The sequence below is a fragment of the Bacteroidota bacterium genome, assembly GCA_019637975.1.
Classification (GTDB): Bacteria; Bacteroidota; Ignavibacteria; order UBA10030; family UBA6906; genus CAADGV01.
Genome location: JAHBUR010000028.1, coordinates 1 through 50,688 on the forward strand (window position 1 = coordinate 1; position 50,688 = coordinate 50,688).

Consider the following 50,688-nt stretch of genomic DNA (forward strand, 5'->3'; position numbering starts at 1 on the left):
ACGCCTCTTTCACTTTGTGTTTGCTGAGTTCCTTTTTGAGGTCGGCCGTTTGCTTTGAGATCTGTTCGAGCGTATGCTCGCGCAGCGTCAATCCCGCCTCAACAGCTTCAATCGCATCCCGCTGGTCGGACGGGAGAGAAATTGAACCGAGTGAGGGTCGGCGAGTCCCGATATGATGTTCGGAATATTTCTGCAACTCGCGTTCAAGCATTTCCTTCTCTTCGATGAACTTCGCAAGCTGGTCGTCGAGTTGCTTTGCCTTTTTGAGCCGTTCGTCGATGTATCGCTGGACGCCTTCGCCTGTGACTGCTTCAATGCGCCGCACGCCGCTGGCAATGCTTGATTCGGAGATGATCTTGAACAGGCCAATGTCTTTTGTGTTCCTGACATGCGTGCCGCCGCAGAACTCGACACTGTATTTGTCGTCAATGGCAACAACACGAACTATGTCTCCGTATTTGTCTCCGAAAAACATTTTGACATTCGATCTCTTTCGAGCCAATTCTATTGGCTCTTCGACTGTCTCTACTTCAATATCTTCCGCAATCTTGGCATTCACCATCTCTTCGATTGCTTTAATTTCTTCCGGAGTAATTTTGCCGAAGTGGGGGAAATCGAACCGCAAATGATCTGGGGCTACAAGCGAGCCTTGCTGATGAACATGCGCGCCGAGTACGCGGCGCAGGGCTTCGTGAACAAGGTGGGTGGCGGAGTGGTTGCGCTCTACGTTTCGCCTGCGAAATCTGTCAATCGATGCGATGACTCTCTTTTCTCTGATCTGGTCGAAGTTGTAAAATGTCGCCGCTTTCCCATAATGGAGAATAACCGGTCCATCTTTCTTGGTATCCTGCACTTCAAACATGAACCCCTCCCCGCGAATCAGACCTGAGTCCCCAACTTGACCACCTGATTCAGCATAGAACGGGGATTCGGTTAAAACGACAATATTCTCTCCAAATCCACTTATCATTGCTTCATGTTCATCAAATTGATAGCCCACGAAGCGGGTCTCGATCGACTCTATTCTTCCCTTCTGATCAGGGTCAATACCGTACTCTCTTTGAATTGCCGCACGAGTGGCGATCCGAGACCTTTTCCGTTGCTCCTCCATGAGTTCAGTAAACTCCCCCACATCAACTCTCAGCCCCTTCTCCTCTGCCATTAATTGCGTCAGGTCAAGCGGAAACCCGTACGTATCATACAACTTGAACGCATCTTCACCGGGGAAGACTTTTGAATGTCCAATCCGCTCCACTACTGTCTCGAAAATCTCCAATCCTCTATCAAGCGTCGCGTTGAAACTCTCCTCTTCCGCCTTAATCACTCGCTCAACATGCGCTTGCTTCTCTACAATTTCAGGGAATGCCTTCCCCATCGAGTCAACAACAGAAGATGTGATTTGATAGATGAACGGCTCGCGCATGCCTAAATTCCGTCCGAACCGCGCAGCGCGGCGGAGAATGCGGCGAAGAACGTAGCCGCGTCCCTCGTTGCTTGGGATTGCTCCATCGGTAATCGAGAACGTGAGCATGCGGATGTGGTCGGCGATGACACGCATTGCAATGTCGGTGGGGGAGTCGAGCTTGCTGGTGTATTCCTTGCCTACAGTCTGCGCAATTTTGCCGATGATAGGCATGAACACGTCTGTGTCGTAGTTGGAGCTTTTCCCCTGCAGCACGGCACAAATGCGTTCAAATCCCGCGCCTGTGTCAACGTGCTTTGCAGGCAGATTCTCAAGCTCGCCTTTGTCGTTGCGGTTGTTCTGGATGAAGACGAGGTTCCAGATTTCCATTACTCTTGCGTCGCCCGCGTTGACGAGATTGCCGCCCGAGTAATCCAGAGTCAGGTCAATGTGGATTTCAGAACAAGGTCCGCACGGACCCGTTTCGCCCATCTCCCAGAAATTATCCTTCTTGCCGAACTTCTGAATATGCGCCGGGTCGATGTCGGTGACCTTTTTCCAGAGTTCAAATGCTTCGTCGTCGGTTTCGTACACGGTGGCATAGAGACGGCGCTTTTCCAACCCCCATTCCTTTGTCAGCAACTCCCACGCCCATGCGATTGCTTCTTTCTTGTAGTAGTCGCCGAACGACCAGTTGCCCAACATCTCGAAAAACGTATGATGGTACGTGTCGCGGCCGACCTCTTCGAGATCGTTATGCTTGCCGCTGACGCGGATGCACTTCTGCGTATCGGCTGCGCGGACGTAGTCGCGTTTGCCGGTTCCGAGAAACACATCTTTGAACTGGTTCATGCCGGCGTTCGTAAACAGCAGCGTCGGGTCGCCGTGAGGAATAACGGACGAACTCGGCACTATGCGGTGGCCGCGCTTCTCAAAGAAGTCAAGAAATGATTGTCGGATTTGGGATGATGTCATCGTTCAAAATTGGTCAACAAAATTACTTGCTTAATATCAGCATGGACTCTATATGATCATTCTCGAAAGCGAGAATCCGATCCTTGTTTGCATTTAGGATGTTAGCAATCACGTTTGAGGGGGAGTTCCCTATTCGAAGAAAGATCACTTTAGAAGGATGGCCGCGAACTATACTCCTGTGTAGGAAGTCGGAATCCTTCGACACAATTGCGAAACCATGCTCTAAGGCAAATTGCCAGAGGTCTTCATCATCAGCTGTTGTCAAATCGAAGTCTCTTACATGTTTTGACTCTGCAAAAGCGTGGTCGAGTCTAGACAGCAGGCGAAAGGAAAGATGTTGATCGAGAATAAGCTTCATGCGGTTGTAAGCCTGCGCTCACGATCAGCGGCAAATGCCAGACAGGCATAGATGTCGTCACGCGTCAATTCAGGAAAATCTTCAAGTATCTGTTCCACTGTCATACCCGAAGCAAGATATTCAAGAACATCCAAAACGGTAATTCTCATACCCCGTATACACGGTTTTCCGCTCCGCTTGCCCGGCTCTATGGTAATTATCTTGCTGTAGTCCATTCCGTCTCCAGTCAAAAAAGTAATGCTGTTACACCTCAATCTGTGTCATCAGCTTAATTTCTTCCAACACGTTGCTCACTTGCATACACTTCACAAGTTCGCCTGTGTACACAGCGGCTTTGCCGTTGTTGTGAACATCCCACGCCAGACTCTCAGCATGCTGGGAAGTACACTTCAGCGCCTTCATGAGCTGCGTTATAACCTCGTCGAACGTATGTTCGTCATCGTTGAAGAGGATGACTTTCGCCGGTTCCTGCACCAGTACATCCTCATCTTCTTGCTCAAGTTCGAGAGGTTTTGTTGCCATGAAGTGACGGTTTTGGTTCTATTTTTCATCAAAATTACTCAAAAAGCGTCACCATTGCAAACTTGCAGACGCGGCGTACTCTTCGTATATTTTTGCATGTTTTTGTTGCACATCTCAACACAATCACCCCATCCCGAGAAGAGGTTGCTGAAATGATATTTGATTTGGATTTGATTGAACGCGTGTATTCACGCACTCCCGGACGAGTGAAAGCCGCCCGGACGGTTGTTGGTCGGCCGCTGACCCTCACCGAGAAGATTCTCTATGCCCACTTGTGGCGTCCCACGAAACAGCCGTATCAGCGTGGCCAATCGTACGTCGAGTTCGGTCCGGACCGCGTTGCGATGCAGGATGCAACGGCTCAAATGGCGTTGTTGCAGTTCATGTCTGCGGGGATTCCCAAGGTTGCCGTGCCGAGCACGGTGCATTGCGACCATTTGATTCAGGCGGAAGTCGGGGCGAGAGAAGATCTTGCGCAGGCATTTTCGGACAACAAGGAAGTGTATGATTTTCTCTCAAGCGTTTCGAATAAATACGGCATCGGCTTTTGGAAACCGGGTGCCGGCATCATTCACCAAGTCGTGCTTGAGAATTATGCCTTTCCCGGCGGGATGATGATAGGAACCGATTCGCATACCCCGAACGCCGGCGGACTCGGGATGATCGCCATCGGCGTTGGCGGTGCGGATGCGGTTGATGTGATGGCGGGGATGCCGTGGGAATTGAAGTTCCCGAAAATTATCGGGATACATTTGAAGGGGCAACTCAACGGTTGGACTTCGGCGAAGGATGTTATTCTGAAGGTAGCCGGCATTCTGACGGTGAAGGGTGGAACCGGAGCCATTGTCGAATATTTTGGAGAGGGAACGAAATCCATCTCTGCAACAGGCAAAGGGACAATCTGCAACATGGGAGCGGAGATTGGCGCGACGACTTCCGTCTTTCCGTATGATTCCCGCATGGCGGACTATCTTGCATCGACAGGGCGCATGAGAGTTGCCGAGATGGCAGATGCGATTGCGGAATTTCTTGCCCCCGATCAGGAAGTATTGGAGAATCCTCAAGACTATTACGATCAAATCATTGAAATCCATCTTTCCGAACTTGAGCCGCATATTAACGGGCCGTTCACGCCTGACAAGGCATGGAAGCTTTCAGAATTTGCTGAAGCGGTCCGGCAGAATGACTACCCGCAAGAGCTGCGCGTTGCTTTGATCGGCAGTTGCACAAATTCAAGTTACGAAGATATTCAGCGTGCAACCAGCATTGCGCGCCAGGCCCTGGAGAAAGGCGTGAAAGCAAAATCCGAGTTCACGATCACCCCGGGTTCCGAGCAGGTACGCGCAACAATCGAACGTGACGGATTATTACAGACTCTTACTGACGTTGGCGGAGTTGTGCTTGCGAACGCTTGCGGTCCCTGCATCGGCCAGTGGAAACGCCATGATGTGCAGAAAGGCGATAAGAACTCCATCATCACATCATTCAACCGCAACTTCACCGGCCGTAACGACGGCAATCCCGACACGCACGCGTTCGTCGCAAGTCCCGAAATTGTAACGGCACTTGCGCTTGCGGGGAGACTTACCTTCAATCCGGTCACGGATTCTATTGTGAATGCAAGGGGGGAATTGGTGAGATTGGATCCACCTTCGGGAGATGAGTTACCGAAGAAAGGATTCACAGTTGACGATCCCGGTTACATCGCGCCGGCAAAGAACGGTAACAATGTCAAAGTAAGCGTCGAGCCAACGAGTGACCGGTTGCAGGTTCTGGCCCCGTTTTCTGCGTGGTATGGGAACGACATCATTGATATGCCCGTCCTCTTGAAAGCGAAAGGAAAATGTACAACTGACCACATTTCGCCCGCAGGCAAATGGCTCAAATACCGCGGCCATCTCGATAATATCTCGAACAATATGTTCATCGGTGCCGTGAATGCCTACACGGGCGAGGCGGGCCGGGGCAAAAACGTGTTTACCGGCGAAACGAAAGAGTACTCTGCGGTTGCACGCGAGTACAAGGCGGAGGGCATTGACTGGGTCGTTGTTGGCGACGAAAACTACGGCGAAGGATCAAGCCGCGAACACGCGGCGATGGAACCGCGCTATCTCGGCGGCCGGGCCATAATCGTGAAAAGCTTTGCCCGCATTCACGAGACGAATCTGAAAAAGCAGGGAATGCTTCCGCTGACGTTTGCCAATCCTGCTGACTACGACAAGGTTCAGGAAGATGATCGGGTTTCGATCATCGGCTTGAATACATTCACGCCGGGCGTTCCGTTGCGCATGATTCTCAAGCATGCGGACGGGACTGTCGACGAGGTGATGCTCAATCATACATTCAATGAAAATCAGATTCAGTGGTTCAGAGCAGGCAGCGCATTAAATTTGATTGCAGCGCAAGGAGCGAAGAAGCCTTCCTCTCCAAAACCAAAAACCGTCAAGAACGTCGTCAGGAAGAAGGCGGCGAAAGTGAAAAAGTCGGCAAAAAAGGCTGCAAGATCAGTCAAAAAACTCGTGAAGAAATCGAAGAGGCCTTTACGGAAGAAACCTGTCAAGAAAGTCGTGAAAAAGGCACGGCGGAACTTGAGAAGCAGAAGATAGGTTCTTATATCGTAGTGATGGAGATAACCGGGATTCCTGTCCATCTGAAACACAACTGTTCATCAACATAATACAAAAGGAAGAGAATGCGTTACGATGAGCGAGCGATTGCTCCATTTCGGGAGGAACTCACCCGGATAGGATTTCGAGAACTCAAAAACGTGCCGGATGTTGACGCGGAGATCGGCAACAAGGAAGGAACCAGCCTGCTTGTTGTGAATTCCGTTTGCGGATGTGCCGCGGGAAAAGCACGTCCCGGAATTGCACTGGCATTACAGAAATCGGAGTTCAAGCCGGACCGCTTGACCACCGTGTTTGCCGGAGCTGATATTGAGGCGACTGCCCGTGCCCGTGAATTGTTCGGCAACATTCCTCCATCGTCGCCATCGATGGCATTTTTCAAGGACGGCGAGTTGGTTCATTTCATTCCCCGCTTTCAGATCGAGAACCGTGACGCCTACCAGATTGCACAGCATCTTCAGGAAGTATTCAAGGAATTCTGTGTGCCAGTGTAGATTACTCTCAGCAAGAAACTCCTTGTAAATGCTGCATCTTTTTGCTATTATGTTGCAGCACTGAGTGGCAAAGTGCTTGAAGCGAGCAGAGAAACGGGGTAGTAGCTCAGTTTGGTTAGAGCGCCTGCCTGTCACGCAGGAGGTCGCGGGTTCGAGTCCCGTCTACCCCGCAGAAACCCGAGCGATTCGGGTTTTTTGTTTATGAGAGAATTCACTCTCTCCTGACTACACATGAACAATGGAGACAGAATGACGTATCCCGGTGAATCGACAACAAACGAGTTGCAAGCGATGCAATCCGGCTTGCAGTTTATCGATATGGTGGTAGGCAACGGCTCCGTACCGGAAACCGGAAACACAGTGACCGTGCATTATACAGGCTATCTGACCAACGGCAAGAAGTTCGACAGTTCCGTTGACAGGAGCCAGCCTTTCACATTCGTCATCGGATATGGACAAGTCATCAAGGGTTGGGATGAAGGCGTTGCATCCATGAAGATTGGCGGAAAGCGCAAGCTGATAATTCCTGCCCAACTGGGATACGGTACGCGAGGTGCGGGCGGTGTCATTCCGCCGGGGGCCGAGTTGATCTTTGATGTTGAATTGCTTGGAGTGAAATAGAAGAGGAGGGATTATGTGGGGAAGGATTGTGGTGTTGCTGTTCGGCATCATGTTCTCAGTTGGAGATTTGTCCGCACAAACTCGCGGGTTCGGGCTTGGCGTGATACTGGGAGAGCCTACCGGCATCAGCGCAAAGGGCTGGGTGTCCGACCGGAATGCCATTGATGCGGGATTGGCTTGGTCGTTTCGTCAACGAGGCTCCTTTCATCTTCACGTTGATTATCTCTGGCATTTTCCGGAGGCCATCAAGTCGCCGGAGAGGTTTACGTTGTATGCGGGTCTTGGCGGGCGCTTTTCTGCAGGGCGACGCGATGGCATTCTTGGAGTGAGATTTGCCGGCGGGTTTGCGTGGTGGCCGCGGGGCATTCCGCTTGATGTATTCGTTGAGATTGCCCCGATATTCGATATCGTGCCGGCGACTGAAGCCAGGGCCAACGGCGGCATTGGTATCAGGTACTTCTTTTAGTTCTTCTACAATATACTCTTCCTGAATTCTTCACAATTACATCCTACGGAGGATCAATGCGCTCTGTTCTCGTTTTGACAGTTCTTCTCTCCATCCAGTTGGCGGCATCGTCTCAAACGTATCAACGGTTCTTTACCGACAAAACAATGCGTGTGGACTATTATCATACTGGTACGAAAGGCCAGGAAACGTTCAGTCTTGATGAGGTGATCGAGGAAGGGGCATGGCCGGGCAGCAAAGTGAATCTCATCGACACTCTCAACCTGGGAGAGTATATGGTGAGAGTGTTTGATGTTCAGACAAATACAATGATTTTCTCACGCGGCTTCTCCTCGATCTTCAACGAATGGCAGACAACCGATGAAGCAGCCGCAGGTTTATACAGAACATTTTCAGAATCCGTCCGGTTGCCGTTTCCCAAAGACAAAATCCAGTTTACGATAGCCCGGCGTGACAAACGAATGGAGTTCCACGAAGTATGGTCCATCATGATAAACCCCAATGCACCGATACAAGTGAAGAAGGGGGAGAATCCATTTTCCTTCAAGGCGAACCGCATAATGGGCAGCGGCAACCCGGTTAACAAAGTTGATATCGTGATTGTTGGTGATGGCTATGCGAAGAGTGATATGGGAAAATTCCGCGACGATGCAAAACGCTTTAACGAGTCCCTGTTTGCAACGGAACCATTCAAGAGCCGCAAGAATGACTTCAACGTGTGGACTGTCGAAGCAGAATCGCATGAATCGGGAATTGACATTCCCGATGCAGGTGTGTGGAAAGATAACATTCTCGGTTCACGCTACAGTACGTTCGGTTCCGCCCGGTACGTCCTTACCACGGAGAACAAGACTCTGCGTGATATTGCATCGTTGGCACCGTACGATTTCATTTGCATTCTGATAAATGACTCCCGCTATGGAGGCGGAGGTATCTATAACTTGTACGCGACAACCTACACGAACGAACAAGTGAAAGGCCAGGAATGGCAAATGGATTACGTGTACGTGCACGAGTTTGGCCATTCATTCGGCGGGTTGGGAGATGAGTACTACGGCTCGAGTATTGCATACAATGATTTCTACATGCCCGGAGTGGAGCCGTGGGAGCCGAACGTGACGGCACTGTTGGACAAGAAAAATGTGAAATGGAAGACATTTGTCGATGCCGCGACAGCCATTCCAACACCGTGGGAGAAGGCGAAATACGACAGTCTTGAGGCGGAACGGGGGAAACTCGATCGTCTGGCTGCCGATTACTATGAGAAACGCGAGCCGATCTTCAAAGCCCAGAAAGAAATTCTGAGTGATGCCCGCTTCGCGGGAAAAGTGGGGGCATATGAGGGATCAGGATATGCCGCGAAGGGTTTGTACCGCCCGGCACTCGATTGCAGAATGTTCTCGCTCAGCCTGATTGATTTCGATCCGGTGTGCAGCGAAGCTATAAAACGGGTGATTGATTTCTACTCCAAATAGCTCTTCCGTTTGGGAGGATGTAAAGCAAAGAGGGCAACATCTCTCGATGCAGCCCTCTTCGTTTATCCATCTTGAACATGGATTCTTGGGGGTTGAAGAATTACATATTCGTTTTTGCGGTGGCCGGTTGCTGTTCCGGTGATTTCTTCGGTTTGCGCGTGAGGATCCACCACCCGACAACCACAACAGCAACTACGTTGAACACCCAAAACACAATCTGCCAGTTGAATCTCTCCTTGTGCAATTGGCTTACGGTTTTGTCGAGAGAGGCATATTCAACTTTACCGAGCATGGTCTCGTTTTCAAGAGCGGCCTTCCAATCCTTGTCGACTCGCTGAATCCAAATCTCGTCAACAAACACTCGCGTGTCAACGCCGCTCGCCTTGGCCGTTTCGACATAGGAGCGGACACTCGCTGCAAAACTCTTCGGGTCGTTGAACTGCTGAATACTGACACCGCGGTTGGAAAACTCGGCAGCGAGGCTCGCCCAGAATGATGATTCAAGTCTCGAGCGCCAAGTGGCAATTGTTGCGTCGACCTGTTGTGCCAGTTCTTCGCTTTCGGCCGCGGCTGTTTCCGTCGCTTTTTTCCTCTGCATCTTCGATTTCGTTATGGTATTGCGCGCTGCGAGTGCCGCCGTAACCTTGTCTCTCAACCCATCCCAACGGTTCTTGAACTGATGATATTGACTGACCAGCACGCCGTAGTCCTTTGCTTCGAGGCGCGTCGATGAAAGAAATGCGATGTTATCTTCGGCAATGCCCGCTATCCGGTTGACGATATCAGCTTTCTCCAGTTTCTTGCCGAGAGCATCTTTCTCCGCGACCGAAAGGGTCTCAATATTCCTGCCGAAGGGCAGAAAGATGGAGTCTATCATGGCGTTCACAAGCCGGTCATTGGCAGCGAGGTTCATGTTCAAACGATTGACCAGCTCGCGCTGTTCGGCCAGCGAGGTTTCTGTTGATTTCAATTTCGCGAGAAGGTCTTTCCGCTCGGCATACAACCGCTCCAACTCCGCATTCAGCGTGATCATGATGCCTTCCAACTCGATGATTCGTGTCCCCTGAGTCTGAATGAGCATGGCCTTTTCCTTCGCAAACGTATGGCGATCGCGCAAATCAGCAAGCATGTCGTTGAATGTTTTCGGGTAGAATGCCCCGGAGATCAACCGGCTATGATGGCTGTATTCGGATTCGAGACTCTCGATTCGGTGAGGAATCTGTGCAACCTGTTCGGCTGTTCGTGCAGAATCAATATCAACGCGGATCGCATCATATGTAGCCTTGAAGCGCTCTTTTACCTCGAAGTCGGATTGCTGGGCAGAACTGTTTACTGCCGCAAGTGAAACCAATGCTACTGTCACAGATCTGATAAGCTTCATTTTCGTCCCTCCGCTTGCAAATCTTTTTCTTCGAGAATATCATCACTGGTCATGAGTAACCGGAGATTGCTGCCGTCAATCAACTCCACATAAGGTTCGCGTTGATTGAGGGCGGGCCGGGCGAGTCCATGCTCGGAAACCTCATACTTCCTGTGGAGTTTCAACTCGCCGGCATTCGGAGCCATGACGTAGACATGTTTGAACCGTGGTCCGGTAACGTAGTACATGCCTTCGGTGCTTCTGAGAATGCGAATTTCTTTCCCTTTGAGCGCCTGAGGGTTTTCGAATTCCTCTTGCGCCAGCGGGGCCACATTGAAGGAGATAGCATACCGGCCCTCATTCACGGTGTTGTTTTCAGTAACGCTGAGGACGGTTTCTACAGGCCATCCGTAGTCTACTTGAGGGAGGGAGAACGACGAACAGGCAGGGAGGACTAATGCCATTGCCGCAATTGTGATGGCGACCCGAGCAACGACAGTGGCTTGATTCTTCTTCACATATTCCTCAGGATTATTATGGATTCCAAATATCACACAAAAAATACGAACAGCGTTGACAGCCATCAAGTTAATTGTTCTTAATCGAATTTGAGCTAAAAATCAACACGCTCTGTGGTAAATCGGAAAAACAGCCCTCCTTATGGGCTGTTGTCGGTTTTCAAACCTCCAAATATGGAGAAAATCGGAATCGGCTTGGAGGGCCGTAGCGGGCGGAAGAGCAGTGGAAGAGCAGTGAAAGACAAGCGTGAGACAACACCCTTGGCCGGAACTTGTCAGCTTGCTAATGGATGTCGTGACCTCCGATCCGTCATCCAACAAACTGTGCTGAAGAGCATGACTGACAGTTCAATCGAATATTCGCGGGAGCGCGGCAACCGTTCAGTTGAATGGAATCCTTCATTGGCAGACTATGAACCGGAATCATCCTCTCATTGAGATACAACACTTTCCGGTTCAAGTTATCGAAGCAGTATTGACTTCCTACGCACATTCAGTTACCTTTGTGTGGTTGCTCTCCGTGCAACCCTCTCGTTTCCCAACCACTAATGATTTCCGTTCATGTCCAAGGAAGCAAATGCCGCCGCCGCAAGGTCGGTACTTATCGTTGAAGATAGCGTAGACTTTTCCAATCTCCTCAAATACATTGTGGACGACATGGGCTATGAGGGTGTGCAGTTTGCCCTCGACAAAGAAGACATTGTCGAACGCTCGAAGGAATGTCACGCCGAAGCTGTACTCATGGATCTGCAGCTCCGCCGGAAAAACGGCATGCAATACATTGAAGAGTTGAAAGCCGACCCGGCAACGAAGAACATTCCCATCATCATCATCAGCGGCCGGGAGTTGAGCCAGAAGGAGATACTCTCGCTGCAAATTCAGAATGTGAAATACCTCAGGAAGGGAAGAGTTGAGATGGATGAATTGAAGAAGGTAATCAGCGAAACACTTCACTCTCACGACTCCGCCGGAAACAGGGCGAAGAAGGTCAGCGGTTGATTGCGTCTTTCTGAAGGCCCGTTCCTACACCCAGCCACGCAACTTGCACGCCTCGGCAACACGGGCAACCCCGACAACCATCGCGGCCAGGCGGGGGTGCACGGATTTTTCGAGCATTGCTTCTTTCACACTGTTGTACGCTTTTCTCAGTTTCTCATCAAGCCGCTGATGGACGAGTTCCTCGCTCCAGAAATACGAGTAGCTATCCTGCACCATTTCAAAGTATGAAACAGTAACACCGCCGGCACTCGCAAGTATGTCGGGTATGACGTGAACGCCTTTTCTATGCAGAATCAGATCCGCGTCGGGAGTTGTGGGTCCGTTGGCGAGCTCGCAAACGATCTTTGCCTTGATGTCGCCGGCGTTCTTGTCATTGATGGCATTTTCCAGCGCTGCGGGGTAGAGAATGTCAACATCAAGCCCGAGGACGGCGTCACGTAGAATTTCTTTTCCGCCGGGAAATCCCTTTACGGAACCCGTCTTCAATTTGTGTGTGACAAGATCTTTCGGGTTGAGACCCTCTTCCGAATATACTCCCCCTCGCGAGTCACACACGGCAATGAGGTTTCCGCCGCCCAACAGTTCTTCATGCAACAGTGCAGCCCGTTGTCCCGCATTTCCGAATCCCTGAATCGCGTATCGTCCCTTGGGGTCTATGCCGAACACTTTGCACGCTTCACCGACGGTTATCACCCCGCCGCGTGCCGTTGCGTCTCTCCTGCCTTCCGTGCCGCCGATTTGCAGCGGCTTGTCCGTGAAAACCCCCGGTTGATGCCGTTGAAGCAATGTTTCATATTCGTCCATCATCCAGGCCATCGTTTGCGGGTTCGTATACACATCCGGTGCGGGAATGTCCTTATCAATCCCGATGTTCTGTACAACTGCGCGGACGTATCCGCGTGAGAGATTCTCCAACTCACGATCAGACATTGTTCGCGGGTCGCAAATAACGCCGCCCTTTCCTCCACCGAGCGGCAGGTCAACAACGGCCGTTTTCCACGTCATCCAGCCGGCCAGTGCCCTGATTGTGTCAACCGTCTCATCGGGGTGAAAGCGAATGCCCCCCTTTGCCGGACCTCGTGCATAGTTGTGTTGGATGCGATAGCCGTGAAAGATTTTCACTTCGCCGCTGTCCATTTTCACCGGGATCGTGAATTTGAACTCGCGTTGGGGCCACAACAACAACTCAACAGTCGGGGCGTCGAGATTCAACAGCTTGGCTGCTTCCCGAACCTGCTGCTGTGTTACTTCAAAGGAGTTATACGACTTCATGAGCGTGCGCCTTAGGGTTTGTCTTTCTTTGATTCTTGATCGAACACGTCGAGAATGATTCTGTACCAACACCGTTTACACATCAATGCCCGGTCCACGCTGAGCAAGACCTGTTCCCACGGGCTCAAGGGCGCTCCGCAATGCGGACAGGCATCCGGAGTCTTCGCACGCATTTCTCCTTGCGGTTGCTTCGTATTCTTGTCAGATTTCACGTTGGTGCTCCGGTTTCAAAATGATGCCGCGATTTTCATGGCCGTTCATCATAACCGTAATCGGTGCCTCAAGGCGGATATGCCGTGTGAATGTTCCATCTTTGAAAGCAGGCTGTTCGAGCAGCCACTTCCAATCAAGCGAACTCTTGCCTCTCTTCGAACTAACCGTGAAATAGCCGATCATGAAGGATGTAATGTTCTGGAAGAAATGCGAACCCTGCGACGGTTCGACATCCATATCCTTGAAGCCGGCCTCAATAATTGCCCGCGCTCCGGAAATCTGATCCCATCGAATCGGGATTCCGAGCCACGGGTCGAGTGTTCCCCATCTGCCGACACCGACGAGCAGATACGGCCGCCGTTCCGCGAGAAGCTCGCCGTTGCAATGCGTCACTTCCACTGCAACCTCCCTGCTTTTCGCACGGTCGAATTTGTTGATGTCAACAACCACAATATCGCGAATATCCCGGATAACGCCATTTCCAAGCACCTGTTCGCTGTAACAGAGGCAGGCATCCGGTTCAACCCGTTCGATGTTCAGCTCTACGGCTTCACGGCTCAGCACCAACGGCCGCATCTGCAACATGCCGAATTCCTTCGGCTGCCCGGTCGGTGTGTTCACATTCACCGCAAACTCAATCTCAACCGGCGTGCCCATACCCCACGTTCCCATATCTGTAAGCAAATCAATAATTTGCGGCAACGGGAACAGGCGGTGCCTGAGCAGCGGCCCGAAAGTGACCAGCCGGACTCCCTGCCGCGAAATGCCGTCTTGCACAACATCGTTGTCATGTGAATACGTCGAGCCGAGCAGATGCAGTGTTGCGTCGCCTTCCGCTACATCCAGACCGTAGCGTTTGACAAGCATGTCATGCGTTTCAATGCCGAAGTCGGACGCGGCATCAAGTTGCAACGCAAAGAACTCGCGCTGAGTGGTGTCGAGCGATTCTTCCGCCGAGTAGAATTGAATGAGATCAGTCGGGTACTTCGGACAAAACCGCACGGCATTTCCTCCATCGACAACCCATTTGCCGAGACCCAATCCGACCGACACGATGCCGTCCGATGATTTTTGCGGCGGCAGCGGATAGAAATTATACGATCGGGCAACGCCTGCAAAGTCGGGATAGAAGCGATGTTCGTGTGTACGTCCGACCATTCTCTGAACTATCACCGCCATCTTTTCCTCCTCAAGGCGGTAGGATGTTACTTTGATGTAATCCTTTGCACTTTGGTAGAAGGTGGAAGCGTACACGCGCTTGATTGTGTTGAGAAGGTCATTCAGCCGCACAAGAGGATTGGGATGAATGTTCGGCAGCATATACGTTTCATACACGCCGGCAAACGGATGATACTGCGAGTCTTCAAGGAGGCTTGACGAACGGACCGCCAGCGGAGTCCGGATAATGTCGAGAAATGCGGCGAGGTTTCCCAGCACTTCCTCCGGGAAACGTTGCGCATCGAGAAAGCGGCGGGTGATCTGCTTGTCGTCATCGCAATCCATGGCAAACCGGCGGAGATTGTTTTCATCGACAAACTGATCGAACACATCCGTACCGAGCACAACAGCAGGCGGGACGTGAATGCGCACTCCTTCAAACCGGTCACGGACATTGTAATCATTTATCAGTGTGTTCACGAACCCGAGTCCTCGCGCTTTGCCGCCCAACGAGCCGCCGCCGATGCGGGCGAAGCTGCTTTCGGGATCGAACGTCTCCTTCGAAAAATCCATGATGATGCCGCGCTGCCTGATGATGCCGTAGGCGTGCAACGAACGGATCAGATCTTCGCGCAACGCCGTCAGGTTGGGGTAGTCGTTCACTTTGCGGGGCCGGAGTTGATGAGCCAGCCAGAATTCGGTGCGAGCCTTCAGCCAGTTGGAAAAGTGATTCCGCTCGGCATGAAAACGAATACTTTGTTCGGGTACGATATGCAGTTGTTCTTCCAGGCTCTTCAGGTCGCTTGCCCTTCCGATTTCGATTCCCTCCGGCGTCCGGAAGATAAAATCGCCGAAGCTGAAATGCTGTACCATGAAGTGACGCAGTTCATTGAGCAGCATCGGCGAGTCTTTCATCACGAATGCAGCCTGGACATCACTTGCCGCACGCTCATTGTCCTTGTTGTGCGAGAGGAGAAGAATCGGCAAGTCGGGCTGCTCGGACTTGACTACCCGGGCAAACTCAATGCCTGCCTGCGAATCCTGCTCGCCGTTGCGGGGAAAATCAACATCCGAAATCACGCCGAGCATGTAGTCACGGTATTCGTCGTAATATTGCCACGCTTCTTCGTATGTGGAACAGAGAAGAATTTTCGGGCGGGCACGCATGCGCAGGAATTTGTGCGTCAGGTTTATTCCTTCGGAAATGAGGCGTTGTGATTGCTTCAGGATTTCCGTGTAGATGTTCGGCAGCATCGAGGAATAGTACTTGACGCTGTCTTCTATGAAGATCACTGTCTGAACGCCGACCATGCGCGTGTCGTGATCGACATTCATCTTATCTTCAAGATACTTGACGATGCCGATGATAATGCGGAAGTCGCCTGTCCAGATGAAAATCTTCTTGAATACCGACGCATCCTGATGGACGAGAAGTTCCTTCAACTCCCGGTTGTCGTGAGCAAGCAACACGATGGGAACGGTAATGCCTTGCTGCCGCGCCATCTTTGCAAAATTGACGGCGTGCATATCGTCGATATGCAGAGTTGTAATAATGAGATCGAAGCGGTTTTCTTCCTTGGCAAGACTGATCGCCTCCGAGCCGCTGGAGACTCTTGTCAGTTCGGGAGAGTGGGAGAGGTTGAAGCCCTGGTATTCGTTGCGAATCAATTCATACAAACGCCCGTCTTCCTCGAACAGATAGAGATCGTACAGGCTGGAGACAAGCAGGATATCGCGGATACGCAGCCGCATCAGATTTTGAAATCCCTGGAAGCGGTTGCCGTAGCCGTGCTCGACCCACAACGGATCGAAGCTGCTTTCTATCTGATCGAATGGATGTTTCGGGGTGGACATTGCCGTTTCTTGTTTGGTGTAGAGACGTTTCCCGAACGTCTCTATTAACGCAGCAGGACAAATTTCTTCGTTTGTGAAAAGTCACCTGCTTGAATGTGGTAGAAATAAACTCCGCTTGAGAGTGCGGACGCGTTGAACTGTGTTCTGTAGTATCCAGGTTGCATCGACTCGTTCACAAGGATTGCTACCTCCCTTCCCACAATATCAAACACTTTGAGAGACACGATGCCAGCTTTTGGTAATGCAAACTCGATTGTAGTCGACGGGTTGAATGGATTTGGATAATTCTGTTCAAGACGAAGATGCGATGGGTAGTCGTTTGATAACATTTTCACCGAGGTAAGGATCTCTGATACGGGTCGTTTCCAAACACCGTCACGATATGTTCCTGCAAAAATCTGTGTATTGCTTACAGCGAGTGAGTGAACAGTGGAATTCGGGAGCCCTGTATTAACCGATGTCCAGCTCACGCCGTTGTTGGTTGAGACGAAGAAACCGCCTGCATTAGTGCCGGCAAAAAGGCCGCCGTAAGAAGAAGTGAGGCTGCGAACTTGTCGGTGGGATGGAAGGCCACTAACCGGGGTCCATGTTGTGCCGTCGTCCGTGGAAAGAAACGCGCCGCCAAGGGTTCCAGCAATGACGTTCTCTCCGGCAACAGCAAGCGCGTAGACCAGGGTGTTCGTTAAACCCGTATTAACAGCAGTCCAACTTGAGCCTTGGTTGCTCGAACGAAAAACTCCGCCCAGCGTTCCCGCAAAAACGTGATTGCTGGAAAAGGCAAAGGCACGGATATTCTGGTTCGTCAGCCCTGTGTTGGCCGCACTCCATTCGGTGCCATTATCTGTCGTAAGAAAAACACCCGCCTCAGTACCCGCAAACAGAGTTATTCCGGAAACACCGAGAGCCCATATATAGCGATTGGGTAAACCGCTGCTGGCGGCAATCCAACTTGTCCCGTTGTTCGTGGAACGAAAGACATAGTGTGTAGCGGCAAAGAGGTTCATGCCGGAAGTGGCGAGTGCGGTCACCCAGTAGTCCGGCAGACCTGTACTCACCTGAATCCAAGAGGATCCACTGTTGGACGAAAGGAAGACTCCGCCACCGTAGCTCGTTGCAAACAAATTTGTGTCAGAGATTGCAAAACTATTTGTCCATGTATTTGACAGCCGGGATTGAGTCCACGAAATACCATTATCGGTCGAAACAAAAGCCCCGCTTCCCTCGGTTCCGGAAAAGAGAATTGTGTCCGATGGTCCGTTGGAGTAGATCGCAAGGGCATTGATTCCAAGGTTGGTCAAGCCGTTATTTACAGCTGTCCAGGTAGTCCCGCTGTTTGTGGAGAAGAACACGCCCCCGTAACGGCTTCCGGCGAAAACATTCGAGCCATAACAAGCGAGAGCGTTAATTGTAAGACCCGTCAAGCCCGTACTTGCCGGAGTCCAACTCAAGCCATTATCGGTCGAAAGAAAAACATCACCGTCAGTAGTTCCGACAAAGAGATTCGCCCCCGAAAAGGAGAAAGCACGTATCTGCTTATTCTGCAACCCGGTGATTTCGCTTGACCAGCTTGAGCCGTTGTCCAGGGAACGAAAAAGGCCTCCCGCCGTTCCCGCAAAAAGATACATATCGAAGACGGCAAGAACCCTTACTGTCATATTGGTTAAGCCATTGTTGATCTGCGTCCAGGTCATTCCGTCGTTGCTCGACCGGAAAGCACCGTTATCTGTTCCGGCAAAGAGGTTCGTCCCGCTGACCAAGAGTGAGTACACAACTGTCCCACTAAGACCTGTACTCGCGTTCGCCCAAGTCGAACCGTTATCGGTTGAGCGATAGACTTCACCAAGGGTTCCCGCAAAAAGACTTGTTCCGCGAACTGCAAGTGAATAGATGTCGTCGGATATCATGCCTGTGCTTCGCCGGATCCAAGACTGTCCGTTATCGGTAGAAAGGAAGATGCCGCCTTGGGAAGTACTCCCGGCATAGATATTTGTTCCGCCCACCATATTGGAAGATGTTGCAACCGCACGAATGTAACCGCCTGCCGGTCCGCCAGTTTGTACCCATTGGGCTTGGATCAATCCTGTATTGATCCAACTTGTAAAAAGCAATATGTAGATTGCGTGCTTCATATGACCCTCCACTTCCGAGAAGTGTCAATAGTAGGCCTCGAATCACTGTAGGGACGTCCGAAAGAACGTCCCTACGGGAAGATTCACACTACACAACCCCCTGATCCATCATCGCATCTGCGACCTTGAGGAAGCCGCCGATGTTCGCGCCGTTCACGTAGTTGCCCGGCGTGCCGAACCGTTCGGCGACGATGACACACGTTGTGTGTATCTCCGTCATGATCATCCTCAGGCGGTTGTCAACTTCCTCACGCGTCCAGGGGAGACGCATGCTGTTCTGCGCCATCTCGAGTCCGGAGGTCGCCACGCCGCCGGCGTTTGCCGCCTTGCCGGGTCCGTACAGGATTCCGGCATCGAGAAACACCTTCACCCCGTCGAGTGTCGTCGGCATGTTTGCCCCCTCGGCAACGCAGTAGATGCCGTTACGCAACAGGTTCTGCGCGTCCTTGCCGTTGATCTCGTTTTGTGTCGCACTCGGGAACGCGCAAGTTGCCTTGTGGTCCCACAGCGGATTGGAGTCGGCTTTCGGGTCTATCTCTTTGTACATGGCACCCTTGTACTTCTCCGCATACTCCTTAATGCGCCCGCGGCGGACATTCTTCAAATCCATAACAAACGCAAGCTTCTCTTTCGTTATTCCCGCTTCATCATAAATGTAACCATTGGAATCGGAAAGTGTTACCGCTTTGCCGCCGAGTTGGTTGATTTTTTCAACTGTAAATTGCGCAACGTTGCCGCTGCCGGAGACGAGGCACGTTTTTCCCTCGAGAGTCTGCTTGCGGGTCCCGAGCATTTCGGCCGCAAAGTACACCGCGCCATAGCCCGTTGCTTCGGGGCGTATGAGCGAGCCGCCCCAGTTCAGACCTTTGCCCGTGAGAACGCCGGTGAATTCGTTTCTCAGTTTCTTGTACATGCCGAACAAGTAGCCGATCTCTCGCCCGCCGACGCCGATGTCACCCGCCGGAACGTCGGTGTCGGGTCCGATGTGACGGAACAACTCCGCCATGAATGCCTGGCAAAAGCGCATCACCTTCAAATCGCTTTTTCCTTTCGGATCGAAATCGGAGCCGCCCTTGCCGCCGCCCATCGGTAGCGTGGTGAGACTGTTCTTGAACACTTGCTCGAAGGCGAGAAACTTGAGAATTCCCTGATTGACGGACGGATGAAACCGCAATCCCCCTTTATAGGGCCCGATTGAGCTGTTCATTTCGATGCGGTATCCGCGATTGATGTGGGTTTCGCCCTGTTCATCAACCCACGGAACACGGAAAGTAATGATGCGTTCGGGTTCGATGATGCGTTCGAGAATTTTCGCCGCCCTGTATTCGGGATGGCGTTCAAGCACGAGCGACAACGACTCGGCCACTTCCTGCACCGCTTGGTGGAACTCCGGTTCTGCCGGATTCTTCGCCTTCACCTCAGCCATCAGGTCTTGCACGTAGGTTGACATACTGTCTCCTTCTGGTGATGTTGTGTGTGATTGTTGATTCAATAAGCGCCACACAGGATTGCTTCGGCGAGTGTGGTGTGTGTTGGTGAGAACTCTCCAAGTGTCCCCTTCTCGTTCAACATCACACAAAGTGAGTTCTCAATACTTTTGCGGAACGTTCCGCTCTCGTCAGGAGAGGGAGGAGGGGTGGGTTTCTATGTGAAAGAACGAGCCGGACTATGTGCCCGGCTTGAGAATGACGCCGATGTTCTTGTGCCCGTTGATCTTCACGGTTATCGGATTTACAAAACGCAAATGCCTTGTGAAGTCAAGCTCTTCTATAGCGGGCTGTTGCGCCAACCACTCCCAATCAATGAAGCCCTGGTGATTGGCGGAGTTGACAGTGAAATAGCCGACACGAAACGATGTAATGTTCTGGAAAAAATGCGAACCCTGCGAGGGCGTAACGCTGAAGTCTTTGAAGCCCGACTCGACAATGGCCGCCGCACCCGAAATCTGATCCCACGTGACGGGAATGCCGAGCCAATGGTCGAGGCTTCCCCAGCGCCCGACGCCGATGAGTACATACGGCCTTTTCTGTTCAAGCAATTTCGTATTAAGTTGACTGACTTCCTGGGCGACGCTGATGCTTTTGCCGCGTTCAAACTTCTCGATATCCACCACAATGACATCGTAGATGTCACGTATCGCTCCGTTGCCCAGCACCTGCTCGCTCTGGCAGATCAAATCGTTGGTGCTGACGGTATCTATTCGCAATTCTTCAGATTCGGCACTGAGCACAAGAGGCCTGATTTGCAGAAACGCAAACTCGTTCGGTTCATGTGTTGTGACATTCATGTTGACGGCGAATTCGATTTCCACATGCGTTCCCATTCCCCACGTTCCCATATCGAGAACGAGATCGAGAATATCGGCAAGCGGAAAGAGCTTGTGCTTCAGAATCGGGGCAAACGTCACGACACGCCTGCCCGGACGCGAGATGCCGTCGTACACTGAATCGTTTTCGGAGGAATAGGTTGACGCGACATAAAAGAGGGTCTCATCGACTTCAGCCGTCTTCACATCGTACAATTGAACAAACTCGTCGGGGGTATGGCCGTTCGATCTGTTGAGGCTTTCCTCAAGATTCAACGCATAAAACTGCTGCTGGGCGTTCTTGAGTGTCTCCTTTGCGGAGAAAAACTGCAGCATGTGTCGCGGATACTTCGGACAAAAACGAACCGTATTGCCGCCATCCACCACAATCTTTCCCAATCCCAACCCCACAAGCACGATGCCGTCGGTCGGTTTTTGGGGAGGAACGGGGTAGAAGTTGTACGATTTTGCGACTCCGGCGAACTCGGGATAGTAGCGCCCGTTGCGCGGCGAACCGACCATCTTCTGGATGATCACGGCCATCTTCTCTTCTTCAAGCCTGTACGCGGTTGCTTTCATGTAATCCCGCGCATGTTTCGAAAACGTCGAAGCATAGACAAGCTTGATCGCCTGCAGCAATTCGGCGAGCCTGACATCAATGCTCGGGTTGTTGTTTGCGATCATGTATGTCTGATATACACCGGCAAACGGCTGGTACTGTGAATCCTCCAGCAGGCTTGACGAACGGACAGCGAGGGGAGTGTGGGTGATTTCGAGAAACTCACGGAGCTTCTGGACAATATCGGAAGGGAAGTGATGGGCACCGGAAAAACGATGCAGAAGTTCATGATCCTCAATGCTGCTGTGGGCGAATCCTTCCAGAGTATTGTCTTCAAGAAACCGGTCAAACACATCCGTGGCAATGACCACCGCCGAAGGCACGTGGATCTCGACGCCGGGAAACTTGTCTCTGATGTTGTAGTTATTGATAAGCGTGTTGATAAATCCCAACCCGCGTGCCTTGCCGCCGAGTGAGCCGCTGCCGATTCGTGCAAAACTGTTCTGCGGGTCGAAAGTGTCCTTGCTGAATTCGGTGATCACGCCCCGCTGCCTGATCTCGCGGTATTTCTGCAGTGAGCTGATCAGCAGTTCCCGCAAACCCTGAACCGATTCAAAATCATCCACCTTCTGGGGCCGGAGCTGTTGGGCAAGCCAGAATTCCGTTCGTGCCTTCAGCCAGTTGGAAAAATGGTTGCGCCGGGCATGGTACACGATGCTCTCGTCGGGAACCACCCGGAGTTGTTCCTCCAACGTGCGCAGGTTGTTCGCACGGCCCACCTCGGCCCCGTCATTCAACTTGAACACAAAATCACCGAAACCGAAGTGGTTGAGCATGTACTCGCTCAGGTCATGCAGAAGAGTGGGGGAACCTTTCAAGAGAAACGAAGCGCCTATTTCCTGCGCGCGTTGGGCATTTTCCGCATTGCTTGATTGGAGAAGAATCGGAATGTCGTCGTGGCGTTCCTTTACCAATCTCGCGAATTCAATCCCCGCATCCGTTTCCTTGATTCCCCCCTTGACGAAATTCACGTCCGAAATGATACCGAGGATAAAATCTTCATACTGCTCGTAGTACGCCTTCGCCTCCTCGAACGTGGTACAGAGCAGAATTTTCGGGCGGGCCCGCATGCGCAGGAACCGGTGCGTGATGTTCACCCCTTCGGTGATGAGCCGTTGCGATTGCTTGAGGATTTCCGTGTAGATGAGCGGGAGATAGACGGAATAGAACTGCACGCTGTCTTCCACGAGGATGATGGATTGCACGCCGACTGTACGCGTGTCGTTCTCGACATTCTCCTTGTCTTCGAGGTATTTGATGATACCGATAAGAAGATGGTAATCCCCCTGCCAGATAAAAATCTTGTCGAATATCGAAATGTCGTGATTGGTAACGAGTTCTTTCCGCTCCCTGTTGTCGTAAGCGAGCAACACAATGGGAATGGTGATGCCGGCTTCCCGTGCCTCCTCAGCAAATCGCGTGACGTGCATATCCTCGATATGCAGTGTGGTGATGATCAGATCAAATTGTTCACCGCTTTGCAGCAACTCGATGGCTTCACTGCCGCTGCTGATATGCGTGATTTCGGGAGGGTGGCTGAGGTTGAGCGTCTGAAATTCCGAGCGGATGAGTTCGTACAACCTGCCGTCTTCTTCGAACAGATAGCTGTCGTACAGACTGGAGACGAGCAAAATATCCCTGATCTTGAACCGCATCAGTTTTTGGAACGTCTTGACGCGTGTTCCCTGGATATCCTCGATATTGAGGCGATCAATCTTGCTCATGCACTGAACTCGATTGTGGTTCGTGGGAGGGTGTTTGTTTGGATGCAAAACAGGCGTATTTCACTGTCTGGACACCTCATCCCTATTGTAAAGTACAGTGAAGAATACGCCTATGGAAAGTTAGCACAATTAGGGGGATTGTGCAACCGGTAAAAAAGGAGCTCACCATCCGGCCACACTTACCGGAATAGCCAATGAAAACAATGGGTATTTAGCTCACTCGTTACCGGCAAAAGGCCTTTGTTGGTGCGTGACGTGCGGGTTTATGGCCGGGATCGACACGGTAGGACCTTTACCTACCGATCGATCTTACCGCTTCATTAGCTCAATCACCTGTTGCAACTGACCTTTTTCAAGAAAATCCGAAGGCTGTTCAGCAATGTATGCGCCCACTTCTCTTCCGGCAACTTGTGCTTTGCCCATTCCCGAACGAGTGTCTGTTCTCAATATCATCACCCGCTCATCGCCTTTGCCGAGCTTCGGCGCACCGTAGAACGCGATATCCATCGACATGGGGAAGCGGACGACAATCTCGGCGCCGTCGGGAATGCCCTTTACACCCTTACTCACCTTCACGATTGCGTCGTGCCATTCGGGGTCATGTTCGGTGATGCGCTTTTGCGTTTCCGGCGGAGATGGCTGAATGCTTGTGACTTTGCCCAGCGCTACGATGTCGGCACTGTCGATGCGGGCTCGAAATTGTGCCTCCATCATCGCCTTGCGGGATGCAAAAAACTGCTTGCGCAGATCATCCTGTGCCGCCGGTGACATCGTTGCAGGAAGAGGCGTATGCCCGATTTCACGAAGGGCAACTCCTTGTCCCAATATCCAACCGTCGGTGTAGAAGAGTGACCGCGTACCCGGCGCCAGACTTGCTTTCAACTCCAGCGTGATTTCTTCTCCTTCCTTGATGGAGATTGCCGAAGGCTGTTGCAGAATCTGATCGACCTTCACAACGCTCGTGGTATTCGAGACAGGAACCTCGGCAAAGCTTGCCGCCCCCGTTTGTGAAATCGTTCCGACAAACACAACACTCGACTTCTTCATCATCTCCTGATCAATCGGCTGCGAGGAAGAGATGTTTTGGACCAGAACGAGCAAGGTCCCGGCGAATAGTGCTGAAAGATGTATTCTATACTGAGAGTTCTTCTTCATCTCTTTTCCTCCTTACCTGACGGGTACACTGAAATAAAAGGGATCGATGGACACGCGGACAGTGCCGCCGCCGTTGTCCAGCAGTCTCTTGTTTGCGAAATCCACATTTCGCTGGTACGTGACGCCGTTCGGGAAATTGTCACGGTCGGGAAAGTTGTTGGCGGAGAACACGCCGCGGAACTCATTGCCGACCGCAACGAGAAAGTTGTAGTCGCCGATGTAGGGGAGAAACACCGGGTTCGGATCGTCGGCAGGAACATTGGCAAGCAGAATATTGTCGAACGTCGCAAAGCCGTCGGTTGATTGTTCAAGCCGGGTTTCCCATCTGCCGTTGCAAGGCGGCACAAGGGTTGCGGTTGTCACGTGTTGATAGAGGAACCCTGCGGTACCGTTGTCCGCAACGGCGACAGATGTGCATGTCGCGTTTCCTACAGTGCGCAAATCACCGGACCAGGTTTGTCCGCGATCGGTTGAGCGGCGAACGTGAAGAGTATAGGTGCTGTTCTGCCCGTCGGCCCATGCAACATAGACAACATTGCTGTTTGTCCGTTGCACGGCAATCGAAAGCGTCGAGCCGATGCGCTCGTTGCCGAGTGTCGGGGAGTTCGACCACGGTATGCGGATTCCCGACACAACAATGCGGCCGGGGAGATTATCCGACGGATCAGTCAAGTCTTGAAACGGTGTCGCCCCGGTTCCGCCGTTATCGTCACGCACCACGACAATATCGCCGAATGCCGTGCTGCTGATGAACGAGCGCCACCCGAAATAGGCAACGTACACGGTGCCATCGTTAGCCACGGCAGGCCGGATCGAGGGCCCGTTCTGTCCTGCGCTGCCCGTGCTGCGCGGTTCGATGCGAACGGCACGAAACGTCGCCCCGCCGTCAAGCGAAACATCAACTGTTGCCGTTTTTCCGTCCGTCACGTTGAAGTCATTGTTGCCGACATAGATGCGTTCGGAGTTGGCGACGGTTGCCGCCTGAATAAACGGCTGGTCGATCTGCGAACGTGAACGTAAGAGTGAGAGTGTTGAGCCGCCTGCAAAGTCATTCGAGGTCAGGACGTTCATCAAAAGGCTTCCCGGCACTTTCAGGATGCCGCTGTACAGGCGCAACGGTGAATGCGTTCCGGCGACCGTGATATCGCTTGTTCCGAATTCTCCGAAGCTCGGTACGGTGAAATTCAGAAACCACGAATCGCCGTTGTTCGTGCTGACATACACCGGCGCGTTGCCGCTTGTCCCGAACGGATTCGGCGTGAATGCCGTCCCCACCATCCGGGCAGGATTCGAGAAATCCACGGCAAGAAACGGCTCGCTATCCTGGCGGGTTTCGCTGCTGAATGCCGCAGGAACCATGTTGACGAGCTTCACGCCGCTAAAGGGAGTGTGTGCAGGAGGCGGACAACTGCTGCAGGCGGCGAAGAATACGGCGAGCAAAGCAACGAGGGATGCAGAGATGACTCTCTTCATGGAACCTCCTTGTTGGTGAAGTGAGTGGACGGGGTATCATAAGGATTTTTGGTGAGAAAGTCGCAAGCGGAATTTGTTCAGGATATATCCAACCCCTTCAGGGTTGCGGATTGTTGTGCCGTTGTTTTTAACCGGGGACTTCGTCCCCCGGCTATAATATCCGACCCCCTTGGGGTCATATCGACCACATGTAGAACGATTCTCTGAATCGTTCCTTTCTGCTCGATCCCCGAGGGGTCAGCTACTGTCGCTTGCAGATCGATTCTCCGAATCGTTCCCATGCAACCTGACCCCGAAGGGGTCAGATACTACAGGCAGGGGCGAAGCCCCTGCAAAAGATGATAAGGTGGATGCACTCACCCTGAAGGGGTGAGATACCAAACGCCGCACAAGACCATGCGCGGCGCAACAACATATCCAACCCCTTCAGGGTTGCGGATTGTTGTGTGGTGTTTGTTACCGGGGACTTCGTCCCCGGCTATAATATCCGACCCCGTCGGGGTCGGTGTAGAACAATTCGCCGAATCGTTCGCATTAGCATGACCCCAAAGGGGTCAGATATTACAGGCAGGGGCGAAGCCCCTGCAAAAGGTCACAAAGGTAATTCCTTCACCCTGAAGGGGTGAGATTGTCATGTCAATCCCATACATACCGCTCATCAAATTCCATCTCATATTCTCTCAACAATGCACGGTACTCATCTTGAAAAGTTGTTCGGCGATGATGTTCCTCTTGATTGCGTATGTAGTCAACAATGTGATTGATTTCTCCGCGACCGACAGAAAAAACGCCGTAGCCGTTTTGCCACGAGAACTTCCGCAACGTTGTTTTTTTCGTCTTTGCCCATTTGGATGATTGAACCTTGAGTTCCTGGATCAGGTTCGCAAGTGCCATTGTCCGGGAAAGTGAGCAGAGTAAGTGTACGTGATCGGCCACGCCTCCAATACACAGGACTGCGCAGCCACACGCTTTGGAAGTTCCTCCGAGGTATGCATGCAGTTCCGACCGAAAGTCCTTGTCGCCGAGGAACGGATATCGATCTTTCGTGGAAAACACGATGTGAACAAGTACATTGGCAAGCGATTGAGGCATGTCGAATCTCCAGTAGGTTCGTGTATCCAACCCCTTCAGGGTTGCAGATGGTTGTGTGGTGTTTGTTACCGGGGACTTCGTCCCCGGCTATAATATCTGACCCCGTTGGGGTCATATCGACCACATGTAGAACGATTCAATGAATCGTTCTGACCCCAAAGGGGTCAGATACTATAGGCAGGGGCGAAGCCCCTGCAAAAGATCACAAGATGGATCCCTTCACCCTGAAGGGGTGAGATACCAAACGCCCTTACAAAACCCCGCCCGGCACAACCCCTTTACGAAACTGCGCAACTTGCGCATCCGCGAACGGCTTCGAAAACAACGACGCCTCTTCCGCATACGCCCTGAACAAATGCAAAATGTAATGCATCCGCTGGCGTAAATCCGCCCAATCCCTCGCGCCGCAATCGCTGGTTCCCGCCGGACACGTCTCATACTCGCGAAGAAAACCGGCAAGAACCGGATGCGGCGTTCCGGCGAACACAGGCGGCACGGGCGCATCAAGATTCTTCCCGAGCGCCAACACAACATCCGGCAACCTCAACACCATCATCGCCTCGGTGACAATCTCGCGTGTAATCTTCACCGCGGCATTTCTAATCCGTGCCGCCAACCACCCGATTGCCGCGGCTGAAGGCTTACGGATCCACTCGTACCACCGCTCGGCACCCGGAATCAACTTGTGCAACACACGACCGCCAAGATCCTCCGCCGTCACCAACGGTGCATCGATTGCTTCGGCGATTTGCGGCTGCAAACGCGTCTGTTCGTGCAGCCCGATTTTCAGATTCGCCAGAAGCATCCACGCAGCCCGGGCGGCGGGATCGCTCTCGTACCTCTGCCAAGGTATTAGGCGAGGATCCATATGCTCCTCCTCCCTTGGAACGAACACGAGATCACTAGGGGAAAGCACTATTACCTTATGCTCAGGCAACGCATCCGCAAGCGGAGACCTATTGGCAAGTCGATTGATCGCATCAAGCAGGGGTAAAGTGAACATTTGCTTTCTTTCCGTTGTTCCAAGATGTTCATAGATGACGAAGTAAAGATTGCTACCCTTGTCGACTTCTACTAACCTGCCTTTGAACTCCTCTTTATTGCCTACTTCCTCATAGATTGTAACTTTCTTAATTGGTCTTCCTCCGTTCTTCTTTTCTAACATCTCAAGCCCTTCTCCTTGGAAAGCCTCCTCGGGTTTGTCCTTATGCGCTTTCAAATGTGCATGCAGTATTCTAGCGAGAAGAGACTTCTCTGCATATGGAATTTTGTCGATCTTGTCGTGCGTAAATGATTTGTCTATGGCAACTCTCTTAGCCGCGTATGCTACGAACTCTGCGACTCTCACAGTTACAATCGCCTTTCCTTTCGAGTTTGTGAGGGGTACTTTTTTCAGTGCTCGTTTAATTGCTTCGAGATCGGCACCATGTTGCTTAATAACTTCTTTGATTTGAATTCGAGCATCCTTGTCATAAACGTAAGAAGACGTTTTCGCATCGATTGTACCCACCGCTTTTTGGCGCAAAATTTCAAGCTCAATTGCTCGCAGGGGCTTGACCTCTCTTATCTGTTTTAAGTATATGATGCCCAGCGGCTCTTTGAACATTGATTTGCGGATTGCCAGCCATTTCGCTGTAGCATCTTGCGGAGGAGTCTGCTCCACAAGTTCCTTCACCCATTCTCCCTTGGGATTTTGTACCCACTTCAAATAGCGATTGTCGGGCCTTGTTACCAGCCTATTGTTTGACTTGACGGAGCAAACCACTTCGTTTAGTTTATCTTTTGCGTCCTTTGCAAAGGCAGGCCACGGCAAAGCAAAGCCGCTGATCTTACGCTTCACGAGCCTAAGCTTTATCTCTCTCAGTTCATTCTTGCTGTCAACGGCATTCAATGAATTTAAATATCGGATGTGCTCCCGTGTTGTGGTTGCCACGATCAATGCATCTAATGCGTGATGTCGGTGGTCAATACGTTTCTCGTTTAGTCGAGGATTTTCCGGCACATTGTAGTGAAACTTGTTTGCATCCTTTTCATCCCGGAAGATCAGTTTCTTTCCAGTGATTTTTTCCAATCTCTCAAACCGGGGCCTGAGTAGCTCTTTCCAAACTCGATTGAGTCCCCATTGCGCTCTGAGATCTCCGGTTATACTTCCAATTGTAAACACCAAGCCTTCCTTATCTCTTGCAATTGGATAAAGCAATTCGTTTAGCTTTCTACTGATATATCGGGTGTCGTTGATTTGGCGCGAGATGAATTCGTCAGGAACGTCCTCCCGCAGCAGGTTTGCTCGTTTCCTCCCTCGGAAAGTTTTTTTGCAGTGCTCAACATAGGCCTCTTCCTCCAAGATTGTATATTCGATGCCGCCTATTCTTAGTGTCTGCCCGCTGAATTGTCGGATGAAATGCCGGGCAAGTTTATTACCCTTGTATGGCTCGGGGTTAAGAGCGACCTCGCAGATCACAAGATTCTCAAAGGAGTCGTCCTTTAGCTTTGACTGCGGTATGATATGCTCTACCTGGTATTCATGCGTGAAAAGTTTGCTAATGGGAATGACTTTGCCGGTGTAAGGGGATATGCACTTCTGGCTCAACCATAACGCATATTTCCGAATCTCTCTTCCCGTTGGTGTTCTTTTTCTGTCGTCAGTCCGGAAGAACTCAAAGAGCTCCTTGCGTCTTTCATCATCAATATTGTTCTCGCCAAGGCTCTTCCAGATTCGGAACTTCTCAATATCAGCCGGTGATTCAGGGTTTGGGTCCACTTCAAAGTGCGACGTGACTTTTTGGTGATCCGAATATTCTTCAAAATCTCCGTTCATCAATTCATAGAGCAATTGCTTGATCCGTTGCTTCTCCGAGAAATTGGCACTGTTCCTCTCTGCGATTCTACTTCGTTCTTCTGCATTCTTCTTTAGGTCTCGGGCAAGCTCAATGTGAATTTCATCAGGTCGCCCGTACTGCTTCCAGACATCTTTGACCAACCGTAATGTTTCCCGGACAATCTGCTCGACAATGGGATTGCGCAAGCTATTGTGTGGGACGAGTTTCATGACATCTATTTGCTGATATCCGCCATTGTCTGAGTATTTCTCATTCGATTCTCGCTCGGAGTGTCTTCCATAGACAACGTAACATGCCATCCAAACCGGCAGGCCTTGAAATTGCTCTCGCTCTCGAAATTGCCTCTTTTCAATAAACTCTCCGGTTTTCTTATCGATTTCAAAGTCCCATCCGTTGCTTCGAATATCTTCTATCCGTTCCCGCGTCTGCGCTGGAATAGCTTCCCAACTCCATTTGGCGCCACAGCGCATAACGGTCAACAATTTATTGATTGCCTTGGATGATAGCGCAGCATATTTCTTTGGCAGTTCAGGAAGTTTTGCCAAGTCATCGATGACTGCCGGGGGCAAGTTGAAATCATGTTTTGGATTTCCGAGAGCTGACCTTATGCCCTTGTCCGAGATCTCCTTTTTTGACGAGCTTATTGAGTAGATGATATGCCATAACTTGTAGAATTTGATCTTATCGGCAAGTAGTTTACTTCCTTCCTCGTCAAAGCCATGTTTTTTGAACACTCGTCTGAACTGTTGCTTTGTTTCATTTCCCTTGAGTGCTTTTCGGTAGGGCGTAATGAGATTGATCGTATGTGTTTCTTCTGAAAGTGCCTTCTCATGTCGACATTCATTTAACTTCTTGAAAATGTCACTTTGGTCGATTTCAGAAGAGGAGTCAAATAGATCAAAGAGAACCCCTTTGGTGCTTTCATCAATGAAGTCCTTTGTAACATCCACATCAAACTGCGGTCGGCCGTCTACGAGTCTTTCTTTCTGGATTATGCGCAGGTTGTGGATGTCTTGCCAAATGCGGAACTCTTGAAACTCAGGGCTTGAAATAGGGGCCACCTTGACCCGTGACTTCCGTTCATTGCCGGCTTTCTTGTATGTGTGATACTCGAATTGACATCCGCCTACAAGTTTCTTCTGTGATCTCAACTCGCGCTGATAATAGATAATGTCATTAGCAAAAACATGAAAGAGATCATGGGACAGTATGTCCTTCAGCTTCTCCTTTTTCTCTCGTGTTTGAGTCGGATACAGTACTTGGGCGATTTGGTAGAGCTTGGATTTGTCCTTGAGTTCCGGCAAAAAAGCCTCTGCTTGTTTGTCCCATATGGCCTTAAGTTCCTTTTCATATTTTTCTCTTCGAACTGCAGTTTGCCGTATGCGATAATTCTTATCCTCAACCAGTTTGCCCAAGAAAAACTCCCCCGGGTGTTTCTGTTCGGCATCAATCTGGTTATCTAACGCAACCATTGCAAGTTCCCAATCACCTTCTTGTGGTGTTTGCGGCTTAAGTTGGGTTAGCTTGCCCTTCTTGTCTACCTTTTGGGTGACGACAAGCTTGAATTCTTTGCCTTCCCACTCGGGCTTCTTTTTTCTCTTTTCAACCCAAGGTTCTAGTCTAGGGTCAGAGGCAGTTATTGTAAATGAGAAATTGCCTTTGCTGTCTGTCTCTTTGCCATCCTGCTTGACGGATTTGATTTTGCTTATTGAAACAAACTTGGTTTCGAGCGCTTCACCTTTCCCCTCGGCATATTCTGGTGAATGACCGGCCTTGATCCTCTCATGGACCTTTATGAACTCATCATAGCTTAGTACAGTTGTCTCGCGGAGATCCTTTCTACTGCTTTTGAATCCACGCCTCTGGTTCATCATGTACAGTATTCGGGCAAGTTCTTTCAGCGTAATCTTCTTTGAAAGCGCTTTCTTGCGAAGATAGTATACGATCCAATCGGGCGAAATCGGTAGTGTGCCATCTTTCTTTCTCTTGATCCCAAACTCACTTAGTGCTTCATCAATTGTGGTTTCGTCGAAGGGCAGATAGTTATTAATATGGAACTTATAGTTGGGGTCTTCTTCCATTCTCTGCTTAAAGTCCTCAGGAAAGTCATCCGGTACCCATCCTAAGACCTTGAAGACTTCTATGAGTCTTGCTCGTCGAAGGGTGTAGCGATGTTTCAGTCGGCGGGCGCTCCGGGCTTTTGTTCTTGCCGCCGCTTTGGTCACTACCATTCCGCCGCATTCGAACTTTTGCAGCATTTCTCCATCCACAGGGATAATTCTGCTGCCCAGCCATTCGATCTTTCCTTCCTTTCCATACTGGTCGAGTGAACCAATCTTTACCAAAGCGCCACCAATGGAATTTGTTCCCAAGTCGAGGCCCAAGACAGTTTTCATTTTTTCTCCTTGCATTTATGAAGGGACAACACTATCTTTCCTCCGAAGCAAACTACAATAAGGATTATTCCGTAGCGAAGCTTCGGCTTCAACAGGTTCGCCCTCGTCCTTTAACGGGGGCATTTTTGTTTTCTGGTGCCCCGGTTCTTCCGGGGCTTTTTGTTTCTATCCGTTATGCAAACATCGACAGACCGCCCCTGACGCAGTTGTCTTGGTCCAATTAAGTGGGGAGTAATATTTCTCGCGTCCCGGTGCCTTGCACTGCCCATAGGCAAGTTCAACAATCAGTGTTCAAGTACACCCCGCATAGGACACAGCGGGGCAACGTAATCAAGTATAAATATATACGCCCCCTCACTCCGCCCTGTGTGCATGTTCCTGGTCATGCAAACCGTGAGGGGACAGATAACGTCTGCCCTGTCCGTAGTAAGTGTAGCAAATGCGATTGGTATTTGCAAGCGGAATTATGGAGAGTCAAGCATCAGCCGTTTCCGGCCTGTGGCGTTAACCCTTTTTGCTGTTTTGATCTATGTCGTCGAAATCGTCGGGAGTGAGGGTGGGGACGATCTATCGAAGCGTTTGGATTTCGGCAGACAGCCGATTTACACTCGGCCGAAATCCACGGCCGTGCGTGGGAGATGGATTGGCGTGTCATCCGTTCCGACGAAGTCGGAACGAGATCTCGTTCCCAAAGGGAACGGACGATTTCGACATACATTTTGCCGCAACAATCAAAATAGGATTGAGCGGCATCCCGCTTTGCCGGACTTTCGTCCATTTTTCGCTTTCCAGAATCTCGCTTCAGGCGAATCCTGAGAGCGGACTTTTCTAAAGAAATGGACAACAAGAAGCCCAGCAACATCAATCGCTGAAATCGCCTTTCACCTTGGGCGTCACGGACCACTCCGTGACGCTACTATGTTGACCCTTTCTTTAGGAAAGAAAGGGTCGAAAGAAACGTGCATTGAAATCGTAACGCACGGCTCAGAGAAGTCAGGCTCTGGATGAAGACGATTTCAGTTTGAGAAGCAACTGAAATCGTAAGCACGGTTGTTTCCGGCGCGCATGCCGACGATTTCAATGCGAGGTTCAACGAAGCTCCGCACGACAATCATTGACCATGTGTCGTCGAAATCGTCGGCTCTGCGGGAAGGGGAATCAATCGGAGGGTTTAAGTTTCGGCACCCGGGATTCATCACCGCCGAAACTTACGGCCTGTGCGGTGGCGATTGTCCGAAGGACCCCCTTCGGGGATTCCGAAAGGGTATCCGTTCCGACGTAGTCGGAACGAGATCTCGTTCCCAAAGGGAACGGACGATTTAGACAAGTTCTCTCCCGCATCAATTCAAATTCTGATTGAGCGGGATCCCGCTTCGGCGGATTTGGTACTTTCTCTTCCAAGGAGAAAGTACATCGGGCCGTGACATCCGTGTGCAAATCCGCGTTAACACACCCCGTCACGCCTCCGCCAAACAGACGGCGGACAGGTCGGCGTGACACCCCTCTCAAGAGGGGAGTATGTGTTCAGCGCAGAAAAAGAATCACTGATTGACGCACTCCCCTCTGTGCGTTAGCTCGCGCGTAAGCGAGAGGGGAGACGGAGGGGTGTGTTATCATGCGATCACAGAAAAAGAAAACCACGCCTGCGATCTACAATACTGTGTCGTCGAAATCGTCGGGGCCGTGAGCGTGGGGACGATCCATCGAAGCGTTTGGATTTCGGCAGACAGCCGATTTACACTCGGCCGAAATCCACGGGCCGTGCGTGGGAGATGGATCGGGGGCTTACGATTTCGACAGGGTTTTGCCGCAACAATCCAAAACAGAATTGTGCGGCATCCCGCTCTGCGGGACTTTGGTTACTTTTTCCGCTTTTTGAATCCGCATTGAGCGGAATCCAAAGAGCGGGGCTTCGCCCACAAAGAAAGTAACACACAACCCTGCCGTGACACCCCTCCCTTTCACTCACTTCACTCTGTGCAAATCCGAACAATCCGTGTCATCAGCGTTCGATATCACCCGGGTTCCAGAATCCGGCCCTGCGAACTGTAGAGCGAGTCTCCGACTCGCTCATTGTAGAGCCAAACTGGAGTTTGGCTCTACAAGTTTCTCTCGCGTGTGTGAACCAATCTGTGCAAATCCGAACAATCCGTGTCATCTGCGTTCTATCTTCTCACCCGAACTGCTCAGCCACCCTGTTTTGCCGCGGCCAGCGCCTTCAACCGCTTCATCTCTTCACCCACAATCGTGTTGAAAACCGATTTCCCTTCGGTACGAGCCTGCTCCTCGTATGCGGCGCGGAGCTGCGGATTGCGTATCGCCTGCTTGGCGTACTGTACCGCTGCGCGAAATTGGTCAACTGACTCTTTTTGTTCAACACTCAGCTTGCGCTTGCTGAAATCAGGGCATTTGGATAGATACACCTTGCCGTTTCTCCGCTTATACACCCATCCGCCCGACTTGCCGCTAAGTCCTTGAAACATCGCATGTAGCTGAACCGTTGCCATATCTTCGCTCCTTTATACGTGGCTCTGATCTTCTCCGCTTCTGCTCCGCATCTCCTCCGCTTCCGGGTTATAGCTGAACCATTGCAGAATTTGTGCCAGTACGTGGGCGGCAGCGCCTCTATATTTTGTGAGAATCAGGACAATCCGTCTCATCTGTGTTCCATTTCCTTGTTCTCACCTGGGAACATCGCACCGGCCAAAAAGAAACGGCCCTCTCTGAATAGAAAGGGCCGCAATCCGTAATCCGAAATCGCCAATCCGGAATCTACACCAATCCCTGATCCAGACAGTTGAGGCCATACTGTTCTGGCTCATCTCAAGGCCGGAGGTTGCCACGCCGCCTTCATTGGATGCTTTGCCGGGCCTAAGAGGTTGTTACTCCTTTATCTCGATCACTCTTGTTTCAATTCTTGACCCACCCTCTGCCGTAATCTCACGAGTACTGATCGAGTACAACACCCATCCCGAAGGACCGTGAATTTGTGTGGCAGTCCGATCTTCGATGCTCACCGGCGGAATAGACTCCCGCGTGGGGGGCGTTAATCCTGACGTCTCTGCAGCCTTCTTCAAGAACTCGTACGAAGCATTCGTTGCCTGGTCCGAGTCAACCGTCATCCAGACCCGGAGTATCGCCTCTTCATACTCCTCGTCTATCTCCTCCAATAATACCGTCATTTCGGCGTCGAACGGTTCGCCTCCGAATATGTTGGGCAATTGCGTCTTGCCGGAGTATTCAAGGTCGAGTTTGTACCTGCCGCCGTGAAACGTGTAGAATTGCTGTATTTCCTTGATGGCCGCGGATTCTATCGCCTCCTTTGACGAGAACATTGCGACCATATTTGCTATGAGCTCTCCTCCATTCGGGACGGGAGGGAGATCGGAGGTAATGAGCTGAACACTTCTGTGCATGAAGTCTCGAACCTCTTGCCAATTCGCCACCTCGAGAAATCCTCCGAATTCGTCGGTGCGGATCACGACCTTCATATTCTCCGACGCGGAGGCGAGTTTCTTGAGCAGTTGATTGTTGCCTTCCACGGAAAAATTCTTGTACAGCCACTCGATTGTATAAGAACTCGCCGTCGAATCTGCTACGGTGATTTCAACGTCGTATGACGACTGATCGCGGGAGGTGGTATCCCCGCTTTGTATCCTGAATGTTTGCTCTGTGATGGAGTATGTCTCCTTGTCTCCCCTGTTCCAGTATCCGATGACCTGCACAGTTGAATCGGCTCGATTGATTTGTGCGTGACCGGTTAGCGTGAGGAGAGATGCAAGAATGATGGCGCTGCCTGTTCTCATTGGTATTCTGCCGATTGGTTGTGAGTTCCTCGGAAACCTGTGGCCGTTACTTTGCTTTCTGACGTTCCCGGCATGCAACAGACGGTGGGTTTACATTGCGTGTCCTTTCGAGTCGGGAGATGTGTGGAAGAGTGTTTTCGTCTCACGCACGGGAGAAACGAAAAAGGACGAGGGGTCTGCCTCGTCCTTTTGTTGTTTGTTGCTACACCAATCCCTGATCCATCATGGAATTTGCCACTTTCAGGAATCCGGCGATGTTGGCACCGTTCACGTAGTTGCCGGGTGTGCCGTACTGTGCCGCAGTTTCCACGCACATGTTGTGAATGCTGCTCATGATTTCGTGAAGCCGTCTGTCCACTTCCTCGGCGGGCCAGTTGAGCCGCATGCTGTTCTGACTCATCTCCAGTCCGGAGGTTGCCACGCCGCCTGCATTGGACGCTTTGCCGGGTGAGTAGAGGATCTTCGCCTCTTCGAACACTTTCACTCCTGCAAGTGTCGTCGGCATATTGGCGCCTTCACACACGCAGATGCAGCCGTTCTTTACGAGTTCGCGGGCATCGTTTTCGTCGAGTTCGTTTTGCGTAGCGCAGGGCATTGCCACATCAACAGCGATGCTCCATGGCCGCTTGCCAGCATGGAACGGCACCTTGAACTTATCGGCATAGGGCTTCACCGCGTCCATTGCGCTGGCGCGGAGTTCCAGCATGTAGTCGATCTTCTCACCCTTCACACCGTTTTCATCGTAGATGAAGCCGTCGGGACCGGAGAGTGTAACCACTTTGCCGCCGAGTTGAGTCACCTTCTTTGCTGCGCCCCAGGCGACGTTGCCGAATCCTGAGATTGCAACCCGCTTTCCATCGAACGCCATCCCTTTCGTCTTCAACATTTCTTCGGCGAAGTATGTTGCGCCGAATCCGGTTGCCTCCGGTCGGACAAGCGAGCCTCCCCAGTTCAGTCCCTTTCCGGTAAGAACTCCGCCGAACTCGCGGGTCAAACGTTTGTACTGCCCGAAGAGGAATCCGATCTCCCGTCCGCCAACGCCTATGTCGCCTGCAGGTACGTCAACATCCGGCCCGATATGGCGGAAGAGTTCGGTCATGAAGCTCTGGCAGAACCGCATCACTTCGCTGTCGCTTTTGCCTTTAGGGTCGAAATCCGAACCGCCTTTTCCTCCGCCCATCGGCAGTGAGGTAAGGCTGTTCTTGAACACCTGCTCGAACGCAAGAAACTTCAGGATGCCGAGCGTGACGGAGGGGTGGAAGCGCAGCCCGCCTTTATACGGCCCGATGGCGCTGTTCATTTGAATGCGGAAGCCCCGGTTAATGTGAAACTCCCCCTGATCGTCCTGCCAGGGAACACGGAACATCACCACGCGTTCGGGTTCCACCATGCGTTCCAGGATTCTGGCCGACCGGTACTCGGGATGCCGGTTCAGCACCAACTCCAGCGATTCTGCCACTTCCTGAACAGCCTGATGGAACTCGGGTTCAGCGGGATTTTTCGCCTTTACTTGTGCGATGAGATTCTTTACATAGTCTGACATGCTTTGCCTCTTGATTGAATAATGTTTGGAATTGTGAAGCGAATTCGCGCAGTTCGCAATGCGGTAAGAACGGAGTGTAAAAATAGCCTGATTAAAAGTAGGAAAGTCCGGCTGCATTTGCAAGATGACAAAAAGGTGTTGAAATCGGGCCAAAACCGGAGGAGCAGCGGCAGTTTGCGGACTTGACTTCGGACATGGAGAATCCTATCTTACCCACCCAAACGGATACGATGTCTCTTCGTATCGACGCATATTACGTTCCCTTCCGGGGAATTCATCGCTTTCGAAATCGCTGTATCCGAACCGGCTGTCTTTCACAAACCAACCACAAGGAGGAGTCAGATGAAAAGCTACGCAAATCCCCAGATGCTCGTCTCAACGGAATGGGTCGCCGAACATATGCGAGATCCGAATCTCGTCATCGCCGAAGTCGACGTCGATACGGCTGCGTACAGCGAAGGGCACATTTCCGGTGCCGTGGGCTGGAACTGGCAAACACAACTCTGCGACACGGTGCAGCGCGACATCATCAGCAGAACTGCGCTCGAGGAACTCCTCGGTTCTTCAGGAATTTCCAATGACACAACCGTGATTCTGTACGGCGACAACAACAACTGGTTTGCGGCGTGGGCATTGTGGCAGTTGAAGATGTACGGGCACAAGGATGTTCGTATCATGAACGGGGGAAGAAAGAAATGGCTGGCCGAAGGACGTGAACTGGCGAAGGACGTGCCGTCGCCGAAGCGTGCGGCGTACAAAGTTGCGGGCTTCCACGAAAAATACCGTGCGATGATGAATCAGGTGCAGAAAGCGATGGAAATGAAGAACGTCGTGCTTGTCGATGTCCGCTCGAATGATGAGTTCACGGGAAAGATTCTCTCGCCCCCCGGTCTGCCGGAAACATGCCAGCGCGGCGGGCATATTCCGGGCGCGAAGAACATTCCGTGGGCACAGGCCTGCAACGACGACGGCACATTCAAGAGTGCCGACGAACTTGAAGCTCTGTACAGCAGCAAAGGCGTTACGCGTGAGAAGCCCGTCATTGCCTACTGTCGCATCGGCGAGAGATCAAGTCATACGTGGTTTGTGTTGAACGAACTGTTAGGCTATCCCAACGTCTCCAACTACGACGGCTCGTGGACGGAATGGGGAAATCTCGTCGGGGCGCCTGTTGAGAAGGGAGCGTAAGAACGTGAAAGCAGAAGAGTTCGCAACCGAAAAGCAACTACTCAACGGGATCGATCTTGAACTGACAACATACAGAATCGGCGATGAGTATTACTGTCACGTTTCGAACCTGAATCCCGGCGCCACGATTGCGCGTGCCGGAGGAAAAAGCCGAGACGAGGCCGTCCATCTTGCGCTTGAAAGGGTAAAGCAGCGGCTGTAATCGAACGCACGGAAACCGTGAAAGAGGCGGGGACTCTCCCCGCCTTTTTTGTGCCAATGGATTAAGAAGAATTAAGTGTAACTTAATTCGGCTACAGGGGATTTCGTGTATCTTTTTTACGCCTCAGGTAACTATCCCCTTACAACAATACAGGAGAAACCCCGATGAGAATCATTTCCGCTATGCTGGTTGCATTGTTCGTTCTAACCTTTATCGGTTGCGGACCGACGGAAGAGCAGAAGAAGATGGTTGCAGATCTCACAACTGAAGTAACGACCATGGTGAATGATGCGACATCATCGCTCGGAAACCTCGACAACGTGGCCGGCGAAATTACAACAGCCATTTCCGGTGCGCAGGAACTCTCAACACAATTCCCCAAGGAAGCAGGCACAATTACCGACGCGGTTACAAAATTGACTGCCGCAAAAGACCGGCTGACCGGCGTGAAGGATAATGTGAGCGCCTGGATCCAGAACTACAAGACGCCCGATCTTGCTACCATGAAGTTTGATGAGGTTATTTCCAAGCTCAAGACAAGCAAGGATGAGTTGACGACGGCCACCTCGGAGATTCAGGGCGCCCTCGGAGCGGCACAAACGGCGTTGGGCGATTACAAGGGTATCGCCGACGGATTGTTAGCAAAAGCAAGGCCCAGAGGTAAGTAAACTGAACCGTTGAACGTGCAGAGGAAGTAAAGCGATTCCCTCTCCCCGTAACAGGGGGGAGGGTTTTTTATTGGGGGATTGAAGCTTGTTTCGCTATTCCGTTTCTTGTAGTACCAACCCGACTACCACACAACGAATCCAACATGTTCAGTGCATGGCGTACAGCCTTTCGCAATCCCGCTTTCCGGCTGCAATTCATGATTTCCGTGATTCTGCTTGTTGTCATGCTGAACGCATTCACGCGCTTTCTTGAATGGGTGGAGTTGCGTGACGGAGCCGTGTTGCCCGACCCGCTTCTGGAAATGATACCACCGAGGGATTTTACGTGGGTAACGTTCGGGATAATTTATGCCGGACTTCTGCTTGCTATCGTCTATCTCGCGAACAGCCCCGAACGCCTTCTGCTTGCGGTTCAGGCGTACATGCTGATGTTGGCTGTGAGGGCGTTCATGATGTACCTGACTCCTCTGAACCCGTCGCCGGGCCTGATTGTCTTGCGGGACCCTCTCGTGGAATTTGCAGGTGACGGCAATGCCCCCACGAAAGATCTCTTCTTCTCGGGACACACGTCAACGATGTTTCTGCTTTCGCTGGTTATTTCCCGCAAATGGGTGAGACGTGTCTATCTTCTCTTCACGATTGTTGTTGCGGTGTGTGTGGTGTGGCAGCACGTTCATTACGTGATCGACGTGCTGGTGGCGCCGTTTGTTGCGTTTGTCTGCTACCGGATGGCGCGCCAGTTTCAACAGAAGACTCTCGGCGAACCGGCTTCTTGATTTACGGCAGACTATGTTGTGCTTCTGCGGAGCGTATTCGGCAATTCGTCGGAATCGTCCTGCTTGCGGGAAACTCCCTCGCGCTTCAAGAGTTCGCCGCATTGCCGGATTGCGTCGATCAGTCCTTCGGCGGGTTTTCCCGAGCGGATTCCCTGTACAATCGTCTTCACAATTCCATCCCATTCTTCCTGCTTCACGTTGGCATTGATCCCCGAGTCACCAAGGATCACGACTTCGTGCTCAAGCAGGCTGAGGAAAATCAATATGCCGGTACGGTCGCGGGTGTTGAACACCTCCTCGGTCAGGAACGCCCCGGCAGCCCGTTGTCGCGCACGCCGGTCCATCTCCTCTCTTCCTGCAAACAATCTTCTGACCGGCTCTGAAAAGCGCGCAAGCAAAGCCCCGATGGCTCCGGCTCCGAGCGTCACGAAGGCAATGTGCATCATCTCAAACGGCTGCCACGACGCCGAGAAGTTGTGAAAGAGAACGAATACCGTCAACGCGCAGGCCCCCACAGCGGCTCCGGCGCGCCACATCGCTTCGTCGTACGTGTCGCTCATGTGGACAACATAGGGCACGATCTCGCCCGAGGTTTCCTGCTCGGCGGATTTCACCGCCTCTTCGATTCGCTTCAAATCTTCCGCGGAAAAGTACTTTTCAAAGCTGGCCGGCATAGGTTTCCTTTGTTAGATGATAGTCAGATACTCAGACTCTTCCTTTCAAGACAAACAGGAGTTGTCCTTCGGGTGCCTGGAGAATGGCTCCTTCTGTTGTTCCGGACGCATCCTTCAGCTCGCGGAGGTTCCGGAATGAATCATACTTGAGGAGTTGAACTCTCTCATATACATCTGTAGCGTAGTAGGTCAACGCCGGGGTTGTGAACGACGATGTTTGATGAAAGCCAACCGTCATCACGCCATCGGCCATGATGGCCCACGGGTACGGCTTCTCTCCGCGGTTGAGAAGCGTGAAATCAAATTGTTCCCAGAAGTCAACACTTGAGCCGAGATTCTCCGTGTTTATACTGAGTTCGCCAAACGTTCCCAGTCTGCAGCGCAGATCCCCGTCAGGTTTCGGCATCTCCGCATCATTGTGATGCATCAGCATAATCAGAAACTCGCTCGGATCGGCGATCGTACTCTGCACGCGGTGGCCATCCTTGCTTGTCTGCTGCCCCGGCCTGATTCCGAGGCGCATGAGTTCAAGAACCTTGTCCTGCATGTGGTTCGAGAAATAATGCAGGGCAGGAGACACAAACGAGAATTGGTACAAATGAATGTTTACAGACCCGTCTGTGAACAGCGCCCACGGATGCGGTTCGTTGTTCCCGTACAGAATTTTGAAACCCAGCAGCTCATAGAAGCGCGATGATTCCTGCAAGTCGGTGACGGAAATCGAAATATGAGCGTAGTTGCCAAGCTTGATTGTGTGCATTCTGAAACTTACCTCTTTTGAGCGACAAACGCGATCCAGGGGCTCAAGTGCGGCATTTTGCGCAACCCCATCTGCTCTTCCAAACGCGCAAGTTGCGGTATGAGGAAGAAGTCACTCTTGCGCTGGAACGGGAGCCAGCACATGCCTTCTTCATGTATGACGGAAAGACCCCGATGCTCCATTTGATTTTTCCAATCGGTATACGCATTTGTATAGAGATAACGTTTGTCGAAAGTCGCGTTTCGCTCACGGTCGATTGTATGAATGATTTTGGCGGCGACAGAGCGGATCGAGTTTTTGTTTTGTGCAACTCCGATGACTACACCTCCGGGACGCAGTATGCGGGTTGCCTCCGGCAGGAACCATCCCGAGTTGATTACGGGAAATACTTCGATACACAACATCAACCCGACGGTTTCCGGCGCACAGGGCAGCGTTGTAGACTCGGGCGAAACGTGAATACACGTTGCCGAAGGTACCCGTTGCCTGCACAGAGCGAGAGCATGTTCATCAACGTCAGTACAAATTACTTTCCAGCCATACTCAACCAGTTGCCTTGTCCAATAACCCCCTTCTGTCCCGATTTCGAGAGCCACAGAAGGGCTTTGAGCAGCCCGCAACGCTTTGTGAAAGGCGTTCTCTTCGATCGCATGAATATACTGTCCCCATTTGGTATTGTGTCTCACGTTCTCCCAAAACGTGAGAGGGTTTGCGGGTTCCATGCGTTCAGTGCCGGAGGTGTTGAACATGTTTTGATTTATGAAAGAACATCGGAGTAGCTTGCAATCGCGGATTCGTACTCCTTTGCCACCTCTCCGGTTTCACGGTTGGTGACTGTCAAAGCAAATTCCAGCGATCGGAGTTTGCCGGCACACGCGACAGCTTTTGCATATCGTTCGGTTACTGAAAGCTGCTTTTGCAACCCGGTCGTCACCGTTGCGACACCTGTGCACAGGGCGATGAAGCCGCAGGTCAGCTTCCATGCCGGTGCCCCCTGCCCGATAATCGGGCCTATCGAGGCAACAGTGGCGGCGATGACCGTGCTCAGCGCACCTGCGACAATTCCCGTTGTCGAGTACCGGGAATTCTTCTTTTTGAGACCGGCGGATTGCGTTTCTGCTGTACGAATGCCTTCGCGAATGCGTTCGAGAAGTGCCGAGCGAGGGTCGGGGGAGTGTTCCATGACTCTGCCTCCAAGCTGGTTGTACATGAATGCTATGTAATCTGCGAGATCTCTGTCAGAAGGTGCCTCCGGTTCCAATAGCTCCGGAAAAACACGGAACTTGACAGCAGCAGTGTTCCGCCCATCGCAAAGTAGGGGAGAACGAGGTACTGACCGGGCAACGAACTGCGGAGCACAATGCCAAGCAGGATCATCACGCCGATAATTCCATACCCGCGCCAGGCAGAAAATGCAAACATGCATGCTCGTTCAGGCAGGCGGGAGATTCTCTCGACGTTTCGATGTGCAATTCGTCTGAACATGAACCGGCTTGACACAATTGCCACTATCGCGCCCGTTGCCACCAGCAGTGCTGCAGTAGCACCGGGCAACGGCGCAAGCCAATCTGCAGCCCGGATGCAGAGAAACATGCCAGCCGCCGCCCATACAACGCCTGCAAGCAACAGAAGCCGGGAACTGTGCACAGCCGGATCGTACTTGTAAAGAACAGCTTTCAAACTCACCTGCCGTATACCTCGTCGTAATCCTGAATCGCGGCGCTGACAACTTTCAGAGCGTGGGAGCAATCGTAGATGCGTTCGATCGAGACTTCCGAAGACTCCCCCGGCATTGATTTGTACGTGGCGAAGTAATGACGCAACCGTTGAACCACAACAGATGGTACATCGGCGATATCCCGTGTTGCATCCCACACGCTGTCGTTGGCCAGAACAGCAATGATCTTGTCGTCCGCTTCACCGTGGTCAATCATGTGAATCCCGCCGATAACGCGGGCGTTAAGAATTACTTCCGAACGGTTGATCGGTCGCTCGCTCAACACACAAATATCGAGCGGGTCCCCGTCGCCTCTGTCGGCAACTCCCGACAAGTCCTTTACGCGGCTTGCGCAATACGTTCTCGGGATGAATCCGTACAGGGAAGGCGGCAACGAGGATGTTCGCTGCGGCCTGTCCACCCGAAGATAGCCCGTAGTTTTGTCGACCTCATACTTCATCAGGTCAAAGGGAGTTATTTCAATGAACGCATGAATGATGTGCGGCGGTTCCGGTCCGAGCTCAAGTCCGTGCCAGGGATGCGGCCGCCACCGGTAAAACGGGCTGGGAAAACCCATACGGGATGACTACCCTCTTGTGAACAACGCTGTGAAATTGTTACAAATTTGGTGAAATTGTGTTGCATCTGCAAGGAGTTCTTTTGAGCGAAGTTGCTTCACCTATATTCTCATATTCAACAGGATATCGCACCGGAAAAGGCTCTGTCTTGCTAATCAGCAATTCCGTTTAGATATTGAAACTGTTTGCAATAGGATTTCAGACGAATTACTGATTACGGCAGCCCTCGACAATGAATGTTCCCGTTCCCTCAATCCACCCGACCCGCGCAATCATCAACCTTGCCGCACTGCGACACAATCTTCATCGCGTCAAAACCTACGTCGGGCCAATGACGAAAATCATGGCTGTTGTGAAATCGCATGCCTACGGCCACGGCGTGCGGACCATCTCGCATGAAGTCGTACGTGGAGGCGTGCACTATCTTGGCGTTGCTCGTGTGGAGGAAGGTTTGGAACTCCGGCAGGATGGCGTTGATACGCCGATTCTTGTCTTCGAAATAGCGCCCGAGGGACAGTGTGAATGGGCGATTTCCGCCGACCTCGAACTAAGTATCAGCTCGCTTGAGCAGGCGCGGTGGCTTGCTTCTCTCGCTCAACGGATGGGCCAGACGCTTCGCGTTCATGCCAAAGTTGATACAGGCATGAGCCGGCTCGGGCTTTCGCACGAAGCAGCCCCGGAGTATATTGAGCAGATGGCGCGTTTGCGAAGGCTCGAGCTTGCAGGCGTGTACAGCCATTTTGCAACGGCAGAGGACGATGATCAGAGTTTTGCCCTCCGGCAATTGCATTGCTTCAATCGTGTACTTGAAGAACTCGACCGGCGCCGCATTACGGTTCCGCTGCGGCACATGGCAAACAGCGCTGCAACTATTACGCTGCCCGATTCTCATTTTGATATGGTCAGACCGGGGATTATGCTCTACGGATACGGCCCAACGAAAGAACTGGCATCCGAGGCTCAGTTGAAGCCCGTCATGTCGTTGTTCTCCCGCATCACGCTGATGAAGAAAGTCCCGGCCGGAACGGCTATTTCGTACGGACGGCGTTTTACGACACAACAAGAAACCTGGATTGCAACCGTGCCCGCGGGTTACGGTGATGGCTATTCGCGCATGCTGACCAACAAAGCCGAGGTTCTCATCCGCGGAAAGCGCTATCCCGTTGTCGGAACAATCTGCATGGATCATTGCATGATTGATGTCGGTACTTCGGGCGAAGTCCGGCTTGGCGACGAGGTGACCCTGTTGGGCGGAACGGGAGACGAATGGATCAGCGCGTGGTCGATTGCAGAACAACTCGGCACTATTCCTTACGAGGTAACCTGTATGGTCAGCGCCCGTGTTCCCCGCACGGTGCTTTCTTGATACTCAGGCTCGCTTTGATTACCATAGTACGCTCCCATCAAGTAAAATCCCTGTGAGTTGAACCCGTGGTTGTTCTTGGAATAGAAACATCATGCGATGAAACATCGGCAGCTGTGCTTGAGAATGGTGTCGTGAAATCCAACGTCATCTCTTCGCAGTTTGTGCATGCAAAGTACGGGGGCGTGGTTCCCGAACTCGCGTCACGTGCCCACCAACGGATGATTATTGACGTGGTGGAAGAGGCGTTGCAACGAGCCGGAATCTCGAAGGATCAACTCTCCGGAGTTGCCGCGACGCAAGGTCCGGGGCTTGTCGGAGCGTTGTTGGTGGGGCTGAATTTCGCCAAAGCAACGGCTTACGGACTGAACATTCCCTTCGTCGGTGTCAACCATATGGAAGGGCATTTGTACTCGGTGTTTCTCGAGGGGAGGGTTCCTTCGTATCCGTTCGTCTCGCTTATTGTTTCGGGGGGGCATTCGATGCTGGTGCATGTACGCGAGCCCTTTCAGCATGCGATTCTCGGACAGACACGCGATGATGCCGCAGGCGAAGCATTTGATAAGGTTGCGAAAATGTTAGGGCTTGGCTACCCGGGGGGACCTGTGATCGACAAACGAGCAGTGCCCGGCAATCCCTCAGCCATCAAATTTCCCCGGACGTTTCTCGAAGAAGGCTCGTTTGATTTCAGCTTCAGCGGCGTGAAGACTGCCGTCCTTTACTATTTGAAGAAGAACAATCTTCTCGACACTACAACTTCCATCAGTGCAGCGTTGATGGCCGACATTTGCGCAAGTTTTCAGGATGCAGTTGTTGATGTGCTTGTTGGTAAAACATTGTTCGCCGCCGATGAAATGAATGTCAAAGATATAGCGATTGCAGGCGGCGTTTCGGCAAACTCACGACTGCGAAAGAGAATGTCGGAAGAATGTGAACGGAAAGGCTGTCGCCTCTTCTACCCCAAACTCGAATACTGCATGGACAACGGCGCTATGATAGGGTATGTTGGTTGGATGAAACTTGTGCGAGGTGAGACGTCGCCGTATGAACTCTCTGCAGTCGCAAACCTGGAACTTGCCTGATGCACGAATTCCTCGAACGCTACAAATACATCCTGCTTGCGGCGGTGGTGATAGCAGGGGCAGTCTTCTCGTATCTCTTCGGTTCGCATGCATACGAAACAAACAAGCAATCCGGTTTTCCGCTGGATGATCCGTGGATTCACCTGCAATTTGCGAAGAATCTGTACGAGTACGGCAGCTTCTCATACTACAAGAATGAAATGGTTACCGCCGGCTCAACATCGCCGCTCTATACCATCCTTCTTGCCATCGGCTTCTTCTTCACCTCAAACGAAATGATGTTGAGCTACGTGCTCGGCGTGGGGTTTCTCGTGCTCGCCGCGTTCTTCATATTCAAAATCGTTTCAGAGCTTCATTCGAAGGACTCGTCCTCCGGCTCTATTCTGTTGGGATTAGGCGCTTCATTGTTGCTTCTGCTTGAGCCTCGCATGCAGTGGGCTGCGCTTTCAGGAATGGAGACGACGCTGTTTATGTGTGTATTGCTTGCCACTCTGTACTTCTATCATGCGAGGCAAGCAATTGCGTTTGGCGTTGCAGCGGGATTACTGGTGTGGACGCGCCCGGAAGCGGTTATACTCTTCGCGGCCATAGCGCTTGATGTGATCTACCATTCACTGTGGGTCTTATCACGAAAAACCAAAAGGAAATCCGACAAAACTGTACCGCCATCTTCTGCCTGGCTCAAAACGCCTCTTGGTATTGCGGCGCTGTTCTCTGTTATTTATGCCGGATTCAATCTGTACCTGTCCGGTTCAGTCTTCCCCAATACATTTGCGGCCAAGCTGAAATATTATGGCGCAGGCACTTCCGCCAACTTCCCGACACACGTATTCCATTTTCTTGTTGACGGGCAGATGATGCTGATTGCGGTGTTTGCCGGAATCGGCATTGCAGTGGTGTTGTTTCGGGCTTTCAAGCGTGAGCAGCAGTCTCATCTTACCGTCCTGCTGTTTTCATTCGGGTTGTTTCTCGCATACTGGTTGAAGCTTCCTTATTTGTATCAAGAGGGGAGATATATGATGCCGCTCGTACCGTTTGTGTTGATGCTCGGCGTGTTCGGATTGCAGACTGCAACGGCAGCGAGAAAGGGGCTGTTCAAGTCGATCCGCCCCTCAAGGGTTCTCGCTTTTCATACAATATTTTTCCTGGTCATAGGAACTCAGTTTGCCAACGCGTCGTTGGAGAAACGAAACGACTATGCCGGAATGTGTCTCTACATCAACGACCGGCAAGTACAAACGGCCAAATGGTTGCGCGACAACACGCCGGAAGATGCAATTATCGGCACGCACGATATCGGGGCCATTGCGTACTACTCGGAACGCAAGATTGCCGATATGGTTGGACTTGTGTCGCCGGAGATGATCGAACGGATTGGCAGCCTGAACAAACTCCACCAGTTTCTTGTCGAGAAGAATGTTTCCCATATCGCCGTGCTGCGCAACTGGTTCGAGATTGCGAATCAACAACCGCAGTTTCAGACGGACGAACGTGATCCGGAAATCATGGAAGTATTTCTCTTCGACAGGCAACAGACTCATTTTACGCCTCAGGAAGCAAGCCGAATGATCGCCGTAGCGGGCCAATATCTGTACCAGAATCAGTTCAACGCTGCAATGGATCTCCTCGGTCGTGCGCTCTCTGTTGATCCGCGGAACTCCAAGGCACATCATTTCCTCGGCATTGCCCTTATGATGTCGGGAAGATTCGACGAAGCAACGCGTGAATTTGACACCGCCCTGCGAATATATCCGGAGTATCTGGATGCGAGAATCGGTTTGGCGCAGGTTGCAGCCAGCCGCGGGGACTCCTCAAGCGCAATCATCCAACTTGAAACCATCATGAACGAGCATCCTGAATATCCGAAAGTCTATCAGGCGCTCGCTGACGTGTACGCAAAATTCCGTCTCGACAACGGGAAGGAGCGTCTGTACGTTCAGCGCTATCAGGAGCTTATGAATTCGAAGCAGAAATCAACCGGAGGGGGAAAGTAGTTCGTGTCAAAGATCGTCAAGATTGTTGCAGCCTTCGTTGCTGTGCTTGTTCTTGCTGCTGCCGCACATCTGTACAATATCTTCTACGGTGAAAACACGTTTGCCGGACTTGAAAAGAGAAACATGTACGTGATGAAAGGGCAGACGTGGGACCAGGTTGTTGATTCGTTGGAATCCCAAGGTATCATACGCAACAGGGAATGGTTCGATTTTGTCGTCAGAGTCTTGAACAAGGGGAAGCAGACGCATGTCGGCAAGTACGAGTTTACAAGCGGGATGTCGAATGTTGAACTGTACAACGCGATGCGGACGGGAAGCGGCATTGTTCCGATATCAGTCACGCTGCGGGAAGGCCGCCGCGCAATTGTGTTTGCCCGGGCGTTTCACAGGATGTTGGGGTCTGACACCGTTCGCTTCATGAACCTTGTGCAGGATGCGGCGTTTGCGCGTTCCCTTGGTGTCGATGCAAGTACGCTCGAAGGCTACCTCTCGCCAAATACGTATCGCTTCAACTGGCAGGCTGATGAAGAGGATATCATCAAGCGACTTGTACAGCAGACGCTCAGCGTGTTCAATGACTCTCTTCTTGAGCGATCTCGCGAACTCAGAATGTCTGTTCACCAGGTTCTTACGCTTGCATCAATCATCGAGGGGGAGGCATTTCTTGACGAAGAGCGGGCCACGATATCCGGCGTCTATCACAACAGGCTGCGCAAAGGGATGAAACTTGAGGCAGATCCAACGATTCAGTTCATTATTCCGGACGGGCCGCGTCGATTGTTGTACAGGGATTTGCAAGTGAGAAATCCTTACAACACATACCTGAACTACGGATTGCCCCCCGGACCAATCAGCAATCCACGAAGGGCTTCCATTGTTGCCGCCTTGTTTCCTGAGAGTCATGACTATCTTTTTTTTGTGTCCAACGGACGAGGCGGACATTGGTTTGCTAAAAATTATGCGGACCATTTGAGTTATGTGAGGAGGTTCAGAAGGGAGAGGGCCGAGCAGTTGCGTAATCAGCAATCGGGATAAAAAAGGGGTGTTCCGGCAATCACTCTCACGTCACCACCCACCATCAACGACGTCTCCACATCACCGATTCCGGAACACCCAAATGCAACTTGAAATTGCTATATTTCAGATGTCTCAACAACTATAACCCCATCCGTTCTGAAAGAGTTCCGCCAACAAGAAGAATGGTCAAAAAATTTCTCTTCTCCATTGTTTTCGTATCCTTGGCGATATTGTTGGCTTGCTGCGCAGGACAAGTTCCTCCTGGTGGAGGGCCGCCGGATACAACCCCGCCGACTGTTATGTTCACCGATCCCGACACGAACTCTGTCAATGTTCAAACAAACAGAATAGTTCTCGAATTCAGCGAATATGTTGACCGGCGTTCGGTAGAGGAATCGATTTTCATATCACCCTATCTCGGTCAGCTTGAATTTGATTGGAGCGGGAGAGAGGTTGAGATATCTTTCACGGAACAACTGAAACGTAATACAACCTACGTCGTGAATCTCGGAACTGACATCGTCGATATTCGGGCTCGCAACCGCATGGAAGGAGGATTTACTCTCGCTTTTTCAACAGGTGAGACGATCGATCAAGGCATGATACAAGGGAGAGTATTCGATGATAAGCCGGAAGGCATCATGATGTTCGCCTACGCGCTCGGAGATATTGATCCCGACACACTTGATCCGAGCACAACGAAACCGGATTATATCATGCAGACAGGAACGAACGGGCGCTTCACCTTCTCGAACATCCGCTTTGATGCATACCGGGTTTTTGCGGTTAGGGACGAGTATCGAAATCTCATCTACGACAAACAAATCGATCAGTTTGGAGTGACAACGGGCGATGTAACGCTGAATGATACCAACCCGCGTGCGTCGGATCTCTGGTTCCGGCTTTCGGCGGAAGACACGGCCAAGCCGTTTCTGACGCGTGTTGTTCCTCAGACACAAACCCTTTTACAGGTTCGATTCAGCGAACCGTTGGATACCGCCTCGTTTACCCGATCAACAATGATATTGCAGGATACGCTGACGTTGCAGCCGGTGGATATCCTCCTACGGTCACTCGACCGTTCCGATTCAACCACGGCGTTGGTGATTACGTCCGTGCCGCTCGACAGCGGGCGTGCATACCGACTGTCCGTCAGGAACGTGAAAGACAGGGTAGGTAATGAGATTGATACGGTGAATGCGAGCTTTGATTTTCTCGGCGTGAGCACGCCGGATACGCTTGCACCGCATTTGCAGGTTGTCGGGCTGCGTGA

General features: G+C 51.7%; 39 protein-coding genes, 1 tRNA gene and 2 pseudogenes. 16 read left to right on the top strand and 26 right to left on the bottom strand.

What is annotated here, in order from left to right; all coding sequences use genetic code 11:
• From alaS to KF749_14165, 4 genes are all read right to left on the bottom strand, one after another.
• A partial coding sequence (alaS, locus tag KF749_14150) for an alanine--tRNA ligase (protein ID MBX2992291.1) occupies positions 1–2,377 on the bottom strand: 2,377 nt, incomplete at its 3' end.
• A gap of 22 nt (positions 2,378–2,399) precedes the next feature.
• Complete coding sequence (locus tag KF749_14155) at positions 2,400–2,735, bottom strand: DUF5615 family PIN-like protein (protein ID MBX2992292.1); 336 nt, start codon at positions 2,733–2,735, stop codon at positions 2,400–2,402.
• Positions 2,732–2,950, bottom strand: a complete 219-nt coding sequence (locus KF749_14160; GenBank protein MBX2992293.1) for a DUF433 domain-containing protein — start codon at positions 2,948–2,950, stop codon at positions 2,732–2,734. The genes KF749_14155 and KF749_14160 overlap by 4 nt, the downstream gene beginning before the upstream one ends.
• Before the next feature lie 28 nt (positions 2,951–2,978).
• Positions 2,979–3,257: an ATP-dependent Clp protease adaptor ClpS gene (locus KF749_14165; protein MBX2992294.1), complete on the bottom strand. Its 279-nt coding sequence runs from the start codon at positions 3,255–3,257 to the stop codon at positions 2,979–2,981.
• 152 nt (positions 3,258–3,409) lie between these two features.
• On the opposite strand from KF749_14165, the pseudogene KF749_14170 reads away from it, so the two are divergent.
• The 6 genes and pseudogenes from KF749_14170 to KF749_14195 all read left to right on the top strand — a co-directional run bounded on the left by KF749_14170 (position 3,410) and on the right by KF749_14195 (position 8,940).
• Positions 3,410–5,662, top strand: a pseudogene (locus tag KF749_14170) (aconitate hydratase).
• Positions 5,663–5,949: 287 nt separating this feature from the next.
• Positions 5,950–6,378: a BrxA/BrxB family bacilliredoxin gene (locus KF749_14175; GenBank protein MBX2992295.1), complete on the top strand. Its 429-nt coding sequence runs from the start codon at positions 5,950–5,952 to the stop codon at positions 6,376–6,378.
• 95 nt (positions 6,379–6,473) lie between these two features.
• Positions 6,474–6,548: transfer RNA gene (locus tag KF749_14180), tRNA-Asp, on the top strand.
• A gap of 61 nt (positions 6,549–6,609) precedes the next feature.
• On the top strand, positions 6,610–6,999 hold the full coding sequence (locus KF749_14185) for an FKBP-type peptidyl-prolyl cis-trans isomerase (GenBank protein MBX2992296.1): 390 nt from the start codon (positions 6,610–6,612) through the stop codon (positions 6,997–6,999).
• Positions 7,000–7,012: 13 nt separating this feature from the next.
• Positions 7,013–7,465 carry a hypothetical protein gene (locus KF749_14190; GenBank protein ID MBX2992297.1) on the top strand — a complete coding sequence of 151 codons (453 nt, stop codon included), beginning with the start codon at positions 7,013–7,015 and terminating at the stop codon, positions 7,463–7,465.
• Between the two features lie 56 nt (positions 7,466–7,521).
• Positions 7,522–8,940, top strand: coding sequence for a peptidase M64 (locus tag KF749_14195; GenBank protein MBX2992298.1), 1,419 nt, complete (start codon positions 7,522–7,524; stop codon positions 8,938–8,940).
• Between the two features lie 100 nt (positions 8,941–9,040).
• Here KF749_14195 and KF749_14200 read toward each other — a convergent pair whose 3' ends face one another.
• Both KF749_14200 and KF749_14205 read right to left on the bottom strand, forming a co-directional pair.
• Positions 9,041–10,321: a hypothetical protein gene (locus KF749_14200; protein MBX2992299.1), complete on the bottom strand. Its 1,281-nt coding sequence runs from the start codon at positions 10,319–10,321 to the stop codon at positions 9,041–9,043.
• Complete coding sequence (locus tag KF749_14205) at positions 10,318–10,818, bottom strand: hypothetical protein (GenBank protein ID MBX2992300.1); 501 nt, start codon at positions 10,816–10,818, stop codon at positions 10,318–10,320. Before KF749_14205 ends, KF749_14200 begins: the two co-directional genes overlap by 4 nt.
• Positions 10,819–11,379: 561 nt before the next feature.
• Between KF749_14205 and KF749_14210 the strand changes: the two genes are divergently transcribed.
• Entirely contained in the window at positions 11,380–11,817 is a 438-nt protein-coding gene (locus tag KF749_14210) for a response regulator (GenBank protein MBX2992301.1), read from the top strand.
• 24 nt (positions 11,818–11,841) lie between these two features.
• On the opposite strand, the gene KF749_14215 is transcribed toward KF749_14210, so the two are convergent.
• The 14 genes and pseudogenes from KF749_14215 to gdhA (KF749_14280) all read right to left on the bottom strand — a co-directional run bounded on the left by KF749_14215 (position 11,842) and on the right by gdhA (KF749_14280) (position 37,396).
• Positions 11,842–13,089 (bottom strand): Glu/Leu/Phe/Val dehydrogenase, encoded by a 1,248-nt coding sequence (locus KF749_14215; GenBank protein MBX2992302.1) that lies wholly within the window; start codon positions 13,087–13,089, stop codon positions 11,842–11,844.
• A 201-nt stretch (positions 13,090–13,290) separates the two neighbouring features.
• Positions 13,291–16,314 carry a histidine kinase gene (locus tag KF749_14220; protein MBX2992303.1) on the bottom strand — a complete coding sequence of 1,008 codons (3,024 nt, stop codon included), beginning with the start codon at positions 16,312–16,314 and terminating at the stop codon, positions 13,291–13,293.
• 44 nt (positions 16,315–16,358) lie between these two features.
• Positions 16,359–16,643 carry a T9SS type A sorting domain-containing protein gene (locus KF749_14225; protein MBX2992304.1) on the bottom strand — a complete coding sequence of 95 codons (285 nt, stop codon included), beginning with the start codon at positions 16,641–16,643 and terminating at the stop codon, positions 16,359–16,361.
• Positions 16,644–18,531: 1,888 nt separating this feature from the next.
• Complete coding sequence (gene gdhA, locus KF749_14230) at positions 18,532–19,893, bottom strand: NADP-specific glutamate dehydrogenase (protein ID MBX2992305.1); 1,362 nt, start codon at positions 19,891–19,893, stop codon at positions 18,532–18,534.
• Between the two features lie 216 nt (positions 19,894–20,109).
• Entirely contained in the window at positions 20,110–23,022 is a 2,913-nt protein-coding gene (locus KF749_14235) for a histidine kinase (GenBank protein MBX2992306.1), read from the bottom strand.
• Positions 23,023–23,400: 378 nt separating this feature from the next.
• The gene (locus KF749_14240; GenBank protein MBX2992307.1) at positions 23,401–24,246 is read right to left on the bottom strand and encodes a hypothetical protein; all 846 of its coding nucleotides are present in this window, start codon (positions 24,244–24,246) and stop codon (positions 23,401–23,403) included.
• Positions 24,247–24,258: 12 nt separating this feature from the next.
• Entirely contained in the window at positions 24,259–25,719 is a 1,461-nt protein-coding gene (locus KF749_14245; protein ID MBX2992308.1) for a hypothetical protein, read from the bottom strand.
• Between the two features lie 636 nt (positions 25,720–26,355).
• Positions 26,356–26,811 carry an IS200/IS605 family transposase gene (gene tnpA / locus KF749_14250; protein MBX2992309.1) on the bottom strand — a complete coding sequence of 152 codons (456 nt, stop codon included), beginning with the start codon at positions 26,809–26,811 and terminating at the stop codon, positions 26,356–26,358.
• A 250-nt stretch (positions 26,812–27,061) separates the two neighbouring features.
• Positions 27,062–32,047: a hypothetical protein gene (locus tag KF749_14255; GenBank protein MBX2992310.1), complete on the bottom strand. Its 4,986-nt coding sequence runs from the start codon at positions 32,045–32,047 to the stop codon at positions 27,062–27,064.
• Positions 32,048–34,233: 2,186 nt separating this feature from the next.
• Entirely contained in the window at positions 34,234–34,554 is a 321-nt protein-coding gene (locus KF749_14260) for a hypothetical protein (GenBank protein MBX2992311.1), read from the bottom strand.
• A gap of 12 nt (positions 34,555–34,566) precedes the next feature.
• A complete protein-coding gene (locus tag KF749_14265) occupies positions 34,567–34,707 on the bottom strand; it encodes a hypothetical protein (GenBank protein MBX2992312.1) in 141 nt (46 codons plus the stop codon).
• Between the two features lie 120 nt (positions 34,708–34,827).
• Positions 34,828–34,917 (bottom strand): annotated as a pseudogene (locus KF749_14270) (hypothetical protein).
• 12 nt (positions 34,918–34,929) lie between these two features.
• Positions 34,930–35,853 carry a hypothetical protein gene (locus tag KF749_14275; GenBank protein MBX2992313.1) on the bottom strand — a complete coding sequence of 308 codons (924 nt, stop codon included), beginning with the start codon at positions 35,851–35,853 and terminating at the stop codon, positions 34,930–34,932.
• A 202-nt stretch (positions 35,854–36,055) separates the two neighbouring features.
• Entirely contained in the window at positions 36,056–37,396 is a 1,341-nt protein-coding gene (gene gdhA / locus KF749_14280) for an NADP-specific glutamate dehydrogenase (GenBank protein ID MBX2992314.1), read from the bottom strand.
• A 342-nt stretch (positions 37,397–37,738) separates the two neighbouring features.
• On the opposite strand from gdhA (KF749_14280), the gene KF749_14285 reads away from it, so the two are divergent.
• The 4 genes from KF749_14285 to KF749_14300 all read left to right on the top strand — a co-directional run bounded on the left by KF749_14285 (position 37,739) and on the right by KF749_14300 (position 40,230).
• The gene (locus KF749_14285; GenBank protein MBX2992315.1) at positions 37,739–38,584 is read left to right on the top strand and encodes a sulfurtransferase; all 846 of its coding nucleotides are present in this window, start codon (positions 37,739–37,741) and stop codon (positions 38,582–38,584) included.
• Positions 38,585–38,588: 4 nt separating this feature from the next.
• Entirely contained in the window at positions 38,589–38,786 is a 198-nt protein-coding gene (locus KF749_14290) for a hypothetical protein (protein MBX2992316.1), read from the top strand.
• A 164-nt stretch (positions 38,787–38,950) separates the two neighbouring features.
• A complete protein-coding gene (locus tag KF749_14295; protein ID MBX2992317.1) occupies positions 38,951–39,454 on the top strand; it encodes a hypothetical protein in 504 nt (167 codons plus the stop codon).
• A gap of 143 nt (positions 39,455–39,597) precedes the next feature.
• The gene (locus tag KF749_14300) at positions 39,598–40,230 is read left to right on the top strand and encodes a phosphatase PAP2 family protein (GenBank protein ID MBX2992318.1); all 633 of its coding nucleotides are present in this window, start codon (positions 39,598–39,600) and stop codon (positions 40,228–40,230) included.
• Between the two features lie 11 nt (positions 40,231–40,241).
• Here the strand turns inward: KF749_14300 and KF749_14305 are convergent, their stop codons facing one another.
• The 6 genes from KF749_14305 to KF749_14330 form a co-directional block, all read right to left on the bottom strand.
• Complete coding sequence (locus KF749_14305; protein MBX2992319.1) at positions 40,242–40,904, bottom strand: hypothetical protein; 663 nt, start codon at positions 40,902–40,904, stop codon at positions 40,242–40,244.
• A 31-nt stretch (positions 40,905–40,935) separates the two neighbouring features.
• On the bottom strand, positions 40,936–41,664 hold the full coding sequence (locus tag KF749_14310; GenBank protein MBX2992320.1) for a VOC family protein: 729 nt from the start codon (positions 41,662–41,664) through the stop codon (positions 40,936–40,938).
• Between the two features lie 8 nt (positions 41,665–41,672).
• A complete protein-coding gene (locus KF749_14315; GenBank protein MBX2992321.1) occupies positions 41,673–42,350 on the bottom strand; it encodes a class I SAM-dependent methyltransferase in 678 nt (225 codons plus the stop codon).
• 71 nt (positions 42,351–42,421) lie between these two features.
• Positions 42,422–42,847 carry a hypothetical protein gene (locus KF749_14320; GenBank protein ID MBX2992322.1) on the bottom strand — a complete coding sequence of 142 codons (426 nt, stop codon included), beginning with the start codon at positions 42,845–42,847 and terminating at the stop codon, positions 42,422–42,424.
• Positions 42,848–42,879: 32 nt separating this feature from the next.
• Positions 42,880–43,344: a hypothetical protein gene (locus tag KF749_14325; GenBank protein MBX2992323.1), complete on the bottom strand. Its 465-nt coding sequence runs from the start codon at positions 43,342–43,344 to the stop codon at positions 42,880–42,882.
• Between the two features lie 2 nt (positions 43,345–43,346).
• Entirely contained in the window at positions 43,347–43,958 is a 612-nt protein-coding gene (locus KF749_14330) for an inorganic pyrophosphatase (GenBank protein ID MBX2992324.1), read from the bottom strand.
• Between the two features lie 233 nt (positions 43,959–44,191).
• On the opposite strand from KF749_14330, the gene alr reads away from it, so the two are divergent.
• The 5 genes from alr to KF749_14355 all read left to right on the top strand — a co-directional run.
• The gene (alr, locus tag KF749_14335) at positions 44,192–45,325 is read left to right on the top strand and encodes an alanine racemase (GenBank protein ID MBX2992325.1); all 1,134 of its coding nucleotides are present in this window, start codon (positions 44,192–44,194) and stop codon (positions 45,323–45,325) included.
• 65 nt (positions 45,326–45,390) lie between these two features.
• Positions 45,391–46,404 carry a tRNA (adenosine(37)-N6)-threonylcarbamoyltransferase complex transferase subunit TsaD gene (gene tsaD / locus KF749_14340; protein MBX2992326.1) on the top strand — a complete coding sequence of 338 codons (1,014 nt, stop codon included), beginning with the start codon at positions 45,391–45,393 and terminating at the stop codon, positions 46,402–46,404.
• Complete coding sequence (locus KF749_14345) at positions 46,404–48,398, top strand: tetratricopeptide repeat protein (GenBank protein MBX2992327.1); 1,995 nt, start codon at positions 46,404–46,406, stop codon at positions 48,396–48,398. Before tsaD ends, KF749_14345 begins: the two co-directional genes overlap by 1 nt.
• 3 nt (positions 48,399–48,401) lie before the next feature.
• The gene (gene mltG / locus KF749_14350; GenBank protein MBX2992328.1) at positions 48,402–49,433 is read left to right on the top strand and encodes an endolytic transglycosylase MltG; all 1,032 of its coding nucleotides are present in this window, start codon (positions 48,402–48,404) and stop codon (positions 49,431–49,433) included.
• Between the two features lie 164 nt (positions 49,434–49,597).
• The coding region (locus KF749_14355) for an Ig-like domain-containing protein (GenBank protein MBX2992329.1) at positions 49,598–50,688 on the top strand (1,091 nt) is incomplete at its 3' end.

What these genes read in the sequence shown, in the direction of transcription:
- KF749_14165 (MBX2992294.1), bottom strand. Translation starts at nt 3,257, where the DNA reads ATGGCAACAAAACCTCTCGAACTTGAGCAAGAAGATGAGGATGTACTG.
- KF749_14215 (MBX2992302.1), bottom strand. Translation starts at nt 13,089, where the DNA reads ATGAAGTCGTATAACTCCTTTGAAGTAACACAGCAGCAGGTTCGGGAA.
- KF749_14260 (MBX2992311.1), bottom strand. Translation starts at nt 34,554, where the DNA reads ATGGCAACGGTTCAGCTACATGCGATGTTTCAAGGACTTAGCGGCAAG.
- KF749_14305 (MBX2992319.1), bottom strand. Translation starts at nt 40,904, where the DNA reads ATGCCGGCCAGCTTTGAAAAGTACTTTTCCGCGGAAGATTTGAAGCGA.
- KF749_14225 (MBX2992304.1), bottom strand. Translation starts at nt 16,643, where the DNA reads ATGTTATCAAACGACTACCCATCGCATCTTCGTCTTGAACAGAATTAT.
- KF749_14155 (MBX2992292.1), bottom strand. Translation starts at nt 2,735, where the DNA reads ATGAAGCTTATTCTCGATCAACATCTTTCCTTTCGCCTGCTGTCTAGA.
- KF749_14265 (MBX2992312.1), bottom strand. Translation starts at nt 34,707, where the DNA reads ATGAGACGGATTGTCCTGATTCTCACAAAATATAGAGGCGCTGCCGCC.
- KF749_14235 (MBX2992306.1), bottom strand. Translation starts at nt 23,022, where the DNA reads ATGCGGTTCAAGATCAGGGATATTTTGCTCGTCTCCAGTCTGTACGAC.
- KF749_14220 (MBX2992303.1), bottom strand. Translation starts at nt 16,314, where the DNA reads ATGTCCACCCCGAAACATCCATTCGATCAGATAGAAAGCAGCTTCGAT.
- KF749_14295 (MBX2992317.1), top strand. Translation starts at nt 38,951, where the DNA reads ATGAGAATCATTTCCGCTATGCTGGTTGCATTGTTCGTTCTAACCTTT.
- KF749_14255 (MBX2992310.1), bottom strand. Translation starts at nt 32,047, where the DNA reads ATGAAAACTGTCTTGGGCCTCGACTTGGGAACAAATTCCATTGGTGGC.
- KF749_14210 (MBX2992301.1), top strand. Translation starts at nt 11,380, where the DNA reads ATGTCCAAGGAAGCAAATGCCGCCGCCGCAAGGTCGGTACTTATCGTT.
- KF749_14275 (MBX2992313.1), bottom strand. Translation starts at nt 35,853, where the DNA reads ATGAGAACAGGCAGCGCCATCATTCTTGCATCTCTCCTCACGCTAACC.
- KF749_14345 (MBX2992327.1), top strand. Translation starts at nt 46,404, where the DNA reads ATGCACGAATTCCTCGAACGCTACAAATACATCCTGCTTGCGGCGGTG.
- KF749_14160 (MBX2992293.1), bottom strand. Translation starts at nt 2,950, where the DNA reads ATGGACTACAGCAAGATAATTACCATAGAGCCGGGCAAGCGGAGCGGA.
- KF749_14190 (MBX2992297.1), top strand. Translation starts at nt 7,013, where the DNA reads ATGTGGGGAAGGATTGTGGTGTTGCTGTTCGGCATCATGTTCTCAGTT.
- gdhA (MBX2992305.1), bottom strand. Translation starts at nt 19,893, where the DNA reads ATGTCAACCTACGTGCAAGACCTGATGGCTGAGGTGAAGGCGAAGAAT.
- KF749_14200 (MBX2992299.1), bottom strand. Translation starts at nt 10,321, where the DNA reads ATGAAGCTTATCAGATCTGTGACAGTAGCATTGGTTTCACTTGCGGCA.
- KF749_14240 (MBX2992307.1), bottom strand. Translation starts at nt 24,246, where the DNA reads ATGAAGAAGAACTCTCAGTATAGAATACATCTTTCAGCACTATTCGCC.
- tnpA (MBX2992309.1), bottom strand. Translation starts at nt 26,811, where the DNA reads ATGCCTCAATCGCTTGCCAATGTACTTGTTCACATCGTGTTTTCCACG.
- KF749_14175 (MBX2992295.1), top strand. Translation starts at nt 5,950, where the DNA reads ATGCGTTACGATGAGCGAGCGATTGCTCCATTTCGGGAGGAACTCACC.
- KF749_14195 (MBX2992298.1), top strand. Translation starts at nt 7,522, where the DNA reads ATGCGCTCTGTTCTCGTTTTGACAGTTCTTCTCTCCATCCAGTTGGCG.
- alr (MBX2992325.1), top strand. Translation starts at nt 44,192, where the DNA reads ATGAATGTTCCCGTTCCCTCAATCCACCCGACCCGCGCAATCATCAAC.
- KF749_14185 (MBX2992296.1), top strand. Translation starts at nt 6,610, where the DNA reads ATGAACAATGGAGACAGAATGACGTATCCCGGTGAATCGACAACAAAC.
- KF749_14320 (MBX2992322.1), bottom strand. Translation starts at nt 42,847, where the DNA reads ATGGAACACTCCCCCGACCCTCGCTCGGCACTTCTCGAACGCATTCGC.
- KF749_14300 (MBX2992318.1), top strand. Translation starts at nt 39,598, where the DNA reads ATGTTCAGTGCATGGCGTACAGCCTTTCGCAATCCCGCTTTCCGGCTG.
- KF749_14285 (MBX2992315.1), top strand. Translation starts at nt 37,739, where the DNA reads ATGAAAAGCTACGCAAATCCCCAGATGCTCGTCTCAACGGAATGGGTC.
- KF749_14330 (MBX2992324.1), bottom strand. Translation starts at nt 43,958, where the DNA reads ATGGGTTTTCCCAGCCCGTTTTACCGGTGGCGGCCGCATCCCTGGCAC.
- gdhA (MBX2992314.1), bottom strand. Translation starts at nt 37,396, where the DNA reads ATGTCAGACTATGTAAAGAATCTCATCGCACAAGTAAAGGCGAAAAAT.
- KF749_14245 (MBX2992308.1), bottom strand. Translation starts at nt 25,719, where the DNA reads ATGAAGAGAGTCATCTCTGCATCCCTCGTTGCTTTGCTCGCCGTATTC.
- KF749_14310 (MBX2992320.1), bottom strand. Translation starts at nt 41,664, where the DNA reads ATGCACACAATCAAGCTTGGCAACTACGCTCATATTTCGATTTCCGTC.